Consider the following 57,671-nt stretch of genomic DNA (forward strand, 5'->3'; position numbering starts at 1 on the left):
GGATGTGCTGGAACAGACGGATGCCCGAGACAACCGGCATACATTCGAGCTGACCGTTGATGGCCGTTTGCGCGAACGCCGCCTTCAGTTGAAGGGGGAGCGTGAGCAGATCCTGGTCACTGACATTCGTTACAACGCGCAAGGCAATGTCACGCAGCAAACTGCCGGCAACGGTGTGCACACCACCCGGACCTATCGTCCCGAGGACGATCGTCTGTTGTGCCTGCGGACCGAAGACGCCCGCGGTCTCGTGCTGCAACACCTGATTTATGGATACGACAGGATGGGCAATGTCCTGCGGATTGAAGACAAGGCAATGCCGATCCGTTACTTCGCCAACCAGTGCATAGAGCCGGTCAGTTGCCTGGTCTACGACAGTCTTTACCAATTGATCATGGCGTTCGGGTGGGAAGCGGGGCGTGCCAGTCAGGGCCCGCAATCGATGGGCCGCGTCGATCCGGCGGCGGTCAGCAAGTTTCAGCAGGATTACAAATATGATTGGAGCGGCAACCTGCTCAAGCTGATTCATGTCGGACCACAAAGCCACGGACGCAAACTGCAACCGGCGAGCTACAGCAACCGCAGTCTGCCATACGAAGTCACGCCGCCTACCGATGCACAAATCGAAGCTGCATACGATCGAAGAGGCAACTTGCTGCAGCTGGAACCGGGGCGGATGTTGAGCTGGAACCTGCGTAATCAACTGCAATCGGTCAGCCCGGTCGAGCGTGCTTCCGGTATCAATGACAACGAGGCCTATCTCTACGATGGCAGCAGTCAGCGGGTACGCAAGATCCGCTCCTTGTTAACCAATGCCCGAACCCTGGTTGCCGATGTGCGCTATTTGCCTGGACTGGAATTGCGCACCGACAACGGCACCGGCGAACGGCTACAGGTCATCGTCGCCGGCGGTGTCCGGGTACTGCATTGGGAGAGCTCGCCGTCCTCGGGCATCAACAATCAGTATCGATACCAGCATGTCGATCACCTGGGCTCGGTCAGTCTGGAAACCGCCGATGACGGTACGATGATCAGTCGCGAAAAGTTTCACCCTTTCGGTACCAGCGCCTGGCAGGACGGCGAATTCAGCTACAAATACATCCGTTACTCGGGCAAGGAGCGTGATGCGACGGGGCTCGACTACTTTGGTCTGCGCTACTACATCCCGTGGTTGCAGCATTGGTTGAATCCGGACCCCAAAGGCATGATCGACGGGCTCAATCTGTACTGTATGGTCGCCAATTCACCGGTCACATTTTTCGACAGCGACGGTGGAGGCAAAACCGAAGCCGCTGAATTGAACAATAGTGTGGACAAACAGCAGGCCTTGTTGTCAGCAGTCTCATCGGCCGCTGCGAACACCCGCAACTCCATCATGAATCACCTGTATGCCCGTCAACGTTTTCAGGCGCTGGGCAGGCGCATCATCACGCAGTTGGGCAGTTCCGCATTCAGCGCCGGCGCCAGCGCGGCAGGCTCCGCAGCTGGGGGCGGAATTGGCGGGTTGTTGGGTCCGGGTGGTGCGAAATTGGGTGCCGCTGCCGGGGAAAAGGCTGCGTCAATGGCAGCAGACCGCCTTGTGTCTAATGTGGTGGACGCCTATCAACTGGATCGCGCGATCAATTTCAAAGGCAATGAAATGAATCCCAAGGCTTTCATCGAAAGCGTCGAGCCGAAAAAGAGGCTGGGCCTGGCAACGCTGGGATTCGAGCTAGCGGCATCGGATCCACGTACACCCGAAGGGCGCGCCCGGCTCACCAGAGTGGTGGTCGATAAAGCGATTGACAAGGTGGGTGGCGAGCTGGGTTCGGAGGTGCCGGGCCTTATAAGAACGGGGATTGAGTTTTACCATGCCTCGCAAGGATTGGATGCAGCGACACTGAGTGAAGCCCACGAACAAACGCCAGTGGTGATCGACATGCTGGAATTCAGAATGCAGGCGATCAAGGACGAACTGGCGGTATCCAATGATGCAACGGCGGAGGTCTTCGAAAAGGTTTCCGAGTTGTCGGCGCAAACTCCGGTCGTTGTTCACGCGCTGAACCGGAATCAGGACTTCATCGAGCTTGTTGCACCGACGCCCTATGCCGGCAAACGGCAGTCGCTCAAACGAGGGGCACTGGCGAAGTCTCACGCACCCCGGCAGCATTCGTCTGCCTGAATTGAAAAAGCCCCCGCCCAACCCGCTGCGGATAGGGGACGCAGCGGGCTGGACGGGGGCTTCTTGTTACGGAACGCTTACTGCGCGATGGTTTTCACCGACACGCCGCGTTCGACCGGGGTGGAGCGACCGTAGATATCTTCGAAGCGCTCGATATCGTCTTCGCCCAGGTATGAGCCCGACTGCACTTCGATGATTTCCAGCGGGATCTTGCCCGGGTTGCGCAGGCGATGCACCGAGGCGATCGGGATGTAGGTCGACTGGTTTTCAGTGAGCAGAAACACGTTCTCGTCGCAGGTCACTTCGGCGGTTCCGCTGACCACGATCCAGTGTTCTGCGCGGTGGTGGTGCATCTGCAGCGACAGGCACGCGCCCGGCTTGACCGAGATGTGCTTGACCTGGAAGCGGCCACCCATGTCCACCGAGTCGTACGAGCCCCACGGACGGTACACCTCGCAGTGGTTCTGGGTTTCGCTGCGGCCCTGGGCGTTGAGGGTGTTGACCATCTGCTTGACGCCCTGGACCTTGTCCTTGTGGGCGATCATCATGGCGTCCTTGGTTTCGACCACCACGATGTTTTCCAGACCGATCACCGACACCAGTTTGCCGTTGCCGTGGATCATGCAGTTCTTGCTGTCCTGGATCACCACGTCGCCCTTGCTGACGTTGCCGTTGGCGTCCTTCTCGTTGACTTCCCACAGCGACGACCAGCAGCCGACATCGCTCCAGCCGGCGGTCAGCGGCACCACGCAGGCGCGCTGGGTCTTTTCCATCACGGAATAGTCGATGGAGTTGTCCGGGCAGCAGGCGAAGGTGGCTTCGTCCAGGGTGACGGTGTCGGCATCCTGCTGGCTGCGCTCGAGGGTCAGCAGGCAGGTGTCATAGATGTCTGGATCATGCTTTTTCAGTTCTTCGAGGAAGCGGCTGGCGCGGAACAGGAACATGCCGCTGTTCCAGTAATAACCGCCGGACTCTACGTACTCGGTGGCGCGTTTGACGTCGGGTTTTTCCACGAAGTGCGAGACGCGGCTGACGCCTTCCGGCAGCAGCGAATCACCGGTGGACTTGATGTAGCCGTAACCGGTTTCCGGTTTGGTGGCCGGCACGCCGAACAGCACCATCTCGCCGTTTTCGGCGGCAACGGTGGCCAGAGCGAGGGCACGTTGCAGGGCTTTCTGGTCTTCCAGAACGTGGTCGGCCGGCAGCACCAGCATCAATTCGTCGCGACCTTCATTGACCAGCATCATCGCGGTCAGGGCCACGGCCGGCGCGGTGTTGCGACCGAAGGGTTCCATCAGGATCCGCTGGCATTCCAGATTGCGGCTGGCCAACTGCTCGTTGACGATGAAGCGGTGATCCTTGTTGCAGACCACGATCGGGGTGTCCATGCCTTCGAACACCAGACGCTCGAGGGTTTGCTGGAACAGTGTGTGTTCGCCGGTCAGGGCGAGGAACTGCTTGGGAAACTGCTTGCGCGAAAGCGGCCAAAGACGTGAGCCGCTACCACCTGACAAGATCACCGGAATCATATTGTTTACTCCATAAAATCGATTGGTTAGAGGCACGAACGCTGTGTCGTTTCACTCTTGTTGTTGTTCCGTACCGGGCAGCGACGGCTGCCCGGTTTCATGTGCTTAGCGAGTCGACACCGGGCGTTTCACCCAGACTGGCGACAGGTTGCTGCCGTTGCCGGTGACGTACAGCACGGCTGCTTCACCGCGCTCCAGGGCGACTGGTTTGACGTCGCCGACTTTCTTGTCACCTTCGTACAGCGCCAGGCTGACTTTCACCGGGTTGATTTCACGCTCGCCACGGCCCTTGGCGGCCACGTTCGGCACCACGTCGGTCTTGCCGTCGGCGGTCTTCAGGGTCAGCGACTTGTCGCTGAGGTTCTGCACGCGCACCAGGGATTTCTGCTTGTTCTTGAACGGCGGTTCTTCGATCAGTTGCGGCGCGCCGGAAGCGTTGTTGACCAGGGTGTAGTAGTGGTCACCGGCGAGTTTCACCGGCAGGGTCTGGCTGCCGACCTTGGCGCTGTAATCACCGCCCGGCATGAAGCTGAAGTCGCTGCTGGCCAGCGGCGCGACGTCGCTCAGATTGGTGCTGCCGACGGTGGCGCTGACTTCAGCGTTGCTGGCGTTGTAGACGCGCACGAAGGTCGAGCCTTTCGGTGCAGTCGGGCCGTACAGCGCAGCGTCGCCACCGGCGAAGGCCTGGACCGACAGCACGCTCAGACCCGCAACCAGAGCGAAGCGTTTGGCGAGACGACGAGGAGTTGTAGTGAAAGTCATGGTGTACCTCTCTTTCAGTTTTGCGCCCGATCGGGCGTCTCGGATTTAGTGTTGATGGCTACGTTTTGTTGGCGCGCACCGGCTTGTTTGAGCTCTGCGACCCACTGTGGGTCGGCGTCGCCGATTTCGTTGTTCACAGGCAGATATCGTTCAGGAAACTCCCAGATCAGCACCTGTGGCGGGCTGTTCTTGAAGTCATCGCTTTTCAGGTAGCTGAGCATCGGCAGGATCGGGCCGTGGCCGTCTTCGGCGTAATTGACCACGTCGCTGTGCAGCGCTTGCTTAAGCGCACCGACGAAGTTCCAGTTCGGGTTGGCGCTGTAGCTGGTGCCGATCAGGGCCACCGGCACTTCGCTGTTGGCGAACAGGGCGTCGTCCCCGGCAGGTTGTTCGACGGCCACGGTGTTGCGCTTTTGCAGCGGTTCCTTGGCCGGCATCAGGTTTTCGAACAGCGGATCCAGCGGCAGGAACAGACGCAGGTCGCCCTTGTGCGTGACCTTCTCCGCCGGGGTGGTGACGAAGCGCTGCGGCTCGCCGCTGAGCGGGAACTTGTCGGCGATGGTTTTGGCCAGGGTGTTGGCGGCGATTTCCGCGCCTTCCGGGGTCCAGTGGGTGTCGGTGCGCAGGAACACTTGCTGACCGTTCTGCTTGGCCGCTTGCAGCGGGCCGAGCAGGTCGGGGGCGAGGATCTTGTCCGCCGCGACACGGGCGTGGAAGTCCTGATAGAGGTTGGCGTGGATGCTTGCCGGTTTCACATCACCCAAGTGTTCCGGGTACAGGCGAGCCTTGGCCGGCACGATCGCCATCACCAGTTTCACGCCTTTCTCTTTCAGGGTCTGGCGCACGCCTTCGACCAGCGCGTAGTTGCCTTGCAGGTTCAGCTCTTCGTTGACGATCGGGTTGAATTCCTCATCGCTGTACAACCACTGATCGCGACCGAGCACCACGCCCGGACGACCTTCGTTGAACAGTTTGAAATCCAGCGCGGCCCAAAGATTGGTGCCCAGGCGCTTGATCGGGAACTCATCGTCGTAGTGGGTTTCCACGGCTTTGGTCCAGCGGCCGTTGAGCACCGTCGCATCGGCGTTGGTGCTGAAGCCGAAGAAGCTGCGCACCGACCACAGACCGAGCACCAGCAGGGTCACCAGAAACAGCGCGATGTAGAAGATGCGTAATGAGCGGGTCATGTCAGATCCCTCAGAACTGGAAGTAAAGGAACGGCGAGAAGCTTTGCGCCGAGAGTTTGAGAATCGAGGCGATGAACAGCAGCAGGATCAACCCGCGCATCACGTAGCGCGACCAGTCCGCGGTCCAGTAGGCCGGTTGCACCTGGGCCTCGACGCCGACGGTGTAGCCAGGCTCGTGGATGCTCGCCGGGTTTTCGCCCGGAGCGGCCTTGATCATTCCCGGAGTCGCCGTGGCCGGGCCATTGGCCTCGACGTTGACCTCAGGTTTGGTCTTGGCCGGCGGCTGGTTGGTGTACAGATCGCGCAGGCCGAAGAACGCCAGGGTCACGTAAGCCACCACCAGGGTCGCCACTTGCAGGCCGGTGAGGCTGGCCTGGTTGAGTTCCGACAGCGACCAGTCGCCGAAGCTGAACATCGCGCCGTACATGCGGCCGGCAACGTGCAGGTTCTCGGCGCGGAAGATCACCCAGCCCATGACCACCAGCAGGAACGTCAGCGCCCAGCGGATCGGATTGAGGCTGCGCGGTGCGGTGTTGAGGCCGAGCATTTTTTCGATCGCCAGCCACATGCCGTGCCACGCACCCCAGACGATGTAGGTGATGTTCGCGCCGTGCCACAGACCACCGAGCAGCATGGTCAGGAACAGGTTGCGATAGGTCATCAGCGTGCCTTTGCGGTTGCCGCCGAGGGTGATGTAGAGGTAGTCACGCAGCCAGGTCGACAGGCTGATGTGCCAGCGGCGCCAGAACTCGGTGATCGACTGGCTGATGTACGGCTGCTTGAAGTTTTCCATGAAGCGGAAACCCATCATCAAGCCCAGGCCGATGGCCATGTCGCTGTAGCCGGAGAAGTCGAAATACAGTTGCGCGGTGTAGGCCAGCGCGCCGAGCCAGGCATCGCCCGTGGTCGGGTTTTGCAGGGCGAAGCAATGGTCGGCCACCACGGCGAGGGTGTCGGCGATGAACACCTTCTTGATGAAACCCTGCATGAACCGCGTGCAGCCCTCGGAGAACTTGTCGAGGGTGTGGGTGCGGTTGTTGAACTGGTCGGCCAGGTCACGGAAACGCAGCACGGGACCGGCAATCAGGTGCGGGAAGATCGCCACGAACGCCGCGAAGTCGATCAGGTTGCGGGTGGCCGGGGTGTCGCCGCGGTAGACGTCGATGATGTAGCTGATCGACTCGAAGATGTAGAACGAGATACCGATCGGCAGCAGCACGTGGGTCAGGATGAACGGCTCAAGGCCCATCGAGGTCATGATCGCGTTGATGCTGTCGACGCCGAAGTTGGCGTACTTGAAGTAGCCGAGGATGCACAGGTCCACCGCCACGCCGAGCAACAGCCAGCGCTGGGCCGGTTTGGTGCGCACGCCGGCGGCGCCGACTTTCAGGCCGATCCAGTAGTTCCACAGGGTGACGCCGGCGAACAGCGCCAGGAAGTCCACCCGCCACCACGCGTAGAACACGTAGCTGGCGATCAGCAGCAGCAGGTTGCGATAGCGTTGCCCGCTCAGGTAGTACAAGCCGAGAAAGATCGGCAAGAACAGAAACAGGAACACGTTGGATGAAAATACCATCCCGATCTCTCCATGTTTGAACCAACAGTCAAGGGCCAAAGCCCCCCCAAACCCCCCGTGGTGTTGGAGGGGTGAAACGGTGTTTCTTCGAAGGTTGTGGGTGGCCTTGCGACCGTAGCCCTCACCCCCCGCCCTCTCCCGGAGGGAGAGGGAGCCTGATCTCGGTTGTTGCCAAAATTGAGATCGGCTCGGTCTTTCCTATTGCAGCCAATGGCCCCTTGTTTCGATCGCTTTCAAAACCTGAGAACCACTCGGTAGCTCAGGTCGGCGGATCTCTCAAAAGCACCTCGGTAGTCCCCTCTCCCTCCGGGCGGTCCGACGTTTCGGGAGGGCTAGGGTGAGGGGCTTTTGCCTTTCGCTTTTCACGATCCCTTGTTGCCCTTTTCATGGGACGGGTCGTAGACCTTGGTCAGGTCGCCGCCGAGGCGGAAGGTCTTGAACGGCTGCATGCCGTGTTTTTTCTCGATCACATCCGGCGGGCAGGTGTAGAGGGTGCAGAACGGTTCGAGCCAGGCGAATTTCATGTCCTCTTTCAAATCGGTCATGTCCTGCTCTTTGCCGTTCTTCTTCTCGAACTGATCCGGGTCTTTCACCCCGGCCAGTACCCGATCACCCAGGCGTTTCAGCGCGCCGTTGTTTTCCTGACGCAGATCCACACCGTTGACCTGGGCGAAACTGGCGATCATCGCCAGTGGCGGCAGGGCGTAGTTGTGATAGGCGAGGGCGCGTTGCTGGCGCTTGAGTTCGTTCGGCAGGAAACCGTCGGCATCGACTTGATTGACGCCGACCTTGTATTCCTTGACTGCCCAATCGAACAGGTCGCGGCGGTTGGTCGCGACCGCTGTCGCCATCACCGACCACGCGGCCCAGTACGAGTGGTTGTTGGTTTTTTCCAGCGGCAGGTTGTCCCAGTCGCTGACCACCTGATCAGCCATTTTGCTGAACCAGGCTTCGATCACCTGGGCTTCCTGCTGGTGCTGGGCCAGGGGATGGGAGTCGGAGAACTTCAGGCGAATGTACGAAGACGCCATGCTGCCCAGCGCCCATTTGCGCATCGACTTGCCGGTGTGGTTGAAGTCCTTGGACATCAACGCATCGGCCTTGGCCCACGCGGTGAGCCAGTTGAGTGTGCAATCGAGCTGTTCCGGGCGACCGTCGCGCATGAACTGCATCACCCGCTTGGCGGTGCCGCGCTCCAGGGTGGTGATGTCTTTGGTGGTGTCGCGGAAGGCCTTTTCCGACTGCACGTTCAGCGTCGCGCGAGCCTTGTCCGAGCCTTCGTACTTGCTGCGAAATTGCAGCGGGCCGGTGTAGGGCGTCGGCATCGCATCGCAGCCTTCGCTCTTGTCGCCGGTCTTGAATTTATCCACAGGCGCAAAATAGCCCTGTGGCGGACGCAGTGGTGCGGCGGCCTGCGCGGTACCGGCGAAGATCGCCAGCCCGAGCAGTGTCGGCGCCAAAAGAGTTTTCAGTTTCGGATTTCGCATAGCAGACCTCATTGCCCGACCTGAGCGGTTTGTTGCCCAGCGCCCGGGAATACGTTGCGTTTGCAGATTTTCGCTTCGACTTTCTGTGGCGCGGTGCCCGCTTCCGGACCCTGGACTTCGACTGCCAGCAGGTTTTGCGAGGCCCAGTCTTCGTCCGTGCGCAACTCAAAGGCGAAACGACCGTCGGTATCGGAGGTTTCCGGTTTCTCGATCTTGATGTCCTCGTGGCGACCGTTCATGTACCAGAGGGTGGCTTGCAGGGTTTTCACCGAGGTGTCGGCGAAGCGGATGTCGACCTGATGGCTGCTGTTCTGCAGGTTCAGGTTCTTGCTGTTGACCAGCAGTTCTTGTTTGCCGCCCGGCTTGAGCGTGGTGCTGGCGGACATTTGCGCCTCTTTGCCTTCGCAGCCGTTGTCGAGCAGCGCCATCATCTGGCGATAGATGGTTTCCTGGTCGAGGCGGTACAGCGGCGAGAATTCCCAGATGAGGATTTTCGGCGGCGTCTTCTGGAATTCGTCGCTGCCCAGGTACTGCAACATCGAACCTTCCAGACCGCCGCCGGGGAAGGCGACGTTGAGAATGTCGGCGCCGATGGCTTCTTCAAGGAAACCGGCGAAGTTGTAGTTCTTGCCGCTGTGCGAAGTACCCACGAGGGTGATTTGCGGATTGCCGGAGTCACCGAACAGATCGCCGTCACCCGCTTCGCCTTTCGGCTCGGTGGTGAACTGGTCCATGTACTGGATCGCGTAACTGGTGCCGCACAGTTGCCCGGCCATGTTGTGCAGGGTGCCGGTCTTGCCCATGCGCCCGGAGCGTTTGGTTTCGAATTCACGCTTGGGAATGTCGGCGAAGGCCGGAATCTGCTTGACCTTCTCGGCGACGATTTTCGCCGTGCGCTGGGCGCCGTATGGCGTCCAGTGCTGGTCACCGCGAAAGTAGAAATCGTGGGCGGGCAGGGTCTCCGGCAGCGACTCGTTGGTCAGTGGCGACAGGTCCGGCACCACGTAACCCATCTTCGCGAAACGGCCGAGCATGGTCTTGTAGTTGCCCAGTGCTTTCTCGTAATCGAACGCGGCTTTTTCTGCCGGGTTGAGTTTGTTGCGGTTCACCAGGCCACGGGTCGGCTGGTAGACGATCACCAGTTCGACGCCTTTGGCCTTGAACGCATCGTGCAGCTGTTGCAGGCGTTTGTAACCGGCCGGGGTGGTGTTGAACTCGGTGCGCAGGTCTTCCTGGGTCCGGAACAACCAGTCGCCCTGCGCTTGCACCAGAGTGGTGAAGTTCTGCTGATAGCGCGTGGTGTAGTTCTTCGCGTCGTGGGCGGCCGGGCACAGGCTGCAGCACGGTTCGGCGGTGAACGTCGGCGCTTTCACTTCGTCCGCGCGGGCGCCGTTGCTGGCCGCCAGGATGCCCACGGTCAGGGCCGACAGGCTGAGTAATTTGATCAGGTGTGGGTGCATAAAATTATCCTCAGTCCTGCAATTCGGTCTGGCGTTCGACAGGGTCGATCAGCACGGCTTTCTGCTGGCGCACCAGCAGGTCGAGAATTTCATCCTGGCGCTCGCCGAGGATGCCGTTGAAGCTGATGCCGCTGGATTTGGTCGGCGCCAGCATCGACACGCGATACAGCTCGACACTCAGGGGCGAATCGATCGACAGCGGGCCGCTGCCGTTAGCCGCCAGTTCACCGCCGACCACGATCAACGAGACCTGGGCGTCGAACGGGTCGAGCTTGATGTCACGGTCGGTGTCGGTCAGGTCCTTGATGTGCCCGTAGACGCCGGTCAGGCCGTTGGCCATGGCGACGTTTTCGTAGAGGCGGATGTTCACGCTGTTACGAATGCGGATGCCGTGGCGCTTGTTGCTGATGACCTTGTTGCCCCACAGCAGGTTGTCGGCGGACTCGTAGAGGGTGATGCCGTCGGTGTGGTTCTTGTAGATCTCGTTGTAGGCGATCAGGTTGTTCACGCTGTTACGGTCGATCACCAGCCCCGAGAGGTGGTTGTCGTAGCTTTTGTTGTTGAAGATGAAGCTGTCGTTCACTTCACGGGAAATGATGATCCCGTGCTTCTTCTTCGTGCCGTACACCGTGTTCTCGGCAATGATCAGACCGTGGGAACGGTCGTGCGGGTCGATGCCGTAGACGATGTTGTCCTTGTAGGTGTTGCCCTTGACCACGAAGTCGCGGGTCTCGTAGCAGTAGAAGCCGTACCACATGTCCGAGAACTCGGAGCCGACGATCCAGCCGGTCGGCTCGGGACGTTTGAGCACCTTGGCCATGTTCGGCGTGTACTGGGAAATACTCACGCCGTAGGACTTACTGTTGGCGTAGCCGAAGCTGGCCATCTTGCTGTTGACGATGTAGGTCTCGGTGCCGCCCCAGGCCAGCAGGAACGGGCGGAATTCCTTCGGCGAACGGAAGGTCGCCGGGCCGTTTTCCTTCTCGCGCCAGCCGGTGACCCTGGTGTCACGCACGAACAGCTGACCGTCGTTGACCAGGAACGAACCGGCCTCCTGGGACAGGCGCAATTCCTGGGTCTGGCCGTCGATCTCGAGGATGCCTTTGCGGCCGACCACGATCGGCAACTTGGCCAGGTAGACGCCCGGCGAGGTTTCGCTGAAGTACTGCTTGGGCAGTTTCTGCGCCAGCTCTTTCAGGTTCATGTAGCCGTCGTCGACGAAGATCGCCTGCGGGATGCCGTGCTGACGCACCACCCATTCGGCCATCTTGTTGTCGCCGCCGATGAAGTCCTTCAGGGCGTCTTCCTGCATCATCCGGCGCACGCTGATCTTGCCCGGTTTGCTGCGCACGATTTTCGCGGCGGCGGCTTCGGCGGTGTAGCCGGAGAGGTCGGGCAATTTCGGCTTGGCCAGTTCCAGCGCTTCGGTCGGCGCGCTGCTGACGGTGTAGGTCTTGGCCTGTTGCAGCTCCTTGGCGGTGGTCGCGGGTTTGGCCGGTTCCACACTGGCGAAGGCGCCGGCCGAGGCCAGCAGCATCGCGCCGGCCAGCAGGCTGAGTGAGCCTTTGCGGGCACTGTTCATGTCGGGCACTCCCTTGGCGGTCAGCATCAGAAGCGCCAGATCACGTCGATGAACGCGCGGTGCATGTACGAATCGACCTGGCTGCCATAGGCATCACCCGGCTTGAACACGCCGCCACGCAAACGCACCAGCGCCGACGGTTCGTCGATCGACTGGCTCAACGCCGCCGGCAGCAAGCCTTGCTTGAAGTACTTGGTGACCACCAGATCCATTTCCTGGCCCAGATCCTTGTTGCCGTCCTGCAGTGGCAGGGAAGTGCTGGAAAGGATCGCGCCGGTGACGTCGTCGGTGTTGTTCTCCACGGCGTTGATGCCGTTGCTGCCCACCGGCTTGTTGCCGTCCACACGCCAGAACTTGTGGTAGATCAGGCTGGCGTCGTACTGGTCGTTGAGCATCCACGAACCGAACAGGGTGGCGGTCTGCATGTTGTTCATTTCGCCACGGAAGGCCTCGCCGAAACGGTGAACCCGCGAGCGAGTACCGGTGTAGTTCGAGCGGTTGCTTTCCAGGCCGTTCTGTTCGTAATCGGCGCTGGCACGGGCATACGCCGCACCGACCTGCCATTGCGGATCGAGGCGCAGACGCACACCGATGTCGGTCGCCCAGCCGTCGACGTTGTCGCTGCGCTTGGCCTGGGCCGGGCGGGTGCCGTCGGCGTTGAGGGCGTTGACCGTGTCGCGGTCGCCGCTCATGCCGGTGATGCTGCCCCAGTAGTTGACGGTGTTGGTGTTGCGCCAGTTGTAGGCGTCGCTGTCTGCGGTCAGGCCGAGCCAGCTGATGTCGCCGTTTTCTTTCTTGTCCAGCGAATCGCCGGCCACGCCTGGCTCCGGATAGTCGAGCTTGCCGTCGTCGTGGGTGTGGTGACCGCGAATCCCGACCCAGTTGCCCGGTGTCCACTGGTAAGCGGCGTCGGCGTAGGCGTGCAGGCGATCCTTGTCTTTGGGTGCCAGCTCTTTCAAGTCGGTGCGGTATTCGCTGAAGCGTTCGGCGACACCGGCGTTGGCGCGCAGCAGGGTGGTGTCGAAGGTCCAGTTCAGGGCTTCGATGTTGGTGTCGCGCCACTGGCCGTCGTCATTGCGCAGGCGCTGGCGACCGAACTTGAGGATCTCGCCGGGGTAGGGCGTCAGGCCGCTGTAGCCGACCCAGAATTCGCGCATCGCCAGGTAGTTTTTCTTGGTCTTGCGGTCGCCGTTGTCGGTGGTCTGGGTGCCCTCGCTGTCGGACTGCTGCAGGGTGTCGGTCTCGATGATGTCGGTCGAGGTCACGGCCTGGCCCATGGCATAGGCGCTCCACGCGCCGCTTTCGCCGTAGACCCACGGGCGCAGGTCGAGGCCGACGCCGTTGACGTCGCCGCCGCTGGCGGTACCGAGGTCGCGGTCGTCTTCGGACTGGCCGGTGATTTTCACTTCGAGGCCGAAGTTCTTCGATTCAGTCATCGCGGCCAGGGTCGGACAAGACCAGATCAGCGCGAACGTGAGGCCAATGCCGGCCTTCACAAAGGGATTCAATTTCATGGTTTTTCCTCGCCGTCTTCTTCTTGCAGGGCGTGCAGTTGCAGCGTGTTCTGGCTCAGGGCGCCACGGGTCGCCTGTTCCTGTTGCAGCAGGCGCTGGGCTTCGGCCAGGCGCTCGGGCGGCAGTTGGGCGGCGAGGGTGGTCGCCAGCTCATCGGCTTGGGGAGTGTTTTGGGCTTTGGCCAACTGGCTGAACACGTAGGCGTTGAGCGGGTCGGGCTTGGTGCCCTTGCCTTGGGAAAACAGTTGGGCGATGGCGAAGTCGGCGCTGTTCTGGCCGTTGCGCGCAGCGGTCAGCAGATGGTCGAGGGCCTTCTGCGGATAGACCTTGCCCAGGTAGCCACGGCGGTAGATCTGGCCGAGGTAGTAATCGGCGGCGACTTCGCGGCCGACGGCTTTCTGGAAATGTTCCTCGGCGACTTTGGCGTCGGCCGGGACCAGTTTGCCTTCGTAGTAGAGCTTGCCCAGCAGCAGTTCGGCGCGCGGCTGGTCGGCGGCGCGGCCGTTGTCCAGGTACTTCATCATCTGGTCGACGTCGCCCAGTTCCGGGAAGTCGTAGAGCAGTTGCGCGAGGGTGACCCACGACGCCGGGTAACCCGGCGCGATCGGATCGAGCAGCGACTGCGCGGTTTTTTCGTCGGTCTTGCCCAGGGTCGAATCGGCCAGCACACGGGCCACGGAGTCCACCCGCTGAGCACTGACGGTGCCGCGGCTGTAACCGGCCTGCAGTTGTTTGATCAGCTCGGCCTGTTGCTCCGGCGCGCCACGTTTCTGATAGACCGTGGCCAGCTCGACGTAGCAGATGTCGGTGGTGTTGAGCGCGGCCTTGCAGATTTTTTCCACGTCTTCCAGATGCTGGTCGTACGTGCCCTGGGAGCGATACAGCAGCACCTGGGCGAGACCGGCTTCCGGGTAACCGGATTTGCGCCATTGATCGATCTGCTGTTGAGCGTTGATGTTCGGGAAGCTGTGCGGGTATTGCAGGTACAACATCGCGAGCGGGATCAGCGTGTTGCCTTCGCCACTGGCGGCGGCCTTTTTCAGCAGGCTTTCGGCTTCCTGATGTTCGGCTTCGGTGGAGCCGGGCTTGGCCACCAGCAAACGACCGAGTCGGGCCTGGGCACGCGGCGAAACACTGGCGGCGGCGCGGTAGGTGGCTTCGGCCTGTTTCATTTGTTCCGGATCGCGGCTGTCGACCTGGATGTCGGCGAGGCCCACCTGGGCTTCGCTGTACCCCAGGTCGGCCAGCGCACGGTAGTTCTGCGCGGCGGTCGCGGTGTCACCGCGCTTGAGCGCTTCGTTGGCCAGACGCTGGTCGGGCAGGCCGGCGCAACCGGCCAGACTCACTGCCAGCGCAATTGCGCACAACGCATAACCAGTGTGGGAGCCAGCCTGCTGGCGATTCAGGCGACTCGGTACATCAGATACACCGCGCCGATCCCATCGCGAGCAGGCTCGCTCCCACAGGGTCGGCGGTGTGTTCAAGACAGGAGTAGTCACAGGCATGTCCTCGACTTAAAGACCGGCAGCCATGGCTTTGTCGATCAGCCAGTTCAGGTTCGGACCACGGTCGCTGTTGACTTCCACCGGACGGCCGGCGAAGCGGCTGTCCAGCGGCTCGTCAGGCTGGATCTGCACACGGATGTCGGAGGACAGGTCGGCACTTTTCAGGCTGGTGCTGCTGACGATCTTGCCGGTGCGGGTCTTGTCTTCGCCGGCGATCTGGAAGCTCACCGGGGTGCCCGGACGCACGTCGCCGAACTGGCGATAGGAGAAGCGCGCATCGACGGTGGCCTGGGTGTTGCGCGGCACCAGCTGGAAGATCACGTCGCCCTTGCTCGCGTATTGACCGTCGGCCACCAGTTGCTGGGCCACGGTGCAATCGCACGGCGAGGTCAGGGTGCCGGTCATCTGTTTGCCGAACAGTTCTTCAACCTTGGCCGGGGACAGTTGATCTTCTTCCAGGTGACCTTTGAGTACGTCGAGCATGCTGGTGCTGAACGTCGCCAGCGGTGCGCCCTTGGCGGCGACGCCGTCGGACTTCACCAGGCTCTGCACGGTGCCGTCGCGCGGCATGGTGATGTTCATCCCCGGCACGCTGACCAGACCGGCCTGCGCATGGCTGACGAAGTACATGCTGTACACCGATTTGAAAATGAAACCCGCCGCCACCAGCCCGACCGCGAAGATACCGGCGCTGAACGTCACCGCTTTCAGACGCCCGAACGGGGTCATGCCGGAGTCGCCGTCCTTGACCTTGCGGGCCTTGGTGAAGTTGTCGCGCTGCAGGGTTGCCAGCACTTCGCCGATGCTGACGATGTCGCCGGCCAGGTGCGAAGTGATCAGGTGGCGCAGGGTGGAAATGTCCTGCGGCTCGAGGTTCTGGAACTGGCAGCCAGCACGACCCGTCTGGCGGTCGTAGGAGCGCACTTGCAGTTCAACGTCCATGGCCAGGCCGAGGTTGTCGATGACGAACTGCAGACGCGCCTTGTACACCTCGCCGACGGTCAGCGGCAGTTGTCCGGCGTTGAACGCCAGACCACCGGCGGACAGGTCGAGGACCCGCGCTTCAACCGGAGTCCGGTCGGGGCCGAAGAAGCGCAGCTTGGCCGGGATTTTCACACGGGCGTGCTGACGCTGGGCTTCGGATTCATGCACTACGTTGGCGTTGACGGCGGTATTCATGGGGGCGATTTCCTTGTTAATTCAATAGGGGCAGGTCAGACCATCATCAGCAGCACGGCGACGAAAATGCTGCCGGCGGAGAAGGTCATGGTCCGAGACGACCAGGTGTTGAACCAACGTTGAAAGCTGGCGAGATCACGGGTCAGGGAAGTGGGTTGGCGAGTCCAGGATTGTTGGTCGAGGCGGAAGAACACGTAGATCTTCACCAGCGCACCGACGATCTGGTTGTAATAGAGAATTGCCGGGTAAGCCGGGCCGATCCGGTGGCCGGAGCAGGACAGCAGCAGCGTCAGAATCAGACGGGTGATGCCGATCCACAGCAGGTAAACCAGGATGAACGCGGTGCCGTACTTGAAGCTGGCGATGATTGCCACGGTCAGGCCGAGCAGCGAAGTCCACATCGATACGCGCTGGTCGAACAGCACCACCGAGGTGAAGGCGCCGAGGCGTTTTACACCCAGGCCCAGCGCTCGGGAGTTCTGGCGCAGGTTGTTGCCGTACCAACGGAACATCAGTTTGCGGCTGGCCTTGATGAAGCTCTTTTCCGGCGGGTGTTCAACGGTATTGATCGCCGCATCCGGCACGTAGAAGGTGTCGTAGCCCAGACGCATCAGGCTGAACCAGCTCGACTTGTCGTCGCCGGTCAGGAATTTGAAACGGCCCAGGCGCCAGTGTTGCAGCGAGTCGCTTTCAACGTCGGCGATGAATTCCGGGTTGGTGACCACGGTGGCGCGAAACACCGACATGCGCCCGGTCATGGTCAGCACGCGTTTGGACAGGGCCATCGAGCACATGTTGATGTGGCGCTGGGCGAAACGCAGCTTGTGCCATTCGCTCATGATGTACCCGCCGCGCACTTCGCAGAACTCGTTGGTGGTCAGGCCGCCGACGTTGCCGAACATCTGGAACCACGGCACGGTTTTGCGCACGACGCCTTCGCCGAGCACGGTGTCGCCATCGATCACGGCCACCACGGCACGGTCGTCCGGCAGGTGACGGGAAATCGCGCGGAAACCATAGGCCAGGCCATCGCGTTTGCCGGTGCCGGGAATGCGTACGAAGTCGAGTTTCACGCGGTCTGGCGGATTCATCCGCGCCCACAGTGCCTTGACCAGCAGCTCATCGGACATTTCGACGATGGAGCAGACCACGGTGGTCGGCAGTTCGCAGTCGATGGCTTCGCGGATCACCGAGCTGTAAACCTGCGCGGTGGTCAACGCGTCGATGCGGAAACTGGTGACCATCAGAAACACATGGGACGGGTCCGCCGCCTTACCCAGCTTGCGAACCTTGCGGCGCAGGTGCGGGTAGACGATGTAGAGAAAAATCATGCCGCGCACAAAGTGCGTGGCACCCATCGAGTAGCGCCAGATACCTACGGCGCCAATCAGGAAAATGAAGTCCTTCGACTCGGAGTCGAATGTGGACGTGGGCAGCATCAGGGCCAGGCCCATCAGCAGGCTCAGAAACAAAAGCCAGCCGGCGGATTGCAGAAAAAAATGTTTGAGCTTGGACATGACCGTCATCCGAAGGTGATGGGGGCTTCAAGCCGCTCGCCGATTCACGGCGTGCGGCCTGAAGCTCGAGGCTTGCTGCTGCGTTACCAGCAGATCCCTTCGGTGCGGCTACCGGCGCTGGTGGCCTTGGACATGAAGCCCACCAGGTCGATCACCTGCTTGCCCTGCGGCGCTTCTTCGGCGAGGGCGCGGAACTTCTCGTCGCGGTTGCCGAGGATGATCACGTCGGAGTTGTCGATCACCGAATCGAAGTCCGAATTGAGCAGGGACGATACGTGCGGGATCTTCGACTCGATGTAGTCCTTGTTCGCGCCGTGGACACGGGCGTACTGGACGTTGCTGTCGTAGATGCTCAGGTCGTAGCCCTTGCCGATCAGCATCTCGGCCAGTTCCACCAGCGGACTTTCGCGCAGGTCGTCGGTGCCGGCCTTGAAGCTCAGGCCCAGCAGGGCGACTTTGCGTTTGTCGTGGCTTTCAACGATGTCAAAGGCGTTCTGCACTTGCGATTCGTTGCTGCGCATCAGCGAGTTGAGCAGCGGCGCTTCGACGTCCAGGGAGCCGGCGCGGTAGGTCAGGGCGCGCACATCTTTCGGCAGGCACGAACCGCCGAAGGCAAAGCCCGGGCGCATGTAGTACTGCGACAGGTTGAGGGTCTTGTCCTGGCAGACCACTTCCATCACTTCGCGACCATCGACGCCCACCGCTTTGGCGATGTTGCCGATCTCGTTGGCGAAGGTCACTTTGGTGGCGTGCCAGACGTTGCAGGTGTACTTGATCATCTCGGCGACGGCGATGTCCTTGCGGATGATCGGTGCGTCGAGTTCTTCGTACAGCGATTGCAGAACGTCACCCGAAGCCTTGTCGAACTCGCCGATGACGGTCATCGGTGGCAGGTCGTAGTCGGCGATTGCGGTGGATTCACGCAGGAACTCAGGGTTGACCGCCACGCCGAAATCGACGCCGGCCTTCTTGCCGGAGCAGTCTTCGAGAATCGGGATGACAACGTTTGCCACGGTGCCCGGCAATACGGTGCTGCGCACCACGATGGTGTGGCGGGTGGACTTTTCACGCAGGACAAAACCGATCTCGCGGCATACCGCTTCGATGTAGTTCAGTTCCAGGTCGCCGTTCTTCTTGCTCGGCGTGCCGACGCAGATCATCGACAGGTCAGTGTCGCGAATCGCCTCGGCGAAGTTGGTCGTGCCGCGCAGACGACCGGTCTGGATACCTTGTGCCAGCAACTCACCCAGGCCCGGTTCAACAATGGGAGATTTGCCAGCGTTGATCATGTCGATCTTGTCTTTGGCAACATCGACGCCAACCACGTCATGGCCCCGTGCAGACAGGCAACCGGCACATACTGCGCCAACGTAACCCAAACCAAATATGCTGATGCGCATCGCAATTACCTCTGTATATATCAGGCCTTAGAGGGCCGGAGTTAATGGTGTTCAGCGTTCATTAGTGCACTCGAAAGTGCGGCATACAGGCGCCACAATGCCGTGTGCAGGCATACTAAGTTTCGAGTGTCTAAATAAGTGCACTCAAGATGTGCGTAACCAGGCCTTGTTGTTATGACGTGCCCTGTTATGCAGCCGATCTTCTTTGGAGAAGACTCTTGTGCAATCGTCTTGCGCGCTCGATGTCAGGATTAAAGTCCCGTAAATCAAGCGGTTGGGTGCTCAGGTGAGCACGTTTATAAGGGCGCGGCCATGGCCTTTGTAGGGGATATTAATGGTGCGTATCTCCTGTCCATCGTCTGCTTTGAGACTAGTTAGTCATCTAGGCAAGTTGCTGTGACAACTTGGTTACATGGCTATCTGCTCCGCGTAAGTTATCTCGTACAAACTCGGCGAGAATCGTTACCGGTGGTATGAGCTATGCATTCGGACGAAGTTCCTGTCCGCTCATCGCGAAATCTGAAATTTCTTGAAATATTGTCAGAGATGGCACCAGTATCAATTTGATAGCAGTTTCGTTTTCGACCTTTAATAACAGGCGAAAAATCACGTTAGATAGTTTTGTGCCACTACGGTGAAAAAATTTAGGTGCCACTACTGAAAAAAATGATCAGTGTCGAGTGAAACTAATCTTAGAAAAGACAGGGAGGTTTTTCTGGCGCCAGTAAAATGGCGAAATGTGGCGAGGGATTTTTGACATCGTGCGAGCTGCACGACTCTTCATATAAAGAGTCGTGCATTAGGCATGCTTTATTCGGGGGCGTGATCGCGTAGAAACACCAGATTATCCGGTTTCGATTGCTCGGCGCTGTAGCGATAACCCTGCACATCGAACTGTTTGAGCAGGGCCGGATCGTTGATTTTTTCCTGGATAACGAAACGGCTCATCAGGCCTCGGGCCTTTTTCGCGTAGAAGCTGATGATCTTGTACTGGCCGTTCTTCAGGTCCTTGAACTCGGTGTTGATGATCCGCGCATTCAGGGCTGTGCGTTTCACCGCCGAAAAGTATTCGTTGGACGCGAGGTTGAGCAGCACGTCGTCGCCCTGATCGGCCAGTGCTTCGTTCAGCCATTCGCTGATGCGCGTGCCCCAGAAGGCGTACAGGTCCTTGCCTCGGGCGTTGGCCAGTTTGGTGCCCATTTCCAGGCGATACGGCTGCATCAGGTCGAGCGGGCGCAGCAGGCCGTAGAGGCCGGAAAGCATGCGCAGGTGCTGTTGCGCGTAGTCGAAATCGGCTTCGCTGAACGACTGGGCGTCGAGACCGGTGTAGACGTCACCCTTGAACGCGAGCAGCGCCTGCTTGGCGTTTTCCGGCGTGAACGCTGGTGTCCAGCTGCCGAAGCGCGCGGCGTTGAGGCCGCCGATCTTGTCGGACACGTGCATCAGTTCGCTGATCTGCGCCGGGCTCAGTTCGCGCAGTTGCTGGATCAGTTCCTGGGAATGGTCGAGGTATTGCGGCTGAGTGAAGCGCTGGGTCGCCGGCGGTGTTTCGTAATCGAGTGTCTTGGCGGGGGAAATCACCATCAGCATGAAGTCGTCTCCTTTAATCGTGGGGGCGATTCTAGGGGGTTGGGACGGATCACTCCAGCTATCAGGTCCATAGGTGATCGGCGGTTTGCCAGCCGGATCGGCTATAGTGCGGCGCGGGTTTTGTTATGGAGACACCCTTTGCGCATTGTTCTTTTCTTCACCGCGTGGCTGTTGAGCGTCGGTGCCGTTGCGGCGCCGGGCGATATCGCGACGCTGGATCGCAGCACCTGGCCGGAAAAGCTCGACAACCCGACGCTGTTCGATGTCGCCTCGCGGGCGGAAATCCTGATGTTCGCCCGGGGCCTGCTCGGTACCGAAGCGCTGGACGAGGCGGCGCTGGCCCAGCGCCTGGGGCTGCGCACAGTCAATCTGGAGGCGATCAACAGCCTGCGCGAGCGGCTGTGGCAGCGTCTGCTCGCCAACTACAACTTCGCCCAGCAAAGCTGCGATCAGGATGCCTCGTTCTGCTTCCTCGTCGAAGACCTGCCGACCCTGCGCGAGCAGGCCGCCAAATTCGTGGTCAGCGACGAAAGCTATTACACCAAATGGGCCGAGCCGAGCCGGATTTTCCACCTGCAATATCTCGATGAACTGATGCGCAAGGCGGCGCTGTCGCCGCAGACCAGCAGCGAAATCGATCATTTCGGAGACTACGAGCGTAACGGCGACGACATGCACGATCGCCTGTTTCTGCTGACTTTCGACAGCGCCGCCAACCTGCAACCGGACAAAACTGACTGGCTCACCGAGTACCTGCGCAAGTCGAACCTGAGCGGCACCTTCTTCATGTTGGGCAAGGATGTTCAGGCGCGATTGGCCGACCGTTCCGTCAGCAGCCTGCAAGCGGCGTTTTCGCAGCAGTGCGTCGGCGTGCAGGGCTGGGAATTCAGGTCCCACAGCCACTGGCAGGACTGGCAGGATTCGGTGCGGCGCAGTGCCGATCTGGTCCGCAACAAGCTGCCGGAAAACTACGTGCCGCTGTTCCGTCCACCGGAAGGCCAACGTCGCAGCGATGCCCGGGGGTTCTTCAACAGTCAGGGTCTGCAAGTGGTGCTGTGGGACATCGATGCCCAGGACGGCGCCGGCAAGCTCAAGGGCAGCCAGAGTGCGCAACGGGTCCTGACCCTGATGCTGTTGTGGCGGCACGGGGTGATCAATTTCAACATGAAGCAGGATGCAGTGAAGACTGCGTTGCCATGGCTGATCACGCAAACCGCGCAAAGCGGCATCGGCTGGGAAGACTGTCAGGACGCGTTTCGCTGAAAAACGGCAAGAGCCCGGAAACATTGGGCTTGGGGTGAATTTTTTGCAGAATTCGATGCAGGCGGACTTCCGACTCTAACGGGGGCAGGGCAGTCCGCCAAGGGCTTTTCGTCACTTTGCAAAATAAACTTCAAAAAAGCGTCAAAGTGCTTTTTTCTGTCACGGGTTTTGGAGTATTACGAAGTCAGACCGCCGAAACCTGCAACACAGGTGGCGTCTTCCAAGACCCATTTTGTGTGCGGTTCACCTGCTATCCCGACAAAAGCTGTGCAGGTGGATTCGGCAGTCACTTCGAGGCGCAGCACCGCCGAGGTATTGCGTCGAATGGCTCCCACAAAGGTGACCGAGTATGGATGATCACGGACGTAGCCCTTCCTCCAACCAGCCAATCCTTTATGTACTCGATACCAACGTACTGATTCACGATCCGAACGCCCTGCTGAATTTCGAAGAACACCACGTCGCGATCCCGATGACCGTGCTTGAAGAGCTGGACAAGCTCAAGAGCGGGCATCACAGCGTGGCCGCCGAATGCCGTCAGGCGATCCGGCTGATCGACAAGACCCTGGGCGATGCCTCACCCGATGACGTCGAACAGGGCGTGCCGATTCAGCGCGGCAAGGGCGGTCCGAAGGGCTTGCTGTCGATTCTGATGAGCAAGCAGGCCGAATCGAACCTGATTCTGCCCGAGCATCTGAACGACAACAAAATCATCAACCAGCTGATCGACCTGCACACCCGCGAACCGAGCAAACCGGTGGTGCTGGTCACCAAAGACATCAACATGCGCCTCAAGGCGCGCGCCTGCGGGATCGACGCCGAGGACTACAGCACCGACCAACTGGTCGACGACGTGTCCCTGCTGCCCAACGGCTATCACAACATGACCGGCTCTTTCTGGGACCGCGTGAGCAAGGTCGAAACCCGTCAGGACCACGGCCGCACCTGGCATCAGGTACAGCTGATCGACAACCTGCCTGCCGTGCACATCAACGAGTTCATCATCGATGAGCAGGGCTTCGTCGGCTGGATCAAGGAGATCGAAGAGGACAAGCTGCTGATCCTCGACCTGCACCAGGAACCGCTGCTGCACCAGGAAGCCTGGGGCCTCAAGCCACGGGACATCTATCAGAGCCTGGCGCTGTACGCGCTGCTGGATCCGGACATACACCTGGTCAACCTGTCCGGCGCCGCCGGTTCGGGTAAAACCATTCTGGCGCTGGCCGCGGCGATCGAGCAGACCATGGTCAGCAAGCGTTATCGCCGCATCATCGCCACCCGCAGCGTGCAGGGCCTGGACCAGGAAATCGGCTTCCTGCCCGGCACCGAAGCGGAAAAAATGGAGCCTTGGCTCGGCGCCATCACCGACAATCTCGAAGCCTTGCACATGGATGACGAAAACACCCATGGCAGCGTCGACTACATCCTCAGCAAAGTGCCGTTGCAGTTCAAATCGCTCAACTACATTCGCGGTCGCAGCTTCCAGCAGAGCCTGATCCTGATCGACGAATGCCAGAACCTCACGCCGCACCAGATGAAAACCATCATCACCCGGGCCGGCGCCGGTTCCAAAGTAGTGTGCCTGGGCAACCTGGCACAGATCGACACCCCTTACCTGTCCGCGACCAGCTCCGGGCTGACCTACCTGACCGAACGCTTCAAGGATTTCCCCAACGGTGTGCACATCACCCTGCAAGGGGTGCCTCGCTCGATCCTGGCCGAATACGCCGAATCGCATCTGTAACCGTCAAACCGAACCGGGCGACTGCAAAGTCGCCCGGTTTTTTATGTGCGCAATTCTGACCCCCAGGTTTACAATCGACGCTCCTGATCAGGAGTAATCCCGTGCTGACTCATCTCGATTCCCAAGGTCGCGCCAACATGGTCGACGTCACCGAAAAAGCCGTGACGTTCCGTGAGGCGACGGCCCAAGCGCTGGTGCGCATGCTGCCCGATACCCTGCAGATGATTGTCAGCGGCGGCCATCCCAAGGGCGACGTGTTCGCCGTGGCGCGCATTGCCGGCATTCAGGCGGCGAAGAAAACCAGTGATCTGATTCCCCTGTGCCATCCGTTGATGCTGACCGGCGTCAAGGTGGAACTCAGCGCCGAAGGCGATGACACGGTACGCATCGTGGCTCGCTGCAAACTGTCCGGGCAGACCGGCGTCGAGATGGAAGCACTGACCGCCGCCAGCGTCGCCGCGCTGACGATCTACGACATGTGCAAGGCCGTGGACCGTGGCATGACCATCGAAAGCGTGCGTCTGCTGGAGAAGGTCGGCGGCAAGAGCGGGCATTTCCAGGCGGAGCAGCCATGAACCTGACCGTGAAGTTTTTTGCCCGTTACCGCGAGGCGCTGGGCGTGGATTCGGTGGAGGTCGAGGGTGATTTCGCCACCGTCGATGACGTTCGTGCGTTGCTGGCGCAGCGAGAGGGCGCCGAGGTGCTGAGCGAACAGAACCTGATGTGTGCGCGCAACGAAGACCTCTGCCAGCTCGACGAGCCGGTGGTGGACGGCGACGAAGTGGCGTTTTTCCCCACCGTGACCGGAGGCTGAGCCATGGGGATTCGGGTGCAATCCGAACCGTTCGATCCGGGTGCCGAAGTCAACGCGATGCACGCGGCCAACGTCGGCGTCGGCGCGGTGGTGAGTTTTGTCGGCTACGTGCGCGACTTCAACGATGGTCTCGATGTTGCCGGAATGTTCCTCGAACACTATCCGGGCATGACCGAAAAGGCCCTCGGCAAGATTGCCTTGGAGGCCGAGCAGCGTTGGCCGTTGTTGAAGCTGGAAGTGCTGCACCGCATCGGCGCGCTGGAACCGGGCGAGCCGATCGTGTTTGTCGCCGCCGCCAGCGCCCACCGCCAGGCGGCGTTCGACGCCTGCGCCTTCGTCATGGATTACCTGAAAACCCGCGCACCGTTCTGGAAGAAAGAGAACACCAGCGACGGCCCGCGCTGGGTCGAGGGTCGCGACAGCGATCATGCGGCGGCGGATCGCTGGAAGCAGTAATCCCACAGCGCCCTTCAGTAGTCATCGCCAGCAGGCTGGCTCCCACTTTGGCATGCGTTCCCCTGTGGGAGCGAGCCTGCTCGCGATGGCGCCATCTGCTACACCGCTACTCCACATGTTTCGTCCCGACCACCGGCCGAATGCAATCCCGCTTGCCTGATTGACGGCTTGTACGTAAAAGTCCAGTATGGATTTACAAGTACAAAAAAGGTTTTTCCCCCTTTTCAGCTTTTTCTTCTGTCTTGCCAAACCAACAACAACCCGCGAGAGAACGAACATGAAGAAATTCCCCCTCATCACCGGTCTGGCATTGAGCCTGTTGGCGTGCAGCAGTGCGTTCGCCGCCGAGAAAACCCTGCGCATCGGTATCGAAGTGGCGTATCCGCCCTTCGCCTCGAAAACCGACAAGGGTGAAATCGTCGGTTTCGACTACGACATCGGCAATGCCCTGTGCGCGCAGATGCAGGTCAAGTGCGTGTGGGTCGAGGGCGAGTTCGACGGTCTGATTCCTTCCCTGAAAGTGAAGAAAATCGACATGGCGCTGTCGTCCATGACCATCAACGAAGACCGCAAGAAGTCGGTGGACTTCACCCACAAGTACTATTTCACCTCGTCGCGGCTGGTGATGAAGGAAGGCGCGAGCGTCGATGACCAGTACGCCAGCCTCAAAGGCAAGACCGTCGGCGTGCAGCGTGCAACCACCACCGACCGTTACGCCACCGAGGTGTTCGAGCCCAAGGGCATCAACGTCAAACGCTATGGCAACAACGAAGAAATCTACATGGACCTGGCGGCCGGGCGTCTCGACGCAATCTTCGCCGACACCATCCCGCTGAACGACTTCCTGTCGATGCCGCGCGGCAAGGGTTACGCCTTTGTCGGGCCTGAGCTGAAGGATCCGAAGTACGTGGGCGAGGGCGCGGGGATTGCGGTGCGCAAGGGCAACACCGAGCTGGTCAGCCAGTTGAATACCGCCATCGACGGCATTCGCGCCAGTGGCGAGTATCAGAAGATTTCCGAGAAGTACTTCAAGTCCGATATCTACGGCGACTGAAGGTCCGCCATCGCTGGCAAGCCAGCTCCCACAGAGATTTTCGATATACACAAAACCTGTGGGAGCTGGCTTGCCAGCGATGAGGCCTTAACATTCACCGCAAATCTTCAGCCCTTCAATTCCTTCAAATGCTTGTACACCGTCGCCCGCCCCATGTTCAGCACATTGGCCACATAGTTCGAGGCGCTCTTGCCCTTGAATGCCCCTTCGGCGTGCAGCGCCAGCACCAGTTCGCGTTTGTGATCGCGGGTCAGCAGGTTCAGGCTCAGTTGCCGTTCCCGTAGCCAGGCGTGCAGGAAGGTGTTGATCCGCTCCTGCCAGTCATCGCGAAACAGCGAGTCCGGTTGCGGGATCAGTTTGCTCGGCGAGAGGAACAGGTCCAGCGCAGCCTTGGCGTTCTCGAACAGCGAAATATTCAGGTTGATGCACAGCACCGCCAGCGGATGCCCTTCGCTGTCGCGCAGCACGGTACTCAGGCTGCGAATTTTCTGGCCGTCCCAGTTGAGCTTTTCGTACGGGCCGATGTTCCGTTCGCTGACGTCTTCGCTGAGCATGTCTTCCAGCGACGACTCATCGCCGATCACCCGTTTCGACAGATTGTTGGCGATATAGTCGACCTTCTGCGTGCGCAGGTCGTGCAACACCACTTCGGCGTGGGGAAAGAACAGCGTGGCAATGGCGTCGGCGATGGCGTGGTAGTTATCCAGCGCGGCGTCATGCAGCTCGGGCGTGTGTTCGGGGGCGGTCATAACTGTGGAGCTCCAGGCAACGTCAACGCCCCCGTGATCCGGGGGCGTTGCGAGTGTGCCGCAATCCGTCGGGCGCGTCATCCGGGCGGACGGTCAGGCCAGGCGGGCAGGCGCGAGCATGGCGGCGGTCAGGCCGAATTGCTGAAGGTGTTCGGGTAACGATTCACCACGCACCAGCGCCGCACTGGCCTGGCCCATCGCCGGCGAAGTCTGGATGCCGTAACCGCCCTGGGCCGCGACCCAGAACAGCCCCGGCACCTGCGGATCGAACCCGGACAGCAAATCGCCGTCAGCGACGAAACTGCGCAGGCCGGCCCAGGTGCGGGTCGGACGGCGGATGGTCAGGGTCGTCGCTTCCTCGATCTGGTAAATGCCCATGGCAATGTCCAGTTCTTCGGGCTGTACGTCGTGGGGTTCGACCGGGTCGGCGTTGGCCGGCGAGCCGAGGAACATGCCGGCGTCGGGCTTCATATAGAAGGATTCGTCGAGGCTGACCAGCATCGGCCAATGGTGGGTGTCGACGCCCTCGGGGCCGGCGAAAATGAACGCGGCCCGGCGTTTCGGTTGCAGGCCCAGCGGCCGGGCACCGGCCAGGGCAGCGATCTTGTCGGCCCAGGCGCCGGCGGCGTTGATCACGACGGGAGCGCTGAAGGTCTGGCCGTTGGTCTGGACTTGCCAGATGCCGTCGGCATCGCGGCTCAGGCCGAGCACTTCGCAATCGGTCTGCACCTGGCCGTTGTTGCGGCGGATACCGCGCAGATAGCCCTGATGCAGGGCGTCGGTGTCGATGTCGCTGGCGGTCGGGTCGTAGATCGCGCCATGGACTTTCTCCCGGCGCAGGATCGGCAGCCGCGCGCAGGCTTCATCCGCGCTGAGCAACTGCATCTGCGGCACCGTGGCCTTGGCGCTGAGGTATTGATTGTTCAGCTCGGCGGCGTCGCCGGTGAAATCCACGGTCATTTCGCCGCGCGGGGTCAGCAGCGGGTGCTCGCAGAAACCGCTGGGCGGATGGTCGAAGAATTCGCGGCTGGCCTGGGTCAGCGCCCGGACCTGTGGCGTGCCGTACGCGGCGGTAAACAATGCGGCCGAGCGCCCGGTGGAGTGATAGGCCGGGTGCGACTCGCGCTCCAGCACCACGACCTTGCCGTGCTGCGACAGCCAGAAACCGGTGGAAGCGCCGGCAATCCCGCCGCCGATGATGATGAAATCTGCATGACTCATGAAAATCTCCGGTGTCAGCGCTGCAATTGATAGACGGCGTTGGCCAGGGCGATGTCTTCCAGGCCCAGACCGATGGAGCGGAAAAACACGTGACGGTGGTAATCGGGACGCTGCACTTTTTCGCTGAGCAGATCCGCCAGGTCACCGAGGATCGCGCTGGTGTCCCAGCCATGTTGTTCGCTGGCGATCAGCATCTCGCCGGCCGAGCCCGGGGTGGTCAGACGATAGTCACAGAACACCTGCATGTCGTTGAGGCTCTGTGGCGGCACTTCGTGGGCGCGCGGTGCGTTTGTGCTGATCGAGGTGATCAGCGCCGGTTTGCTCAAGGTTGCCGGGTCAATCACCGGGCCTGCGGACGAAGTGCAGAGCATGATCACGTCGGCCCCGGCGATGGCGGTTTCGCGGCTGTCGGCGATGCTCACCCGTGGATCGAGGGCCTGCAGTTGGCGGGCGGTTACCGGGTCTTCGCTTAAGGTGGGCGAGTACACACTGATGCTCTGCCAGTCGCGCAAGGTTTTGACGTAATGCAGATGCGCCTGGGCGACCTTGCCACTGCCGATGATTGCCAGTCGCGCTGCCTTCGACGGGGCGAGGGCATCGACCGCCACGGCCGTGGTCGCAGCGGTACGGGCAGTGGTCAGTTCGCCGGCATCGCAGAGCAGCAGCGGTTGGCCGGTGTGCATCGACATCAGCAATGTCCACGCCGTCACCAGCGGGCCTTGTTCGCGAACGATGTACGGCGAGGTCTTGACTCCGTACACGCCGTCTTCCGCCAGCACGCCGAGATAGTTGATGAAGTCCCCGGCCCCCCGGGGGAATTCCACCAGTTGCTGCGCCGGTTGCACCGCATGCCCGGCCGCCAGGTCGCGGAACAGCTTGCGCAGGATCTGCGGCACATCGATCCGGGCCAGCAGCTCGCGGGCCTGGGTTTGGTCGATCACGTAAGGCGTACTGGACATGTCGGACTCCGGATGCAGTTTGTAAACTAATTTGTCCATTATGGACTTTTGGTTTTATTGAACAATATCCGGGCGAAAAAAAAGCGCAGTCCGTTGCCGGCTGCGCTTCGCTTTATAGCGTCGCTTACTGTGGACGCTTGCGCTCAACCGCCCGCAATAGATGCGTCGGCGGTGTTTCACAGCTGATCTTGCGACCGAGTTTTTCTTCGATGGACGGCAACTGATAGGAGTCGTCTTCACCGGCGAAGCTGATCGACACACCGTCGGCGCCAGCGCGACCGGTACGGCCGATGCGGTGCACGTAGTCGTCCGGGACTTCCGGCAGGGTGAAGTTGATCACGTGGCTGATGCCGTCGATGTGGATGCCGCGACCGGCCACGTCGGTGGCAACCAGTACCCGGATCTTGCCTTCGCGGAAGCCTTCGAGCGTCTTGATCCGCTTGTGCTGCGGCACGTCGCCGGACAGTTGCGCGGCGTTGATTCCGTCACGCACCAGGCGTTCTTCGATGCGGCGCACTTCGTCCTTGCGGTTGGCGAACACGATGACCCGCTCCCAGCCGTTGTCGTTGACCAGGTTGAACAGCAGTTTGTATTTGTCGGCACCGGCCACCGCGTAGATGTGCTGCTCGACGTTCTCGTTGGCCACATTGGTGACTTCGATTTCGACGATCGCAGGATCGGTGGTCCACTGCTTGGCGAGGTTCATCACGTCATCGGTGAAGGTCGCGGAGAACAGCAGAGTCTGGCGTTCGCTTTTCGGCGGGGTCTGGCGAATGATCTGCCGGACCTGCGGGATGAAGCCCATGTCGAGCATGCGGTCGGCTTCGTCCAGCACCATCACTTCGACCATGTCCAGATGCACGTCACCGCGCTGGTTGAAGTCAAGCAGGCGGCCCGGGGTCGCGACAAGGATGTCGCAATGGCGCGCTTCGAGGTGCTTGAGCTGCTTGTCGAAGTCCATGCCACCGACGAACGTCATGACGTTGAGGCCGGTGTACTTGGTCAGGTCGGCGGCGTCCTTGGCGATCTGCACCACCAGCTCGCGGGTCGGCGCGATGATCAGCGCCCGTGGCTCGCCCATGTAGCGCTCTTTCGGCGGCGGGGTCTGCAACAGCTGGGTGATGATCGAGATCAGGAACGCGGCGGTCTTGCCGGTGCCGGTCTGGGCGCGGCCGATGGCGTCTTTGCCGGCGAGGGTATAACCCAGCACCTGGGCCTGGATCGGTGTGCAATACGGGAAACCCAGGTCGTGGATGGCGTGCATCAGTTCCGGGGCGAGCTTGAAATCGTGGAAGCGGGTCTTGCCTTCCTGCGGCTCGACGACGAAGTCTTCGAGTTTCCAGGGAATCACCGGCGCCTTGGGCTTGGGTTCGCGACGTGGTTTGGCCGGTTTCGGTGTTTCGCTGCGGGCCGGCTCGGTAGCGGGCGCGGCAGCTGGAGCGGGTTTCGGTTCGCGTTTGGGCGTCTGGCGGTCGGCCTGGCTGGCATCGTTGCGATGACCGGGGGCGTGCGACGGCGCAGTGGGGACTGGCGCGAGCTGCTCAGCCTCGCTTTTACCGAACATTTTCTTGAGTGCTTTGAGCACGGTCATCTCATCAATTGGTTAAGGAATGTACGCCGGCCAGTGTAATGCAAGAAACGGGCGCGGCGTAGTGGGATGATCAAAGGGCGACCCCTGTCGCAATTGTCAGCGCAGGCGTTCGCTCAACCATGCGCCGATGTCGCGAATTTCTTCGGGTAACACTTCGTGCTCCATTGGGTATTCCTGCCATGTCACGGTGACACCATGGGCCTTGAGATACTCATAAGCCGTGCGTCCCATGGAGTTCTGCACCACGTTGTCAAACTGGCCGTGCAGCGCCAGCACCGGAATCCGCTGCTGGCTGGCGGACAACTCCAGTTCATCGCTGAACGTCGGCGCGTATGTCGATAGTGCCAGCACCCCGCCCAACGGCCCCTGCCATTTCAGAAACGCGGTGTGATAGACCACGGCGCCACCCTGGGAAAAACCAGCGAGGAAAATTCGCGAGGCGTCTATTCCGCTGCTTCGCTGTTCTTCGATCAATTCGATGATGCGGTCGGCGGAGGCTTCCAGCTCATCGCGGTCGATCGCCCGGGCCGGGCTCATGGCCTTGATGTCGTACCAGCTCGGCATGGCATATCCGCCATTTATCGTCACTGGACGGGTCGGCGCCTGGGGCAGGACGAAACGCGTGCTCAGCAGGCTTTCCTGAAGCGCTTCGGCCACCGGCAGAAAGTCGTAGCGGTCGGCGCCGAGGCCGTGCAGCCAGATCACGCAGGCGTCTGCGGGCTTAACAGGCTGAAGAATCAAGGGCTCGGTCATGTCTGCTCCAAAAATGTGCGGGCGCTCTCATTAAGTGCGTGGTTCGAGTGCGCGTCCGGTTGATCCGTTAAGAAGATGTCGCAAGGTTACAAGTTTTGCTATTGACCTGTCGCCGAATCGATTCCGCGACAGGTGTGGTACGGGCTTTGCTATGGAAGTTTCTGTACGAAGCATCCTACGCGTGGCGGTAACACTATCAGTGTATGACCCGCGACGGGATGGCAACGAATCCGGTGATGGATGTTCGCCAATGGCCGCAACGGGCTTAGCGAACGTGAAAGGGCTACCGCCCGTTCGGCCGACTGGTGAGAAGTGAGTTGTCCATGATGTGGATTGTCTCCTACTAGACTCATAGCGAAGGTCCTGCGTCGGTTGACCCCAAAAAAAGCCAACACGGGTCAACAACGCCTCAAAAGGGTGCGACTGGACTCAAGCTCCGACACAACAAGAGCAAAACTGGAGGTTTGAATGAAGATGTTGAAATCCACTCTGGCGATCGTGACTGCTGCTGCAGTACTGGGTGTCAGCGGGTTCGCTCAGGCGGGTGCAACCCTGGATGCAGTGAAGAAGAAAGGTTTCGTGCAGTGTGGCGTCAGCGATGGCTTGCCAGGTTTCTCGGTTCCGGATTCCACCGGCAAGATCGTGGGTATCGATGCTGACGTCTGCCGCGCCGTGGCCGCTGCCGTGTTCGGCGATGCGACCAAGGTCAAGTTCAGTCAGTTGAACGCCAAGGAGCGTTTCACCGCGCTGCAGTCGGGCGAGATCGACATCCTGTCGCGCAACACCACCATGACCAGTTCCCGTGACGCGGGCATGGGCCTGAAATTCCCGGGCTTCATTACCTACTACGACGGTATCGGCTTCCTGGTAAACAACAAGCTGGGCGTGAAGAGTGCCAAAGAGCTGGACGGTGCAACCATCTGCATCCAGGCCGGTACCACCACCGAGCTGAACGTTTCCGACTACTTCCGCGGCAACGGTCTGAAATACACCCCGATCACTTTCGACACCTCCGATGAAAGCGCCAAGTCGCTGGAATCCGGTCGTTGCGACGTGCTGACCTCCGACAAGTCCCAGCTGTTCGCCCAGCGCAGCAAGCTGGCTTCGCCGAAGGACTACGTGGTTCTGCCGGAAACCATTTCCAAGGAACCCCTGGGCCCGGTCGTGCGTAACGGCGACGACGAGTGGCTGGCCATCGTGCGTTGGGTTGGCTACGCGCTGCTGAACACTGAAGAAGCGGGCATCTCTTCGAAGAACGTCGAAGCCGAAGCCAAAGCGACCAAGAACCCGGATGTCGCTCGTATGCTCGGCGCAGACGGCGAATACGGCAAAGACCTGAAACTGCCGAAGGACTGGGTCGTTCAGATCGTCAAGCAAGTCGGCAACTACGGCGAAATCTTCGAGAAAAACCTCGGCAAGAGCACTCCGCTGGAAATCGACCGCGGCCTGAACGCGCTGTGGAACAACGGCGGCATTCAATACGCACCACCAGTGCGCTGATGGTTCTGTCACCCGGCAGGCCAACTGCCGGGTGACGTTCTGTTCCATTATTTCCGGGGCACTTCATGCAAAATTCAATCGGCGCACCAAAGCAGAGGCTCAGCCTCAGCGATCCACGAGTGCGTGCGTGGGTATTTCAGATCATCACCATCGTGGCGGTGGTCTCCCTGGGCTGGTATCTGTTCGATAACACCCAGACCAACCTGCAACACCGGGGTATCACTTCGGGGTTCGACTTTCTGGAGCGCAGTGCCGGGTTCGGCATCGCTCAACACCTGATCTCCTACACCGAAGCGGACAGTTATGCCCGGGTGTTTGTCATCGGCCTGCTCAACACGCTGCTGGTGACCTTCATCGGCGTGATCCTGGCCACGATCCTCGGCTTCATCGTCGGCGTCGCGCGCCTGTCGAAGAACTGGATCATCGCCAAACTGGCAACGGTGTACGTGGAGGTGTTCCGTAACATCCCGCCACTGCTGCAGATCCTGTTCTGGTACTTCGCGGTGTTCCTGACCATGCCGGGGCCGCGCAACAGCCACAACTTCGGCGATACCTTCTTCGTCAGCAGCCGTGGCCTGAACATGCCGGCCGCGCAAATGGCCGACGGTTTCTGGGCGTTCGTGATCAGCATCGTGGTGGCCATCGTCGCCATCGTGCTGATGAGCCGCTGGGCCAACAAGCGCTTTGAAGCCACCGGCGAGCCGTTCCACAAGTTCTGGGCCGGTCTGGCGCTGTTCCTGGTGATCCCGGCGCTGTGCGCGCTGATCTTCGGTGCACCTGTGCACTGGGAAATGCCGAAACTGCAGGGCTTCAATTTCGTCGGTGGCTGGGTGCTGATTCCGGAACTGCTGGCCTTGACCCTGGCGCTGACGGTGTACACCGCCGCGTTCATCGCCGAGATCGTGCGTTCGGGCATCAAGTCGGTCAGCCACGGCCAGACCGAGGCGGCGCATTCGCTCGGCCTGCGCAACGGCCCGACCCTGCGCAAGGTGATCATTCCGCAAGCGCTGCGGGTCATCATCCCGCCGCTGACCAGCCAATACCTGAACCTGGCGAAGAACTCCTCGCTGGCGGCCGGTATCGGTTATCCGGAAATGGTTTCGCTGTTCGCCGGCACCGTGTTGAACCAGACCGGTCAGGCGATCGAAGTCATTGCCATCACCATGAGCGTGTACCTGGCGATCAGTATCAGCATTTCCCTGCTGATGAACTGGTACAACAAGCGCATCGCGCTGATCGAGCGGTAAGGAATAGCGCATGAGTACTCATACTTTCAAACCCGACATGCCACCGCCGGCCAAGGTCTTCGGCCCGATGGCGTGGATCCGCGCGAACATGTTCTCCAGCTGGCTCAACACCCTGCTGACCCTGTTCGCGTTCTACCTGATTTATCTGGTGATTCCGCCGATCCTCAGCTGGGCGATCATCGATGCCAACTGGGTCGGCACCACCCGTGCCGACTGCACCAAGGACGGCGCTTGCTGGGTCTTCATCCAGCAGCGTTTCGGTCAGTTCATGTACGGCTACTACCCGCCGGAACTGCGCTGGCGCGTGGACCTGACGGTGTGGCTGGCGGTCATCGGCGTGGCGCCGCTGTTCATCAAGCGCGTGGCGCACAAGGCGGTGTACGGCCTGAGCTTCCTGGTGGTCTACCCGATCGTTGCCTGGTGCCTGCTGCATGGCGGCGTCTTCGGCCTCGACACCGTGGCGACCAGCCAGTGGGGCGGTCTGATGCTGACCCTGGTGATCGCCACTGTCGGCATCGCCGGTGCGTTGCCGCTGGGGATTGTCCTGGCGCTGGGCCGGCGTTCGAACATGCCGGCGATCCGTGTGGTCTGCGTGACCTTCATCGAGTTCTGGCGCGGTGTGCCGTTGATCACGGTGCTGTTCATGTCCTCGGTGATGCTGCCGCTGTTCCTGCCCGAAGGCATGAACTTCGACAAGCTGCTGCGGGCGCTGATCGGCGTGATCCTGTTCCAGTCGGCGTACGTCGCCGAAGTGGTGCGCGGCGGTCTGCAAGCGATCCCCAAGGGCCAGTACGAAGCCGCGGCCGCGATGGGCCTCGGTTACTGGCGCGCCATGGGCCTGGTGATTCTGCCGCAAGCCCTGAAGCTGGTGATTCCCGGCATCGTCAACACCTTCATCGCGCTGTTCAAGGACACCAGCCTGGTGATCATCATCGGCCTCTTTGACCTGCTCAACAGCGTCAAGCAAGCCGCTGCCGATCCGAAATGGCTGGGCATGGCCACCGAAGGCTACGTGTTCGCCGCCCTGGTGTTCTGGATTTTCTGTTTTGGTATGTCGCGCTATTCCATGCACCTGGAACGCAAGCTCGACACTGGCCACAAGCGTTAGGAGTTTTTTCGATGAGCGAAGCAATCAAAAAGCCAGTGGGCCCTGAAGGCATCATTCAGATGCAGGGCGTGAACAAGTGGTACGGCCAGTTCCACGTGCTGAAAGACATCAACCTCAACGTGCGTCAGGGCGAGCGTATCGTGCTGTGCGGCCCGTCGGGTTCCGGCAAGTCCACCACCATTCGCTGCCTCAACCGTCTGGAAGAGCACCAGCAGGGCCGCATCGTGGTCGATGGCGTGGAGCTGACCAACGACCTCAAGCAGATCGAAGCGATCCGCCGCGAAGTCGGCATGGTGTTCCAGCACTTCAACCTGTTCCCGCACCTGACCATTTTGCAGAACTGCACCCTGGCGCCGATGTGGGTACGCAAGATGCCCAAGCGCAAGGCCGAGGAAATCGCCATGCATTACCTGGAACGCGTACGCATTCCGGAGCAGGCGCACAAGTACCCGGGGCAACTGTCCGGCGGTCAGCAGCAGCGTGTGGCGATCGCCCGCGCACTGTGCATGAAACCGAAAATCATGCTGTTCGACGAACCGACCTCGGCACTCGACCCGGAGATGGTGAAAGAAGTACTCGACACCATGATCGGCCTGGCCGAGGACGGCATGACCATGCTCTGCGTGACCCACGAAATGGGCTTCGCCCGCACCGTGGCCAACCGCGTGATCTTCATGGACAAGGGCGAAATCGTCGAGCAGGCGGCACCGAACGACTTCTTCGACAATCCGCAGAATGATCGGACGAAGCTGTTCCTGAGTCAGATCCTGCATTGATATCTGATGAATAAAACCAACCCGGCCTTGTGCCGGGTTTGTTTTTTGGGAGTCAGGAAACGGTGAGAGCTTCTTGTTCTTTGTGCTCGGTGAACTTGAAGGCGTTCCTCAGATCCGCCCCTTCACCCAGGGCTTTCGCATCGGCGAGCAAGTGCGGATAGCGATCGAGCAGGCGCATCAGCAGCATCAACGCCTTCGGCGGAAGCACTTCGCCGCGCTCATAGCGGGAAAATGCGTTGTGTCCGCCACCAGAAAGCAGTTGCACCGTTTCTTTTTGCGTCAGGTGCAATTTGCGCCGGATGCGCTTCATCTCGTTACCGATCATTTGTCGGGCAGCAATCACCAGATCATCACCGGCTTGCGTGTAGCGTTCTGCACTATCGGTATCGGCGTCCCACTCGACCTCACCGCATTTGCGACATTCCCAGCCAGCAAGGTCATCGATACGACGTTCCATGCCTTTGACACTGATGGTTTCGCCGCGGCCCTCGAAATGTGTCATTCCCTCACGTGCACCGCAGCTGAAACATTGCCGGGTCTTCATTGGTTTTTCTCCTTGAAGGAGATTACCGGTGGGCCACCTTCGGGGCGGTATGTCACCTTGATGTAAATCTCCAGATCGTGTGAGTGCGTGTGATAAACGTCTTGCCAGACTCGATGATCGTCATAGGTGGTCATCGACTTGTACAACATCCTGTTCTGCAGTTCGAAAACGATTTCTTGCATCTCTATGATGCTGAAGCCGAGATCCAGTCCGGTTTTTTCTGCGCTCTTGGTGAATGCCTGTCTTCCCAGTCGCCTGACCTCAGCCTTGATCACCACCAAGTCGTAATGGGGTGTGTTCTTTTCCATAAGAAACCAAAACCCTGTCCCTGAAATTACCCTTAAAGGGTAATTTTGACTAATCGAAAATCCCGCTCCATTTGCCTCTCTCTGACCCTAGGTGGTTGCTGTCCTACACGGAGCTGACTAACATGTCAGAAAATTCATCCTATGATTGGATGAAAGGGCGAATCCTATGTCAGACATTTCTCCACTTATTAAGCGATCCCTGGTCGATCAGGCCTTGGATCAGTTGCGCCAACGCATCACCGACGGCACGTGGCAGGTCGGTCAGCGTTTGCCGACCGAGCCCGAGCTGTGTGCCGAGCTCGGCATCAGCCGCAACACCGTGCGCGAGGCGATGCGGGTGCTGGCGTTCTCGGGGTTGATCGAGATTCGTCAGGGTGACGGCAGTTACCTGCGGGCGGTGGTCGATCCGATGGACACGCTCAAGGCGCTGTCCAAGTGCTCGCTGGATCAGGCTCGGGAAACCCGGCACATCCTTGAAGTCGAGGCCATTGGCCTGGCGGCCATGCGCCGGACCGACGACGACCTTGTGGCTCTGCGCGAGGCACTGGGGCACGCCGGCAGTCACTACCATGGCGACCTCGACAGCTACATCGCCTGCGATCTGGTGTTCCACCGCCGTCTGGTGGATGCCGCGCACAACCCGACCCTCAGCGAGCTGTATCGCTATTTTTCCAGCATCGTCGGCGCGCAATTACGCCAGACCCTGAACATCGTCCCCCGTCGACAGGAAGTCTTCGATTTGCACGTCGCCTTGCTTGAGGCCGTCGAGCAGCGCGATCCGGAGCGGGCCAAAGCCCTGTCGAGGCAGTTGATCAATGAACCTTGAAACCGAGAAAACCATGTCCCGCCCAGAAGTCTCCCCAGCACCCGTTCGCAAGGCCGAGCTCGAAGAGTTGTTGATCGATGCCGAAGCCGATGACGAACAAGTGCAGCAAAGCCATCCGCTGGTGCGGCGTCCGTGGCTGTTGCTGCTGGGGTTGATTCTGGTGGCGTTGAACCTGCGTCCGGCGCTGTCGAGCATGGCGCCGCTGCTCAGTGAGGTGTCGAAAAGCCTCGGTTTGTCCGCCGCTCAAGCGGGTTTGTTGACGACGTTGCCGGTGCTCTGCCTCGGTCTGTTCGCCCCGCTGGCCCCGATACTCGCGCGGCGTTTCGGTGCCGAGCGGGTGGTCTTGGGGATTCTTCTGACACTGGCCGGCGGCATTATCCTGCGCAGCAATTTCGGTGAGATCGGTCTGTTCGCCGGCAGCGTGCTGGGTGGCGCGAGCATCGGCATCATCGGCGTGTTGCTGCCGGGCATCGTCAAACGCGACTTCGCCAAACATGCCGGCACCATGACCGGTGTCTACACCATGGCCCTGTGCCTGGGTGCGGCGATGGCGGCGGGGTCTACCGTGCCACTGAGTGAGCACTTCAACCATAGCTGGGCCATGGGCCTGGGCTTCTGGGTGATTCCGGCACTGCTCGCGGCAGTGTTCTGGCTGCCGCAAATCGGCCAGAAGCACGGTGCGCACAACGTTGCCTACCGGGTACGCGGTCTGCTGCGGGATCCGCTGGCCTGGCAGGTGACCTTGTACATGGGCCTGCAATCGTCGTTGGCCTACATCGTGTTCGGCTGGTTGCCGTCGATCCTCATCGGTCGCGGGCTGACGCCAATCCAGGCCGGTCTGGTGCTGTCCGGTTCGGTGATCATCCAGCTCGCCAGCTCCCTGGCGGCACCGTGGCTGGCCACCCGCGGCAAGGATCAGCGGCTGGCGATCGTGGTAGTAATGGCGCTGACCCTTGGCGGCCTGTTCGGTTGCCTGTACGCGCCGATCGAAGGCCTTTGGGGCTGGGCGATCCTCCTTGGCCTGGGGCAGGGCGGCACGTTCAGCCTGGCGCTGACCCTGATCGTGCTGCGCTCGCGGGATTCCCATGTCGCGGCCAACCTGTCGAGCATGTCCCAGGGCTTTGGCTACACCCTCGCGTCGATGGGGCCATTCGCGGTCGGCGTGGTGCACGACTGGGCCGGCGGCTGGAACGCCGTGGGCTGGATCTTCGGCATCATCGGTGCCGGGGCGATCCTCGCCGGCCTCGGTGCCGGTCGCGCGCTGTACGTGCAGGTGACAAGCGAAAAGGTCTGACGCGCACACATTGTCGGTATTCGGAATGCGAATGCCGATAGTGTTTCGGGCGTTTGCGGATTATCGTGCTGGCAATCTGTACATTTCCTGGAGATTGCCCATGAGTGAAGAAGCCCACAGCGCCCTGATCACCCGTTTCTACCAGGCTTTCCAGCGCCTCGACGCCGAGGCCATGGCCGCCTGCTACACCGACGACGTAGTGTTCAGCGATCCGGCCTTCGGCGAGCTGCGCGGGCGCGATGCCGGCGACATGTGGCGCATGCTCACCACCCGCGCCAAGGACTTCTCCCTGACCTTCGACAACGTCCGCGCCGACGAACGCAGCGGCGGCGCCCACTGGGTGGCGACCTACCTGTTCAGCCAGACCGGCAACGTTGTGATCAACGACATCCAGGCACGCTTCGTCTTCCGCGACGGCAAGATCTGCGAACACCACGACCACTTCGATCTGTGGCGCTGGTCGCGTCAGGCGCTGGGCTTCAAGGGCCTGCTGCTGGGCTGGACGCCACTGGTGCGCAACGCCGTCCGCGCCCAGGCGCTGAAAGGGCTGAAGGCATTTCAGGCGAGTCGCTGATAAGATCGCGGCCTGTTTTCCTTACGCCTGAATTGCCCCGTGACCAGCCTCAGCGAAAATCCTCTCGATGCCGACGTTCCAGTGAGCAAATCCTGGTTCGTCTACCTCGTACGCGCCGCCAACGGTTCGCTGTACTGCGGGATCAGCGATGATCCCGTGCGCCGCTTCGCCAAGCACCAGAGCGGCAAGGGGGCGCGATTCTTTCTCTCAAGCCCGGCGATGGCGCTGGTCTACACCGAGCGTTGTCGCGACAAGGGTGATGCGTTGCGTCAGGAGCGGTTGATCAAGAAGCTCAGGAAGAGTGCGAAGGAATGTCTGGTGGCGTCTTATCGACCTGACTGAATAAGCCCTCGAACCTTGTAGATATCCCTTCCGTAGATTCGGCACGTTGCATAAACAACAGGCAAGAAAAAACCGCCCTTGTAGGCGGTTTTTTCTGTAAACCTCGGTTTGCGGCCGGGGTTTACCGCATCTCACTGGATACACTGGCGCAGGCCAAGAGTATTCGTCTTTACGTCACCAGGCAAGCCTTGAAACACCCATTCCAGAGAATGCGATTTTGAGCTCATTTGTTTAAATGACGGTATAGCAATCCGATTACTATTCGTCCGCTCGCATGCCAATGCAGCTTTGAGGTCTGGCTGATCGACGTAACGGTTTCATGCCCTCTGACATGGGGTTGCTCCCGTGCCGGAATGATTTTTCAGGGGGATCACAACCGGCCGCCTCATTGGGTACATTGGCGTGTATTCCGAAGGCGTACGTGGTCCGGTAAGCACGCTGGAGGTTTGGCCCCCAACCGGAGGCCAAAACGTATGAAGCTTTTGCTGCGTACTCTGAGCCTCGTATGGAGGTCGTTCAAAGCGTTTCGCTTTTACGAGTTCCTGCGAGATCACTTCGATGACCTGATGTAAGGTCCTTGATGTGGAAAGCCGTCTCAGCCTTGGCTGAGGCGGCTTTTTAGTGCCTTATCAACCTGACTGATCAGTTCCCATCAGCCGGATCCGTAGGCTGCGAACGAATTGCACGCTAAGCTGCGGGCTCACTTTCTGTGCGGCGGAGCCGAGCATGTCCGAGTTGATTCTGCATCATTACCCGACCTCTCCATTCGCCGAAAAGGCCCGGTTGCTGTTGGGTTTCAAGGGCTTGTCCTGGCGCTCGGTGCACATCTCGCCGGTGATGCCGAAACCGGACCTGACTGCCCTGACCGGTGGCTACCGCAAGACCCCGGTGCTGCAGATCGGCGCCGATATCTACTGCGACACCGCGCTGATCGCCCGCCGCCTCGAGCAGGAAAAGGCCCAGCCTTCGTTCTTCCCGGAAGGCCAGGAGATGATCGCCGCCAGTTTCGCCGCCTGGGCCGATTCGGTGGTGTTCCAGCATGCGGTGAGCCTGGTGTTCCAGCCGGAATCGGTGGCGGTGCGTTTCGGCAAGTTGCCGCCGGAAGCGATCAAGGCGTTCCTCGCCGATCGGGCCGGGCTGTTCAGTGGTGGCAGCGCGACCAGGCTATCGGCCGAGCAGGCCAAACACAACTGGCCGACTGTCATGGCACGTCTGGAGCAACAGTTGCAGCGTGAAGACGGTGACTTCCTGTTCGGTGAGCCTTCGATTGCCGACTTCGCCATGGCCCATCCACTGTGGTTTCTCAAGGCCACGCACGTGACGGCGCCGTTGGTGGATGCTTATCCGGCAGTGTCGGCGTGGCTGGGTCGGGTGCTCGGTTTTGGCCATGGCGCGGCCAGCGAGATGAGTTCGGAGGAAGCACTGGAGATCGCGCGCAGCTCTAAGCCCGTAGCGTTGCCGGATGAGGTGTTCACTGATCCGAACGGGTTCGTGGCAGGTCAACAGGTGCTGATCGCAGCGACAGACTACGGTGTTGATCCGGTGGCCGGTGAGCTGGTGTTTGCCGGTCGCGAGGAGCTGATCCTGCGCCGTGAAGACGAACGCGGCGGAGTGGTGCATGTGCACTTCCCGCGTTTCGGTTTCCGGATCGAGAAACGCTGAAACAACTGAGGGAGCCGATTGGCTCCCTCGTTCATTTCAGTGCAGCGAGAATCTCGTCCGGATCGAACCCGCGGATCAACGTGCCATTGACGTCGATCAGCGGAATCCCGCGTCCGCCCAGCGCTTCATACGCCTTGCGTGCTTCGGCATCCTTCTCGATATCGAATTCCTTGAACGCAATGCCTTTCTGATCGAGAAAGCGCTTGGTCTGCTTGCAGTAGCCGCACCAGTCTGTGGCGTACAGCACAACCCTTGCGTTGGCGCGAACCTGCTCGGACGCCATCTGCGACGGGTTGAACACCCGCTCGATCTTGCCCCAGTTCTGATAGACCACGACCACCAGCAGAACCAGCAGAACCTTTTTCAGCACATTGCCGAGCATCAGTTGCGGCGCTTCAGTTGATCGGTCAGCGAGGTCGGCAGGCCTTTGATGACCAGGGTCCCGGCTTCTTCGTCGTACTCGATTTTCGAGCCCAGCAGGTGCGCTTCAAAGCTGATCGACAGGCCTTCGGCGCGACCGGTGAAGCGACGGAACTGATTGAGCGTGCGCTTATCCGCCGGGATCTCCGGCGACAGGCCGTAATCCTTGTTGCGGATGTGATCGTAGAAGGCCTTCGGGCGTTCTTCGTCGATCAGCTCAGACAGTTCTTCCAGCCCCATGGGTTCGCCGAGCTTGGCCTGGCTGCTGGCATAGTCGACCAGGGTCTTGGTCTTCTCGCGGGCGGAATCTTCCGGCAGGTCTTCGCTCTCGACGAAGTCGCTGAAGGCCTTGAGCAGGGTGCGGGTCTCGCCCGGGCCGTCGACCCCTTCCTGGCAGCCGATGAAGTCGCGGAAGTACTCCGAAACCTTCTTGCCGTTCTTGCCCTTGATGAACGAGATGTATTGCTTGGACTGCTTGTTGTTCTGCCACTCGGAAACGTTGATCCGCGCCGCCAGGTGCAGTTGACCGAGATCGAGGTGGCGCGAAGGCGTCACATCCAGTTCATCGGTCACCGCCACGCCTTCGCTGTGGTGCAGCAGGGCGATGGCCAGGTAATCGGTCATGCCTTGCTGATAGTGGGCGAACAACACGTGGCCGCCGACCGACAGGTTCGATTCTTCCATCAGCTTTTGCAGGTGCTCGACCGCGACCTTGCTGAACGCGGTGAAGTCCTTGCCGCCTTCCATGTATTCCTTCAGCCAGCCGCTGAACGGGAATGCACCGGACTCCGGATGGAACAGCCCCCAGGCTTTGCCCTGTTTGGCGTTATAGCTCTCGTTGAGATCGGCGAGCATGTTCTCGATGGCTGCGGACTCAGCCAGTTCGGAGTCACGGGCGTGCAGGACTGCGGGTGTGCCGTCGGGTTTTTTGTCGATCAAATGGACGATGCAATGACGGATCGGCATAGGCTTCTCGGCTGGTGGAAGGGAGGAGGGCGGGCTCCCCCGAAAAAGCGCCCAGTGTACCGCAACCACTGGATTTGGCGCGGGGTGAAGGGCAAATCCGGGTCACCCGGCGGTCCTTATGCATTTATTTACCGATTTAGCGCAATAAACCTGACCATTTGGCTAGCTAGAGGCGGATATTTCCTTGTCTCTGTGCTAGTTTTGCCCGGTCTTGTGCGAAGTCACCGCGACAAGCATGCATTCAGCTTTTGTCAGGTCGAACCAAACCTTGATTTCGGCATCTATAACCCCGACTCGTCGTGGTTATCGCCGAGGGTGCCAGATCCAGAAGATCGGGCTCGATGGCTGACACTGCACTCTGCAATCCATATGAATTTGATAGGGAAGGAACACTACATGGCTCTTACTAAAGACCAACTGATCGCCGACATCGCTGAAGCTATCGACGCGCCGAAAACCACCGCGCGTGCCGCTCTGGACCAACTGGGCCAAATCGTTGCCGATCAGCTGGAAAACGGTGCCGAAATCACTTTGCCAGGTATCGGCAAGCTGAAAGTGACCGAGCGTCCTGCCCGCACTGGCCGTAACCCATCGACTGGCGCTGCCATCGAAATCCCTGCCAAGAAAGTGATCAAGCTGGTTGTGGCCAAAGGCCTGACCGACGCTGTGAACAAGTAAGACGCAGCGATAAAAAAACCGTGCACCGGAGCGATCCGGGCACGGTTTTTTTATGTCTGCGATTCAGTGACTGCTGAATCGCGCGGACGAATTCAGCTCTTGCGCACCCAGCGTTCGCGCCGCCAGATCTGCTGCTCGGACTTGGTCTGGAAGGTCCAGGCGACGAAGCGACTCTGTTTCTGCCCTTGGGACATTTCCACCACCTGGCTTTCCAGCGCACCGGCCTTCTTCAGCGCGGTTTCGATGGCAGGCAGGTTCGAAGCTTTCGAGACCAGGGTGCTGAACCACAACACCTTGTGCGCAAAGTTCGCGCTTTCGGCGATCAGTTGCGTCACGAAACGCGCTTCGCCGCCTTCACACCACAGTTCGGCCGACTGCCCGCCAAAGTTCAGTACCGGCAGTTTGCGTTTCGGGTCGGCCTTGCCCAAAGCTCGCCACTTACGCTCGCTGCCCTTGGTGGCTTCTTCCATCGAGGCGTGGAACGGCGGGTTGCACATGGTCAGGTCAAAGCGCTCGCCTGGCTCCAGCAGGCCGATCAGGATGTGCTTGCGGTTCTCCTGCTGGCGCAGCTGGATGACCTTGTTCAGGTCGTTGGACTGGACGATAGCCTTGGCGGCGGCCACGGCGGTCGGATCGATCTCCGAGCCGAGGAAGTGCCAGCGATATTCGCTGTTACCGATCAGCGGATACACGCAGTTGGCGCCCATGCCGATATCCAGCACATTGACGATGGCGCCGCGCGGAACCACGCCGTCGTTGTTGCTGGCCAGCAGGTCAGCCAGGAAGTGGATGTAGTCGGCACGGCCCGGCACCGGTGGGCACAGATAATCGGCCGGGATGTCCCAATGCTGGATGCCGTAGAACGACTTGAGCAGCGCCCGGTTGAACACACGCACTGCATCGGGACTGGCGAAGTCGATGCTTTCCTTGCCGTACGGGTTGGTGATCACGAACTTTGCCAGTTCCGGCGTGGTCTTGATCAACGCCGGGAAGTCGTAACGACCCTGATGGCGATTGCGCGGATGCAGGCTGGCCTCTTTACGCGGTTCCACGGGCTTGGCCGGGGTAGCGGAGTCAGGCTTCTTGCGCGCAGGTTTCGGTGTACGTGGGGCGTTCATGGGCGTGGTCGATTCGGGTAGGGCTGAAAGTGGCGGCCATTGTCCCACAGGGAGCCATGTTGTTGGCCGGAAAAGTGCCGGGCACAAAAAAGGGAGGCCGGTGCGGGCCTCCCTTTTCAGTGCGATACGCCGTTACAGGCTGGCAATCCGCGCGTGCTGCTCGGCCAGTTTGCCCAAGGCCTGTTCAGCCTCGGCCAGTTTGGCGCGCTCCTTCTCGATGACTTCGGCCGGGGCCTTGTCAACGAAACCGGCATTGGACAGCTTGCCGCCAACCCGCTTGACTTCGCCCTGCAGACGCAGGATTTCCTTGTCCAGGCGCGCCAGCTCGGCGCCCTTGTCGATCAGACCGGCCATCGGCACCAGCACTTCCATCTCGCCGACCAGCGCGGTGGCGGACAACGGTGCTTCTTCGCCAGCGGCGAGAACGGTGATCGATTCCAGACGCGCCAGCTTCTTCAGCAGCGCTTCGTTCTCGGTCAGGCGACGCTGGTCTTCAGCGCTGACGTTTTTCAGGTAGATCGGCAGCGGTTTGCCCGGGCCGATGTTCATTTCGCCACGGATGTTACGCGTGCCGAGCATCAGGCCCTTGAGCCATTCGATGTCGTCTTCGGCCGCCGGATCGATGCGCTCTTCGTTGGCCACCGGCCAAGGTTGCAGCATGATCGTCTTGCCCTGAATGCCGGCCAGCGGCGCGATGCGCTGCCAGATTTCTTCAGTGATGAACGGCATGAACGGATGCGCCAGACGCAGCGCCACTTCCAGTACCCGAACAAGCGTGCGGCGGGTACCGCGCTGACGCTCGACCGGCGCGTTTTCGTCCCACAGCACTGGCTTGGACAGTTCCAGGTACCAGTCGCAGTACTGGTTCCAGATGAACTCGTACAAGGCTTGCGCCGCCAGGTCGAAACGGAACTGATCCAGTTGACGGGTCACTTCGGCTTCGGTGCGTTGCAGTTGCGAGATGATCCAGCGATCCGCCAGCGACAGCTCGTAGGCTTCGCCGTTCTGGCCGCAGTCTTCGCCCTTGTCCAGAACATAACGCGCGGCGTTCCAGATTTTGTTGCAGAAGTTGCGATAGCCTTCGACGCGGCCCATGTCGAACTTGATGTCGCGACCGGTCGAGGCCAGCGAGCAGAAGGTGAAGCGCAGGGCGTCGGTGCCGTAGCTGGCGATGCCGTCGGCGAACTCGTCGCGGGTCTGCTTCTCGATCTTCTTCGCCAGTTTCGGCTGCATCAGACCGGAAGTGCGTTTCTGCACCAGGGTTTCGAGCTCGATACCGTCGATGATGTCCAGCGGGTCCAGGACGTTGCCCTTGGACTTGGACATCTTCTGGCCCTGGCCATCACGCACCAGACCGTGCACGTAAACGGTCTTGAACGGAACCTGCGGCGTGCCGTCCTCGTTCTTGATCAGGTGCATCGTCAGCATGATCATCCGGGCAACCCAGAAGAAAATGATGTCGAAACCGGTGACCAGCACGTCGGTGGAGTGGAATTTCTTCAGGAACTCGGTCTTTTCCGGCCAGCCCAGGGTGGAGAAGGTCCACAGGCCCGAACTGAACCAGGTGTCGAGAACGTCGTTGTCCTGTTGCAGCGCAACGTCCGGGCCGAGGTTGTGCTTGGCACGTACTTCGGCTTCGTCGCGACCGACGTAAACCTTGCCCGACTCGTCGTACCAGGCCGGAATCCGGTGGCCCCACCACAGCTGACGGCTGATGCACCAGTCCTGGATGTCGCGCATCCACGAGAAGTACATGTTTTCGTACTGCTTCGGCACGAACTGGATACGGCCGTCTTCAACGGCAGCAATCGCAGGCTCGGCCAGCGGCTTGGTGGACACGTACCACTGGTCGGTCAGCCACGGCTCGATGACGGTGCCGGAGCGGTCGCCTTTCGGCACTTTCAGGTTGTGGTCGTCGACGCTGACCAGCAGGCCGGCGGCGTCGAACGCAGCCACGATCTGCTTGCGCGCTTCGAAACGCTCGAGACCGGCGTACTCGGCCGGAATCTTGCCGTCGATGCTGTCGTTCAGCGTGCCGTCGAGGTTGAACACCTGCGCTGCCGGCAGCACGTTGGCGTTCTTGTCGAAGATGTTCAGCAGCGGCAGGTTGTGGCGCTTGCCGACTTCGTAGTCGTTGAAATCGTGGGCCGGGGTGATTTTCACGCAGCCGGTGCCGAATTCAGGATCGCAGTAATCGTCGGCGATGATCGGAATGCGGCGGCCGACCAGCGGCAGCTCGACAAATTTGCCGATCAGGGCTTTGTAGCGCTCATCGTTCGGGTTCACCGCGACGGCGGAGTCGCCGAGCATGGTTTCCGGACGGGTGGTCGCGACAATCAGGAAATCGTTGCCTTCAGCGGTTTTCGCGCCGTCGGCCAGCGGGTATTTCAGATTCCACAGGAAACCTTTCTCGTCGTGGTTTTCCACTTCGAGGTCGGAAATCGCCGTGTGCAGTTTGGTGTCCCAGTTGACCAGACGCTTGCCGCGATAGATCAGACCGTCTTCGTGCAGGCGCACGAAGGCTTCCTTAACGGCTTCCGAGAGGCCGTCGTCCATGGTGAAGCGCTCGCGGCTCCAGTCCACGGACGAGCCGAGACGGCGGATCTGACGGCTGATGTTGCCGCCGGACTGATCCTTCCACTCCCAGACTTTCTCGAGGAATTTTTCGCGGCCCAGATCGTGGCGATTCTGGCCCTGGGCTTCGAGTTGACGCTCCACCAGCATCTGCGTGGCGATACCGGCGTGGTCGGTGCCCGGCTGCCACAGGGTGTTGCGACCCTGCATGCGGCGGAAACGGATCAGGGCGTCCATGATCGCGTTGTTGAAACCGTGACCCATGTGCAGGCTGCCGGTGACGTTCGGCGGCGGGATCATGATGGTGTAGGAGTCGCCCGCGCCTTGCGGGGCGAAGTAGTTCTCGGACTCCCAGGTGTTGTACCAGGAAGTTTCAATGGCGTGCGGCTGGTAGGTCTTATCCATGCGCGGCGGGACCCTATTGGCATTTATTCAGGAAAAGCCGGGAAGTATAGCGGGGCAAGGGGCGCAGGGCGAGCGGGGCGGGCCGGGTGGAGGCTTAAATGTGGGAGCTGGCTTGCCAGCGATGCAGGCGCCGCGGTTTTTCAGGAAAAGCGCGGTGATGCTATCGCTGGCAGGGCAGCTCCCACAGGAGATCAGGGAATTATTCGTACTGGCCGAGAAGCCGTTCCATCCGCGCCTCGAGGCGACGTTTGATTTCGGTTTCGATGTGCGGCGCGAAATCGTCGATCACGTCCTGCATGATCAATTGCGCAGCAGCGCGCAGTTCGCTGTCCAGGTGCAGGATAGCGTCGGGACCTTTATCCACAGGTGCAGCGGCAGGTTGCGGGGGTGGCGTCGGCGCGGGTGCAGCTTCGACGGCGTGCGGCGTGTTGTCGACCGAATCGAACAACATCGGAATCTGTTCCTGTTCGCCATCATCGACCGTGTCGGTCAAGAGCGGCGGTTGCAGGTTGTCATCGCCGAGCAACTGGCGGATGGACTCAAGGTCATCCAGCAGATGCGCGGGTTTTTGCAGCGGTTTTGGAGTGTCCATCGGCGTACTCAGAGTCGCTGTAAACGGTGGTCTTGCAGAGGATAGCCCTGTTCGCGGTAGAAACGGAAACTCTCCCGCGCCGCAGTGCGAATCGCCGGATCTTCCACCACAACCTCCGCCACCCGGGCGAATTTGTTGGCGAAAACCGGGACTTTCAGGTCGAGGTTGACCAGCAAGTCTGCGTGCTGGCCGCAGTCATCGCCCAGTCCCAACACGATCAGTCCTTCCGGTTCGCTCTCAGCCGGGCCGTGAGGCACGAAGGTTTCGCCCTTGAACGCCCACAGTCGCGCATCGAGATCATCACGCTGGGCGGCATCGCTGCAATGCAGGTAGATGCGATGGCCCATGCGCCAAGCCTTGTCAGTGAGCTTGCAGGCAAAATCCAGACGCGCCGAAGGATCGGCACTGGGCAGGATATAAAAGTCGACTTTGGTCATTGCGGTTCCTGAGCCTTGAACGGCGCCGCCCGAAGGCAGCGCCGCCCAGGTTCATCGGTTTCAGGCTTTGGCGCGATCCAGCAGGTATTGAGTCAGCAACGGAACCGGACGGCCAGTGGCGCCCTTGTCCTTGCCGCCGCTGGTCCAGGCGGTGCCGGCGATGTCCAGGTGCGCCCAGTTCAGGTTCTTGGTGAAGCGCGACAGGAAGCACGCGGCGGTGATGGTGCCGGCCTTCGGACCGCCGATGTTGGCGATGTCGGCGAACGGGCTGTCCAGTTGCTCCTGGTACTCATCGAACAGCGGCAGTTGCCAGGCGCGGTCATCGGCAGCCTTGCCGGCGCTCAGCAGTTGCTCGATCAGTTCGTCGTTGTTGCCCAGCAGGCCCGACGTGTGAGCGCCCAGCGCAACGACGCAGGCACCGGTCAGGGTGGCGATGTCGATCACCGCTTGCGGCTTGAAGCGCTCGGAGTAGGTCAGGGCGTCACACAGCACCAGACGACCTTCGGCGTCGGTGTTGAGGATTTCCACGGTCTGGCCGCTCATGGTGGTGACGATGTCGCCCGGACGCGAAGCGGTGCCGCTCGGCATGTTCTCGGCGCAAGCCAGGATGCACACCAGGTTGATCGGCAGTTTCAGTTCCAGCACGGCGCGCAGGGTACCGAACACGCTAGCGGCGCCGCCCATGTCGTACTTCATCTCGTCCATGCCGGCGCCCGGCTTCAGGCTGATGCCGCCGGTGTCGAAGGTGATGCCTTTACCGACCAGCGCGTACGGCTTCTCGGATTTCTTGCCGCCGTTGTATTGCATGACGATCAGGCGCGGCGGCTGGGCGCTGCCCTGGCCGACGGCGTAGAACGAACCCATGCCCAGTGATTTGATCTTCTTCTCGTCGAGGACTTCGACTTTCAGATCCTTGAACTCTTTGCCCAGATTCTTGGCTTGCTCGCCGAGGAACGTCGGGTGGCAGATGTTCGGTGGCAGGTTGCCCAGGTTACGGGTGAACGCCATGCCGTTGGCGATTGCGGTGGCGTGGTTCACGGCGCGTTGCACTTCGGCCTGAGCGGCCTTGATGGTCAGCAGGGTGATTTTCTTCAGGGCGCGCGGTTCGGCTCTCTGGCTCTTGAACTGGTCAAAGGTGTATTCGCCATCGACCAGGGTTTCGGCCAGCAGACGGGTCTTGCCGTAGCTGTCGCGGTTCTTGACGATGATTTCATCGAGTGCCAGCACGGCGTCGCTGCCACCCAGGCCTTTAAGCGAGTTGAGGATGCCGGCAACGATCTTGCGGAACGGACGGTCGCCCAGTTCTTCATCCTTGCCCACGCCGACCAGCAGCACGCGTTCGGCTTTCAGGTTCGGCAGGCTGTGCAGCAACAGGCTCTGGCCGACCTTGCCGGCCAGGTCGCCACGCTTGAGCACGGCGCTGATGGCGCCGCCGCTCAATTCGTCGACCTGTTTGGCGGCAACGCCGAGTTTGCGGCCTTCGCCGACGGCAACCACCAGGGTGGCGGTTTTCAACGTTTCTGGGCTAACGCTTTTTACAACCAGTTCCATGTCCGGATCCCTGAATGAATGGTCAACACGCAGGCGTTCGACGTGTCCGCCGTCGCCTGCTTATAGAGAGAAGAGGCGCAGGCCAGTGCCTGCGACAGAGGCGGCAGTTTGAACCTCGCTCACCGCGCCTGACAACCCTCGGTTGTACGATCTTCAACGGATTGCATGCTTGCGTGAGTGTGCGCAGTGACAGGCGCCCTCAATCACAGGATAATGCCGCATCTTTTTTCGACGGCTCTGCCTTGCGGGCCCGTCGATACGTTTGCTTGTTTGGCCGCCTTAGCCTGACAACCCTGGAGTGTCTGGTTTGATCGTCTTCCGTTATCTGTCCCGCGAAGTCCTGTTGACCCTGAGTGCGGTAAGCGCCGTGCTGCTGGTCATCATCATGAGCGGTCGCTTCATCAAATACCTTGCCCAGGCCGCTGCGGGCCAGCTCGATCCGGGATCACTGTTCCTGATCATGGGCTTCCGTCTGCCGGGCTTCCTGCAACTGATCCTGCCACTGGGCCTGTTTCTCGGGATCCTGCTGGCGTACGGCCGGTTGTACCTGGAAAGCGAGATGACCGTGCTCTCGGCCACCGGCATGAGCCAGCAGCGTCTGTTTCGCATGACCCTGTTCCCGGCCACCCTGGTGGCACTGGTGGTGGCTTGGCTGAGCCTGAGCCTGGCCCCGCAAGGCGCCAACCAGTTCCAGCTGCTGCTGAACAAACAGGACGCCCTGACCGAATTCGACACCCTCGAGCCCGGCCGCTTCCAGGCCCTGCGTGACGGCACGCGGGTGACCTACACCGAAACCCTGAGCGACGATCGGGTCAACCTTGGCAGCGTGTTCATCTCGCAGAAGAACCTCGGCGCCAACCAGAAAGATCGCGGGATTTCCGTGCTGGTGGCGGAAAAGGGCCGTCAGGAAGTGCGTCCCGACGGCAACCGCTACCTGATTCTCGACAACGGCTACCGCTACGACGGCAGCCCGGGGCAGGCCAACTATCGCGCCATTCACTACGAAACCTACGGCGTGCTGCTGCCCAAGCCGGATGTCAGCGAGGAAGTCACCGACCGTGACGCCATGCCGACCTCGTCTTTGCTGGGCAGTGACGACATCCGCTCGAAAACCGAACTGCAATGGCGCCTGTCGCTGCCGTTGCTGGTATTCATCGTGACCCTGATGGCGGTGCCGCTGTCGCGGGTCAACCCGCGTCAGGGGCGTTTCCTCAAGCTGCTGCCGGCGATTCTTCTTTATATGGCTTACCTGACCATCCTGATTGCCGCCCGCGGCGCCCTCGAGAAAGGCAAGATTCCACCTGCGCTCGGCTTGTGGTGGGTGCACGCGATCTTCCTGGTCATCGGTCTCGGCCTGCTGTACTGGGAACCTCTGCGCCTGAAGCTGGCCAGCCGTCGCAGCGCAGCGCTGGAGGTGGCCCGTGGTTAAACTCGACCGCTACATCGGCAGCAGCGTGTTCATGGCGATCATCGCAGTGCTGGCGATCATTCTCGGCCTGGCCACCTTGTTCGCCTTCATCGACGAGATGGGCGATGTCAGTGACACCTACACCCTGGTCGATGTCCTGAGCTTTGTGCTCCTGACCGCGCCGCGTCGGCTCTACGACATGCTGCCGATGGCGGCGCTGATCGGCTGCCTGATCGGCCTCGGCAGTCTGGCGAGCAGCAGTGAGCTGACCGTGATGCGCGCCGCCGGTGTGTCCATCGGGCGCATCGTCTGGGCGGTGATGAAGCCAATGCTGGTGCTGATGCTGGCCGGCGTGCTGATCGGCGAGTACGTGGCACCGGCCACCGAAAGCATGGCTCAGGCCAACCGCTCGCTGGCGCAAGGCAGCGGCGACGCGCAAAGCGCCAAGCATGGCATGTGGCACCGTCAGGGCGAGGAGTTCATTCACATCAACTCCGTGCAACCCAACGGTCGTCTGTACGGCGTGACCCGCTATCACTTCGACAAGGAGCGCCATCTGCTGAGCTCGAGCTTCGCCAAGCGCGCCGAGTTCGACACCGATCACTGGCAGCTCACCGACGTGACCACCACCAAATTCCACGAGCGCAGCACCGAAGTGGTCAATACGCCGGTCGAGCGCTGGGATGTCTCCCTGAGCCCGCAACTGCTGAGCACCGTGGTGATGGCGCCGGAGTCGCTGTCGATCACTGGCCTGTGGGGTTACATTCACTATCTGGCCGATCAGGGCCTGAGCAACGGTCGTTACTGGCTGGCATTTTGGGTCAAGGTGTTGCAGCCGCTGGTGACCGCCGCGCTGGTGCTGATGGCGATCTCCTTCATCTTCGGTCCGCTGCGTTCGGTGACTCTCGGTCAGCGGGTGTTCACCGGTGTGTTGGTGGGCTTCACCTTCCGCATCGTTCAGGATCTGCTGGGCCCATCCAGTCTGGTGTTCGGCTTCTCGCCGCTGTTCGCGGTGCTGGTGCCGGCTGGCGTGTGTGCGCTGGCAGGTGTCTGGCTGTTGCGCCGAGCCGGTTGATGAACAAGGTTTCACCCACGCTTTAGCCTTGAAAACGCCTCGGTCGACAGACCGGGGCGTTTTTGCATGCAATCCGGGTGACAGGCGAACGTGACGCTTGCGCCGTGTATCAGGTACAATTCCCGGCTATTTTTCGGCGGGCCAAGCCTGCAGCCTTTTTGAGTGTTGATCCGTGAGTGATTTGAGTCATATCCGCAATTTCTCCATCATCGCCCACATTGACCATGGCAAGTCGACGCTGGCTGACCGTTTCATCCAGATGTGCGGTGGCCTGGCCGAGCGTGAAATGGAAGCCCAGGTACTGGATTCCATGGATCTGGAGCGCGAACGCGGGATCACCATCAAGGCCCACAGCGTTACCCTCTATTACAAGGCCAAAGACGGCGTCACCTACCAGCTGAACTTCATTGACACCCCGGGCCACGTCGACTTCACCTACGAAGTCAGCCGTTCCCTGGCGGCCTGTGAAGGTGCGTTGCTGGTGGTCGATGCGGGGCAGGGCGTTGAAGCCCAGTCCGTGGCCAACTGCTACACCGCCATCGAGCAGGGCCTCGAGGTCATGCCGGTCCTGAACAAGATCGACCTTCCACAGGCCGAGCCCGATCGCGTCAAGGACGAGATCGAGAAGATCATCGGCATCGACGCCACCGACGCCGTCACCTGCAGCGCCAAGACCGGCCTGGGTGTCGACGAAGTGCTCGAGCGTCTGGTCGCCACCATTCCTGCGCCGACCGGCAACATCGAAGATCCGCTGCAAGCGTTGATCATCGACTCCTGGTTCGACAACTACCTGGGCGTTGTCTCCCTGGTGCGCGTGCGTCATGGCCGCGTGAAGAAGGGCGACAAGATCCTCGTCAAGTCCACCGGCAAGGTGCATCTGGTCGACAGCGTGGGTGTGTTCAACCCGAAACACACCGCCACCGCTGACCTGAAGGCCGGCGAAGTGGGCTTCATCATCGCCAGCATCAAGGACATTCACGGTGCACCGGTCGGTGACACCCTGACCCTGAGCTCCACCCCGGACGTTCCGGTGCTGCCAGGTTTCAAACGCATCCAGCCGCAGGTTTACGCCGGTCTGTTCCCGGTCAGTTCCGACGACTTCGAGGACTTTCGCGAAGCGCTGCAGAAACTGACCCTGAACGACTCGTCGCTGCAATACACCCCGGAAAGCTCCGACGCACTGGGCTTCGGCTTCCGTTGCGGCTTCCTCGGCATGCTGCACATGGAAATCATCCAGGAGCGCCTGGAGCGCGAATACGACCTGGACCTGATCACCACGGCGCCGACGGTAATCTTCGAACTGGTGCTGAAAACCGGTGAAACGATTTACGTCGACAACCCGTCGAAGCTGCCGGACGTCTCGTCGATCGAAGACATGCGCGAGCCGATCGTGCGCGCCAACATCCTGGTACCGCAGGAGCATCTGGGTAACGTCATCACTCTGTGCATCGAGAAACGCGGTGTGCAGGTCGACATGCTGTTCCTCGGCAATCAGGTGCAAGTGACCTACGACCTTCCGATGAACGAAGTGGTCCTGGACTTCTTCGATCGTCTGAAATCCACCAGCCGCGGCTATGCTTCGCTGGACTACCATTTCGATCGTTACCAATCGGCTAATCTGGTGAAACTGGACGTGCTGATCAACGGCGACAAGGTCGACGCTCTGGCGTTGATCGTGCACCGTGACAATTCGCACTTCAAAGGTCGCCAGTTGACCGAGAAGATGAAAGAACTGATTCCTCGTCAGATGTTCGACGTGGCCATCCAGGCTGCCATTGGCGGTCAGATCGTCGCCCGGACAACCGTCAAGGCACTCAGAAAGAACGTATTGGCCAAGTGCTACGGCGGCGACGTCAGCCGTAAGAAAAAACTGCTTGAGAAGCAGAAGGCCGGTAAGAAACGCATGAAACAGGTCGGCAACGTGGAAATTCCACAAGAAGCCTTCCTCGCCGTGCTCAGGTTGGAATAGTCAGGTCCTATGTCACTAAATTTCCCGCTGTTGCTGGTCATTGCCGTGTTCGTCTGCGGTCTGTTGGCGTTGCTCGATCTGTTGATCCTGGCACCGCGTCGGCGTGCCGCCATCGCCTCCTATCAGGGCAGCGTCAGCCAGCCTGACGTGGTGGTGGTCGAGAAGCTGAACAAGGAACCGCTGCTGGTCGAGTACGGCAAGTCGTTCTTCCCGGTGCTGTTCATCGTCCTGGTGCTGCGTTCGTTCCTGGTGGAACCGTTCCAGATTCCGTCCGGCTCGATGAAACCGACCCTGGACGTCGGCGACTTCATTCTGGTGAACAAGTTTTCCTACGGGATCCGTTTGCCGGTGATCGACAAGAAGATCATCGAAGTCGGTGACCCGCAGCGCGGCGATGTGATGGTGTTCCGCTACCCGAGCGACCCCAACGTCAACTACATCAAGCGTGTAGTCGGTCTGCCGGGCGATACCGTGCGGTACACCGCCGACAAGCGCCTGTTCGTCAACGGCGAGTCGATTGCCGAGCAACTGGTCGGCTCCGAGCCGGGTACGCTGGGCAGCGCGGAACTCTACAAGGAAAAACTCGGCGCCGCCGAGCACCTGATCCGCAAGGAAATGAGCCGCTACCGCGCCACGCCGGACCATACCTGGACCGTGCCGGCCGGGCACTACTTCATGATGGGCGACAACCGCGACAATTCGAACGACAGTCGCTACTGGGATGATCCGAACATTCCCAAGGATCTGCTGGGCATGGTTCCCGACCAGAACATCGTCGGCAAGGCCTTCGCGGTCTGGATGAGCTGGCCGGAACCGAAACTCAGCCACCTGCCGAACTTCTCGCGGGTCGGCCTGATCAAGTAAACAAACACGGCGCTGTTGACCACAGCGCCGAATGCATTTCTGGCGTCGGCACAACCGGCTCCGGGGCATGAAGCCACGATATTCAGGACGTCATTTTTGAACACAGCGTTAATTGTCCCAGGCCTGCGCCGTATCCCGGCGATGGCAGTGGAATCCAGCCACGAACTCAGCGTGGGTAAACCGTGAGCGTTTCTTTAAGCCGTCTCGAGCGTCAGCTCGGTTACACCTTCAAGGACCAGGAACTGATGGTCCTGGCCCTTACGCACCGCAGCTTTGCCGGACGCAATAACGAGCGTCTGGAATTCCTCGGCGATGCGATCCTCAATTTTGTTGCCGGCGAAGCCTTGTTCGACCGTTTCCCGTTGGCGCGCGAAGGCCAGTTGTCGCGTTTGCGCGCACGGCTGGTAAAAGGTGAGACGCTGGCGGTGCTGGCCCGCGGTTTCGATCTGGGCGATTACCTGCGTCTGGGTTCTGGCGAGTTGAAGAGCGGCGGTTTCCGTCGCGAGTCGATTCTGGCCGACGCCCTTGAAGCACTGATCGGTGCGATCTATCTCGACGCCGGCATGGAAGTCGCCCGCGAACGTGTACTGGCCTGGCTGGCCGGCGAGTTCGAAGGCCTGACGCTGGTCGACACCAACAAGGATCCCAAGACCCGCCTGCAGGAATTCCTGCAATCGCGCGGCTGCGAATTGCCGCGTTATGAAGTGGTGGATATCCAGGGCGAGCCGCACTGCCGTACCTTCTTCGTCGAGTGCGAAGTTGTCCTATTGAATGAAAAAAGCCGGGGTCAGGGTGTGAGCCGTCGCATTGCCGAACAGGTAGCGGCCGCCGCAGCACTGATTGCCCTGGGTGTGGAGAATGGCAATGACTGATACAAACGCAACGCGCTGTGGCTATGTTGCCATCGTCGGCCGTCCCAACGTGGGCAAGTCCACGCTGCTGAACCACATCCTCGGCCAGAAGCTGGCGATCACCTCGCGCAAGCCGCAGACCACTCGCCACAACATGCTCGGGATCAAGACCGAGGGCGATGTGCAGGCGATCTACGTCGACACCCCCGGCATGCACAAGGGTGGCGAAAAAGCCCTGAACCGCTACATGAACAAGACCGCTTCGGCGGCGTTGAAAGACGTCGACGTGGTGATCTTCGTGGTCGACCGCACCAAGTGGACCGAAGAAGACCAGATGGTGCTCGAGCGCGTGCAGTACGTGACCGGCCCGCTGATCGTCGCACTGAACAAGACCGACCGCATCGAAGACAAGGCCGAGCTGATGCCGCACCTTTCGTGGTTGCAGGAACAGCTGCCGAACGCGCAGATCATTCCGATCTCGGCGCAACACGGGCACAACCTCGACGCCCTGGAAAAGGTCATCGCCGACCATCTGCCGGAGAACGATCACTTCTTCCCGGAAGACCAGATCACCGACCGCAGCAGCCGCTTCCTCGCTGCCGAACTGGTCCGCGAGAAAATCATGCGCCAGCTCGGCGCCGAGCTGCCGTACCAGATCACTGTGGAAATCGAAGAGTTCAAGCAGCAGGGGGCGACGCTGCACATCCATGCGCTGATCCTCGTCGAGCGCGACGGCCAGAAGAAAATCATCATTGGCGACAAGGGCGAGCGCATCAAGCGCATCGGCACCGAGGCGCGCAAGGACATGGAGCTGCTGTTCGACTCCAAGATCATGCTCAACCTGTGGGTCAAGGTGAAGGGCGGCTGGTCCGATGACGAGCGTGCGCTGCGTTCGCTGGGTTACGGCGACCTGTAACACCGGTTTTCTGCTGCACCAGAGAACCCCCTGTGGGAGCGGGCTTGCTCGCGAATGCGCCGTATCAGTCGACATATATTTTGACTGACTCACCGCTTTCGCGAGCAAGCCCGCTCCCACATTAGTTTTGGGTTTGTGTGTAAAACTGCGTTTCGTCATCGAGAACTCAATGTCGCAAAGCCCGCCTCCCGCCCAACCCGCCTACGTCCTGCATTCGCGCGCCTACCGCGAAACCAGTGCATTGGTGGACTTCCTCACGCCGCAAGGTCGGCTGCGGGCGGTGTTGCGCAGTGCGCGGGGCAAGGCCGGGACATTGGCGCGGCCGTTCGTGCCGCTGGAAGTGGAGTTTCGCGGCAAGGGTGAGTTGAAGAACGTAGGGCGCATGGAGAGTGTCGGCAACGCCACGTGGATGGTCGGCGAGGCGCTGTTCAGCGGTCTGTATCTCAATGAGCTGTTGATCCGCCTGTTGCCCGCCGAAGATCCGCATCCTGCGGTGTTCGATCATTACGCTGCCACGTTGCTGGCATTGGCCGAGGGGCGGCCGCTGGAACCGCTGTTGCGCTCCTTCGAATGGCGGCTGCTCGACGACCTCGGTTATGGCTTTTCCCTGAAC

The 57,671-nt window shown here is 60.6% G+C and carries 51 protein-coding genes (2 of these 51 only partly in view); 24 read left to right on the forward strand and 27 right to left on the reverse strand.

Going from position 1 to position 57,671, the window contains the following annotated elements; genetic code table 11:
* Nucleotides 1-2,161: the 3' portion of an RHS repeat domain-containing protein gene (locus PDR5_RS04825; RefSeq protein ID WP_064593522.1), read on the forward strand. The gene continues 668 nt to the left of window position 1, outside the view; only the last 2,161 of its 2,829 coding nucleotides appear in the window; the start codon falls outside the window, past its left edge; the stop codon is at nt 2,159-2,161.
* 77 nt (nt 2,162-2,238) lie between these two features.
* Here PDR5_RS04825 and PDR5_RS04830 read toward each other — a convergent pair whose 3' ends face one another.
* From PDR5_RS04830 to yaaA, 13 genes are all read right to left on the reverse strand, one after another.
* The gene (locus tag PDR5_RS04830; RefSeq protein ID WP_064382465.1) at nt 2,239-3,690 is read right to left on the reverse strand and encodes a mannose-1-phosphate guanylyltransferase/mannose-6-phosphate isomerase; all 1,452 of its coding nucleotides are present in this window, start codon (nt 3,688-3,690) and stop codon (nt 2,239-2,241) included.
* A gap of 105 nt (nt 3,691-3,795) precedes the next feature.
* Nucleotides 3,796-4,452 carry an alginate O-acetyltransferase AlgF gene (locus PDR5_RS04835; protein ID WP_064593524.1) on the reverse strand — a complete coding sequence of 219 codons (657 nt, stop codon included), beginning with the start codon at nt 4,450-4,452 and terminating at the stop codon, nt 3,796-3,798.
* 14 nt (nt 4,453-4,466) lie between these two features.
* Nucleotides 4,467-5,639, reverse strand: a complete 1,173-nt coding sequence (locus PDR5_RS04840) for an alginate O-acetyltransferase (protein ID WP_064593526.1) — start codon at nt 5,637-5,639, stop codon at nt 4,467-4,469.
* A 10-nt stretch (nt 5,640-5,649) separates the two neighbouring features.
* Nucleotides 5,650-7,215: an MBOAT family O-acyltransferase gene (locus tag PDR5_RS04845; protein WP_064593528.1), complete on the reverse strand. Its 1,566-nt coding sequence runs from the start codon at nt 7,213-7,215 to the stop codon at nt 5,650-5,652.
* Between the two features lie 362 nt (nt 7,216-7,577).
* On the reverse strand, nt 7,578-8,702 hold the full coding sequence (locus PDR5_RS04850; RefSeq protein ID WP_064593530.1) for a mannuronate-specific alginate lyase: 1,125 nt from the start codon (nt 8,700-8,702) through the stop codon (nt 7,578-7,580).
* Nucleotides 8,703-8,710: 8 nt separating this feature from the next.
* Nucleotides 8,711-10,162, reverse strand: a complete 1,452-nt coding sequence (locus PDR5_RS04855; protein ID WP_039769449.1) for an alginate O-acetyltransferase — start codon at nt 10,160-10,162, stop codon at nt 8,711-8,713.
* 10 nt (nt 10,163-10,172) lie between these two features.
* Entirely contained in the window at nt 10,173-11,744 is a 1,572-nt protein-coding gene (gene algG, locus PDR5_RS04860) for a mannuronan 5-epimerase AlgG (RefSeq protein WP_039769710.1), read from the reverse strand.
* 26 nt (nt 11,745-11,770) lie between these two features.
* The gene (locus PDR5_RS04865; RefSeq protein WP_064593532.1) at nt 11,771-13,258 is read right to left on the reverse strand and encodes an alginate export family protein; all 1,488 of its coding nucleotides are present in this window, start codon (nt 13,256-13,258) and stop codon (nt 11,771-11,773) included.
* On the reverse strand, nt 13,255-14,757 hold the full coding sequence (algK, locus tag PDR5_RS04870; RefSeq protein WP_172829469.1) for an alginate biosynthesis TPR repeat lipoprotein AlgK: 1,503 nt from the start codon (nt 14,755-14,757) through the stop codon (nt 13,255-13,257). Before algK ends, PDR5_RS04865 begins: the two co-directional genes overlap by 4 nt.
* 15 nt (nt 14,758-14,772) lie before the next feature.
* Nucleotides 14,773-15,942, reverse strand: a complete 1,170-nt coding sequence (locus tag PDR5_RS04875) for an alginate biosynthesis protein Alg44 (RefSeq protein ID WP_039769455.1) — start codon at nt 15,940-15,942, stop codon at nt 14,773-14,775.
* A 35-nt stretch (nt 15,943-15,977) separates the two neighbouring features.
* Nucleotides 15,978-17,459 (reverse strand): mannuronan synthase, encoded by a 1,482-nt coding sequence (alg8, locus tag PDR5_RS04880; RefSeq protein WP_163974069.1) that lies wholly within the window; start codon nt 17,457-17,459, stop codon nt 15,978-15,980.
* An 83-nt stretch (nt 17,460-17,542) separates the two neighbouring features.
* The gene (locus PDR5_RS04885) at nt 17,543-18,859 is read right to left on the reverse strand and encodes a nucleotide sugar dehydrogenase (protein ID WP_064593534.1); all 1,317 of its coding nucleotides are present in this window, start codon (nt 18,857-18,859) and stop codon (nt 17,543-17,545) included.
* 810 nt (nt 18,860-19,669) lie between these two features.
* Nucleotides 19,670-20,449, reverse strand: a complete 780-nt coding sequence (gene yaaA / locus PDR5_RS04890) for a peroxide stress protein YaaA (protein ID WP_064382456.1) — start codon at nt 20,447-20,449, stop codon at nt 19,670-19,672.
* Nucleotides 20,450-20,587: 138 nt separating this feature from the next.
* Here yaaA and PDR5_RS04895 point away from each other — a divergent pair, with 138 nt between their 5' ends.
* From PDR5_RS04895 to PDR5_RS04920, 6 genes are all read left to right on the forward strand, one after another.
* A complete protein-coding gene (locus tag PDR5_RS04895) occupies nt 20,588-21,712 on the forward strand; it encodes a polysaccharide deacetylase family protein (protein WP_064593538.1) in 1,125 nt (374 codons plus the stop codon).
* A 349-nt stretch (nt 21,713-22,061) separates the two neighbouring features.
* Nucleotides 22,062-23,456 (forward strand): PhoH family protein, encoded by a 1,395-nt coding sequence (locus PDR5_RS04900; RefSeq protein WP_011332563.1) that lies wholly within the window; start codon nt 22,062-22,064, stop codon nt 23,454-23,456.
* 101 nt (nt 23,457-23,557) lie between these two features.
* Nucleotides 23,558-24,031: a cyclic pyranopterin monophosphate synthase MoaC gene (gene moaC / locus PDR5_RS04905; protein ID WP_064382454.1), complete on the forward strand. Its 474-nt coding sequence runs from the start codon at nt 23,558-23,560 to the stop codon at nt 24,029-24,031.
* Nucleotides 24,028-24,270, forward strand: a complete 243-nt coding sequence (moaD, locus tag PDR5_RS04910; RefSeq protein ID WP_064593540.1) for a molybdopterin converting factor subunit 1 — start codon at nt 24,028-24,030, stop codon at nt 24,268-24,270. The genes moaC and moaD overlap by 4 nt, the downstream gene beginning before the upstream one ends.
* Before the next feature lie 3 nt (nt 24,271-24,273).
* Nucleotides 24,274-24,726, forward strand: coding sequence for a molybdopterin synthase catalytic subunit MoaE (gene moaE / locus PDR5_RS04915; protein ID WP_011332565.1), 453 nt, complete (start codon nt 24,274-24,276; stop codon nt 24,724-24,726).
* A gap of 277 nt (nt 24,727-25,003) precedes the next feature.
* Nucleotides 25,004-25,780: an ABC transporter substrate-binding protein gene (locus PDR5_RS04920; protein ID WP_064593542.1), complete on the forward strand. Its 777-nt coding sequence runs from the start codon at nt 25,004-25,006 to the stop codon at nt 25,778-25,780.
* 107 nt (nt 25,781-25,887) lie between these two features.
* On the opposite strand, the gene PDR5_RS04925 is transcribed toward PDR5_RS04920, so the two are convergent.
* From PDR5_RS04925 to PDR5_RS04945, 5 genes are all read right to left on the reverse strand, one after another.
* Nucleotides 25,888-26,529, reverse strand: a complete 642-nt coding sequence (locus PDR5_RS04925; protein ID WP_064593544.1) for a helix-turn-helix transcriptional regulator — start codon at nt 26,527-26,529, stop codon at nt 25,888-25,890.
* Between the two features lie 93 nt (nt 26,530-26,622).
* A complete protein-coding gene (locus PDR5_RS04930) occupies nt 26,623-27,750 on the reverse strand; it encodes an NAD(P)/FAD-dependent oxidoreductase (RefSeq protein WP_064593547.1) in 1,128 nt (375 codons plus the stop codon).
* A gap of 14 nt (nt 27,751-27,764) precedes the next feature.
* Nucleotides 27,765-28,709, reverse strand: coding sequence for an ornithine cyclodeaminase family protein (locus PDR5_RS04935; protein ID WP_064600689.1), 945 nt, complete (start codon nt 28,707-28,709; stop codon nt 27,765-27,767).
* 124 nt (nt 28,710-28,833) lie between these two features.
* Nucleotides 28,834-30,300 carry an ATP-dependent RNA helicase RhlB gene (rhlB, locus tag PDR5_RS04940; protein WP_064593549.1) on the reverse strand — a complete coding sequence of 489 codons (1,467 nt, stop codon included), beginning with the start codon at nt 30,298-30,300 and terminating at the stop codon, nt 28,834-28,836.
* Between the two features lie 96 nt (nt 30,301-30,396).
* Entirely contained in the window at nt 30,397-31,053 is a 657-nt protein-coding gene (locus PDR5_RS04945; RefSeq protein WP_064593550.1) for an alpha/beta hydrolase, read from the reverse strand.
* A gap of 468 nt (nt 31,054-31,521) precedes the next feature.
* Here PDR5_RS04945 and PDR5_RS04950 point away from each other — a divergent pair, with 468 nt between their 5' ends.
* The 4 genes from PDR5_RS04950 (at nt 31,522) to PDR5_RS04965 (ending at nt 35,684) form a co-directional block, all read left to right on the forward strand.
* Nucleotides 31,522-32,553, forward strand: a complete 1,032-nt coding sequence (locus tag PDR5_RS04950; protein WP_007957332.1) for an amino acid ABC transporter substrate-binding protein — start codon at nt 31,522-31,524, stop codon at nt 32,551-32,553.
* A 65-nt stretch (nt 32,554-32,618) separates the two neighbouring features.
* Complete coding sequence (locus PDR5_RS04955) at nt 32,619-33,800, forward strand: amino acid ABC transporter permease (RefSeq protein ID WP_039769483.1); 1,182 nt, start codon at nt 32,619-32,621, stop codon at nt 33,798-33,800.
* Between the two features lie 10 nt (nt 33,801-33,810).
* A complete protein-coding gene (locus PDR5_RS04960; protein ID WP_007957335.1) occupies nt 33,811-34,908 on the forward strand; it encodes an amino acid ABC transporter permease in 1,098 nt (365 codons plus the stop codon).
* A gap of 11 nt (nt 34,909-34,919) precedes the next feature.
* The gene (locus PDR5_RS04965) at nt 34,920-35,684 is read left to right on the forward strand and encodes an amino acid ABC transporter ATP-binding protein (protein ID WP_007957337.1); all 765 of its coding nucleotides are present in this window, start codon (nt 34,920-34,922) and stop codon (nt 35,682-35,684) included.
* A 52-nt stretch (nt 35,685-35,736) separates the two neighbouring features.
* Here PDR5_RS04965 and PDR5_RS04970 read toward each other — a convergent pair whose 3' ends face one another.
* Both PDR5_RS04970 and PDR5_RS04975 read right to left on the reverse strand, forming a co-directional pair.
* A complete protein-coding gene (locus PDR5_RS04970; protein ID WP_064593552.1) occupies nt 35,737-36,228 on the reverse strand; it encodes a type II TA system antitoxin MqsA family protein in 492 nt (163 codons plus the stop codon).
* Nucleotides 36,225-36,536: a type II toxin-antitoxin system MqsR family toxin gene (locus tag PDR5_RS04975; protein ID WP_064593553.1), complete on the reverse strand. Its 312-nt coding sequence runs from the start codon at nt 36,534-36,536 to the stop codon at nt 36,225-36,227. The genes PDR5_RS04970 and PDR5_RS04975 overlap by 4 nt, the downstream gene beginning before the upstream one ends.
* Nucleotides 36,537-36,702: 166 nt before the next feature.
* Between PDR5_RS04975 and PDR5_RS04980 the strand changes: the two genes are divergently transcribed.
* From PDR5_RS04980 to PDR5_RS05000, 5 genes are all read left to right on the forward strand, one after another.
* On the forward strand, nt 36,703-37,362 hold the full coding sequence (locus tag PDR5_RS04980) for a FadR/GntR family transcriptional regulator (protein ID WP_064593555.1): 660 nt from the start codon (nt 36,703-36,705) through the stop codon (nt 37,360-37,362).
* Nucleotides 37,352-38,656, forward strand: a complete 1,305-nt coding sequence (locus PDR5_RS04985) for a CynX/NimT family MFS transporter (protein WP_064593557.1) — start codon at nt 37,352-37,354, stop codon at nt 38,654-38,656. Before PDR5_RS04980 ends, PDR5_RS04985 begins: the two co-directional genes overlap by 11 nt.
* A 100-nt stretch (nt 38,657-38,756) precedes the next feature.
* The gene (locus tag PDR5_RS04990) at nt 38,757-39,230 is read left to right on the forward strand and encodes a nuclear transport factor 2 family protein (protein ID WP_064593559.1); all 474 of its coding nucleotides are present in this window, start codon (nt 38,757-38,759) and stop codon (nt 39,228-39,230) included.
* Between the two features lie 39 nt (nt 39,231-39,269).
* A complete protein-coding gene (locus tag PDR5_RS04995; protein ID WP_064593561.1) occupies nt 39,270-39,572 on the forward strand; it encodes a GIY-YIG nuclease family protein in 303 nt (100 codons plus the stop codon).
* 726 nt (nt 39,573-40,298) lie between these two features.
* The gene (locus tag PDR5_RS05000; protein ID WP_064593563.1) at nt 40,299-41,234 is read left to right on the forward strand and encodes a glutathione S-transferase family protein; all 936 of its coding nucleotides are present in this window, start codon (nt 40,299-40,301) and stop codon (nt 41,232-41,234) included.
* A gap of 31 nt (nt 41,235-41,265) precedes the next feature.
* On the opposite strand, the gene PDR5_RS05005 is transcribed toward PDR5_RS05000, so the two are convergent.
* Nucleotides 41,266-41,616, reverse strand: coding sequence for a glutaredoxin family protein (locus PDR5_RS05005; protein ID WP_064593565.1), 351 nt, complete (start codon nt 41,614-41,616; stop codon nt 41,266-41,268).
* Nucleotides 41,616-42,620: a nucleoid-associated protein YejK gene (yejK, locus tag PDR5_RS05010; protein ID WP_039769496.1), complete on the reverse strand. Its 1,005-nt coding sequence runs from the start codon at nt 42,618-42,620 to the stop codon at nt 41,616-41,618. The genes PDR5_RS05005 and yejK overlap by 1 nt, the downstream gene beginning before the upstream one ends.
* 396 nt (nt 42,621-43,016) lie before the next feature.
* Here yejK and PDR5_RS05015 point away from each other — a divergent pair, with 396 nt between their 5' ends.
* A complete protein-coding gene (locus PDR5_RS05015; protein WP_007957357.1) occupies nt 43,017-43,298 on the forward strand; it encodes an HU family DNA-binding protein in 282 nt (93 codons plus the stop codon).
* Nucleotides 43,299-43,390: 92 nt separating this feature from the next.
* Here PDR5_RS05015 and rlmF read toward each other — a convergent pair whose 3' ends face one another.
* The 5 genes from rlmF to PDR5_RS05040 all read right to left on the reverse strand — a co-directional run bounded on the left by rlmF (nt 43,391) and on the right by PDR5_RS05040 (nt 49,975).
* Complete coding sequence (gene rlmF, locus PDR5_RS05020) at nt 43,391-44,416, reverse strand: 23S rRNA (adenine(1618)-N(6))-methyltransferase RlmF (protein WP_064593569.1); 1,026 nt, start codon at nt 44,414-44,416, stop codon at nt 43,391-43,393.
* 132 nt (nt 44,417-44,548) lie between these two features.
* Nucleotides 44,549-47,395 (reverse strand): valine--tRNA ligase, encoded by a 2,847-nt coding sequence (locus PDR5_RS05025; RefSeq protein WP_064593572.1) that lies wholly within the window; start codon nt 47,393-47,395, stop codon nt 44,549-44,551.
* Between the two features lie 199 nt (nt 47,396-47,594).
* The gene (locus PDR5_RS05030) at nt 47,595-47,987 is read right to left on the reverse strand and encodes a hypothetical protein (RefSeq protein WP_064593575.1); all 393 of its coding nucleotides are present in this window, start codon (nt 47,985-47,987) and stop codon (nt 47,595-47,597) included.
* Between the two features lie 8 nt (nt 47,988-47,995).
* Entirely contained in the window at nt 47,996-48,424 is a 429-nt protein-coding gene (locus tag PDR5_RS05035; RefSeq protein WP_064593578.1) for a DNA polymerase III subunit chi, read from the reverse strand.
* A 60-nt stretch (nt 48,425-48,484) separates the two neighbouring features.
* A complete protein-coding gene (locus PDR5_RS05040) occupies nt 48,485-49,975 on the reverse strand; it encodes a leucyl aminopeptidase (protein WP_064593581.1) in 1,491 nt (496 codons plus the stop codon).
* A 307-nt stretch (nt 49,976-50,282) separates the two neighbouring features.
* Here PDR5_RS05040 and lptF point away from each other — a divergent pair, with 307 nt between their 5' ends.
* From lptF to recO, 7 genes are all read left to right on the forward strand, one after another.
* Complete coding sequence (gene lptF, locus PDR5_RS05045; RefSeq protein ID WP_064593584.1) at nt 50,283-51,404, forward strand: LPS export ABC transporter permease LptF; 1,122 nt, start codon at nt 50,283-50,285, stop codon at nt 51,402-51,404.
* On the forward strand, nt 51,397-52,458 hold the full coding sequence (lptG, locus tag PDR5_RS05050) for an LPS export ABC transporter permease LptG (RefSeq protein WP_039769506.1): 1,062 nt from the start codon (nt 51,397-51,399) through the stop codon (nt 52,456-52,458). The genes lptF and lptG overlap by 8 nt, the downstream gene beginning before the upstream one ends.
* Nucleotides 52,459-52,630: 172 nt before the next feature.
* Nucleotides 52,631-54,427 (forward strand): translation elongation factor 4, encoded by a 1,797-nt coding sequence (gene lepA, locus PDR5_RS05055; RefSeq protein ID WP_039769508.1) that lies wholly within the window; start codon nt 52,631-52,633, stop codon nt 54,425-54,427.
* A 9-nt stretch (nt 54,428-54,436) separates the two neighbouring features.
* Entirely contained in the window at nt 54,437-55,291 is an 855-nt protein-coding gene (gene lepB, locus PDR5_RS05060) for a signal peptidase I (protein WP_064382430.1), read from the forward strand.
* Between the two features lie 182 nt (nt 55,292-55,473).
* Complete coding sequence (rnc, locus tag PDR5_RS05065; protein ID WP_011332589.1) at nt 55,474-56,163, forward strand: ribonuclease III; 690 nt, start codon at nt 55,474-55,476, stop codon at nt 56,161-56,163.
* Nucleotides 56,156-57,058, forward strand: coding sequence for a GTPase Era (gene era / locus PDR5_RS05070; RefSeq protein ID WP_039769512.1), 903 nt, complete (start codon nt 56,156-56,158; stop codon nt 57,056-57,058). Before rnc ends, era begins: the two co-directional genes overlap by 8 nt.
* Nucleotides 57,059-57,227: 169 nt before the next feature.
* A protein-coding gene (gene recO, locus PDR5_RS05075) for a DNA repair protein RecO (protein ID WP_039769514.1) crosses the window boundary here: on the forward strand, nt 57,228-57,671 show its 5' portion. 246 nt of this gene lie beyond the right edge of the window; only the first 444 of its 690 coding nucleotides appear in the window; the start codon lies at nt 57,228-57,230; the stop codon falls past the right edge of the window.

The organism is Pseudomonas sp. DR 5-09 (genome assembly GCF_001655595.1).
Taxonomy (GTDB): Bacteria; Pseudomonadota; Gammaproteobacteria; order Pseudomonadales; family Pseudomonadaceae; genus Aquipseudomonas; species Aquipseudomonas pharyngis.

What these genes read in the sequence shown, in the direction of transcription:
- PDR5_RS04950 (WP_007957332.1), top strand. Translation starts at nt 31,522, where the DNA reads ATGAAGATGTTGAAATCCACTCTGGCGATCGTGACTGCTGCTGCAGTA.
- lepB (WP_064382430.1), top strand. Translation starts at nt 54,437, where the DNA reads ATGTCACTAAATTTCCCGCTGTTGCTGGTCATTGCCGTGTTCGTCTGC.
- PDR5_RS04885 (WP_064593534.1), bottom strand. Translation starts at nt 18,859, where the DNA reads ATGCGCATCAGCATATTTGGTTTGGGTTACGTTGGCGCAGTATGTGCC.
- PDR5_RS05030 (WP_064593575.1), bottom strand. Translation starts at nt 47,987, where the DNA reads ATGGACACTCCAAAACCGCTGCAAAAACCCGCGCATCTGCTGGATGAC.
- yejK (WP_039769496.1), bottom strand. Translation starts at nt 42,620, where the DNA reads ATGCCGATCCGTCATTGCATCGTCCATTTGATCGACAAAAAACCCGAC.
- PDR5_RS04920 (WP_064593542.1), top strand. Translation starts at nt 25,004, where the DNA reads ATGAAGAAATTCCCCCTCATCACCGGTCTGGCATTGAGCCTGTTGGCG.
- PDR5_RS04925 (WP_064593544.1), bottom strand. Translation starts at nt 26,529, where the DNA reads ATGACCGCCCCCGAACACACGCCCGAGCTGCATGACGCCGCGCTGGAT.
- PDR5_RS04975 (WP_064593553.1), bottom strand. Translation starts at nt 36,536, where the DNA reads ATGGAAAAGAACACACCCCATTACGACTTGGTGGTGATCAAGGCTGAG.
- alg8 (WP_163974069.1), bottom strand. Translation starts at nt 17,459, where the DNA reads ATGTCCAAGCTCAAACATTTTTTTCTGCAATCCGCCGGCTGGCTTTTG.
- PDR5_RS04965 (WP_007957337.1), top strand. Translation starts at nt 34,920, where the DNA reads ATGAGCGAAGCAATCAAAAAGCCAGTGGGCCCTGAAGGCATCATTCAG.
- PDR5_RS04945 (WP_064593550.1), bottom strand. Translation starts at nt 31,053, where the DNA reads ATGACCGAGCCCTTGATTCTTCAGCCTGTTAAGCCCGCAGACGCCTGC.
- PDR5_RS04985 (WP_064593557.1), top strand. Translation starts at nt 37,352, where the DNA reads ATGAACCTTGAAACCGAGAAAACCATGTCCCGCCCAGAAGTCTCCCCA.
- PDR5_RS04980 (WP_064593555.1), top strand. Translation starts at nt 36,703, where the DNA reads ATGTCAGACATTTCTCCACTTATTAAGCGATCCCTGGTCGATCAGGCC.
- PDR5_RS04930 (WP_064593547.1), bottom strand. Translation starts at nt 27,750, where the DNA reads ATGAGTCATGCAGATTTCATCATCATCGGCGGCGGGATTGCCGGCGCT.
- moaE (WP_011332565.1), top strand. Translation starts at nt 24,274, where the DNA reads ATGGGGATTCGGGTGCAATCCGAACCGTTCGATCCGGGTGCCGAAGTC.
- PDR5_RS04990 (WP_064593559.1), top strand. Translation starts at nt 38,757, where the DNA reads ATGAGTGAAGAAGCCCACAGCGCCCTGATCACCCGTTTCTACCAGGCT.
- PDR5_RS04960 (WP_007957335.1), top strand. Translation starts at nt 33,811, where the DNA reads ATGAGTACTCATACTTTCAAACCCGACATGCCACCGCCGGCCAAGGTC.
- PDR5_RS05035 (WP_064593578.1), bottom strand. Translation starts at nt 48,424, where the DNA reads ATGACCAAAGTCGACTTTTATATCCTGCCCAGTGCCGATCCTTCGGCG.
- rlmF (WP_064593569.1), bottom strand. Translation starts at nt 44,416, where the DNA reads ATGAACGCCCCACGTACACCGAAACCTGCGCGCAAGAAGCCTGACTCC.
- PDR5_RS04970 (WP_064593552.1), bottom strand. Translation starts at nt 36,228, where the DNA reads ATGAAGACCCGGCAATGTTTCAGCTGCGGTGCACGTGAGGGAATGACA.
- algG (WP_039769710.1), bottom strand. Translation starts at nt 11,744, where the DNA reads ATGAACAGTGCCCGCAAAGGCTCACTCAGCCTGCTGGCCGGCGCGATG.
- PDR5_RS05040 (WP_064593581.1), bottom strand. Translation starts at nt 49,975, where the DNA reads ATGGAACTGGTTGTAAAAAGCGTTAGCCCAGAAACGTTGAAAACCGCC.
- PDR5_RS05015 (WP_007957357.1), top strand. Translation starts at nt 43,017, where the DNA reads ATGGCTCTTACTAAAGACCAACTGATCGCCGACATCGCTGAAGCTATC.
- PDR5_RS04875 (WP_039769455.1), bottom strand. Translation starts at nt 15,942, where the DNA reads ATGAATACCGCCGTCAACGCCAACGTAGTGCATGAATCCGAAGCCCAG.
- rhlB (WP_064593549.1), bottom strand. Translation starts at nt 30,300, where the DNA reads ATGACCGTGCTCAAAGCACTCAAGAAAATGTTCGGTAAAAGCGAGGCT.
- moaD (WP_064593540.1), top strand. Translation starts at nt 24,028, where the DNA reads ATGAACCTGACCGTGAAGTTTTTTGCCCGTTACCGCGAGGCGCTGGGC.
- PDR5_RS04830 (WP_064382465.1), bottom strand. Translation starts at nt 3,690, where the DNA reads ATGATTCCGGTGATCTTGTCAGGTGGTAGCGGCTCACGTCTTTGGCCG.
- era (WP_039769512.1), top strand. Translation starts at nt 56,156, where the DNA reads ATGACTGATACAAACGCAACGCGCTGTGGCTATGTTGCCATCGTCGGC.
- PDR5_RS04955 (WP_039769483.1), top strand. Translation starts at nt 32,619, where the DNA reads ATGCAAAATTCAATCGGCGCACCAAAGCAGAGGCTCAGCCTCAGCGAT.
- yaaA (WP_064382456.1), bottom strand. Translation starts at nt 20,449, where the DNA reads ATGCTGATGGTGATTTCCCCCGCCAAGACACTCGATTACGAAACACCG.
- PDR5_RS04845 (WP_064593528.1), bottom strand. Translation starts at nt 7,215, where the DNA reads ATGGTATTTTCATCCAACGTGTTCCTGTTTCTGTTCTTGCCGATCTTT.
- PDR5_RS04935 (WP_064600689.1), bottom strand. Translation starts at nt 28,709, where the DNA reads ATGTCCAGTACGCCTTACGTGATCGACCAAACCCAGGCCCGCGAGCTG.
- PDR5_RS05025 (WP_064593572.1), bottom strand. Translation starts at nt 47,395, where the DNA reads ATGGATAAGACCTACCAGCCGCACGCCATTGAAACTTCCTGGTACAAC.
- PDR5_RS05005 (WP_064593565.1), bottom strand. Translation starts at nt 41,616, where the DNA reads ATGCTCGGCAATGTGCTGAAAAAGGTTCTGCTGGTTCTGCTGGTGGTC.
- PDR5_RS04855 (WP_039769449.1), bottom strand. Translation starts at nt 10,162, where the DNA reads ATGCACCCACACCTGATCAAATTACTCAGCCTGTCGGCCCTGACCGTG.
- PDR5_RS04835 (WP_064593524.1), bottom strand. Translation starts at nt 4,452, where the DNA reads ATGACTTTCACTACAACTCCTCGTCGTCTCGCCAAACGCTTCGCTCTG.
- PDR5_RS04865 (WP_064593532.1), bottom strand. Translation starts at nt 13,258, where the DNA reads ATGAAATTGAATCCCTTTGTGAAGGCCGGCATTGGCCTCACGTTCGCG.
- PDR5_RS04840 (WP_064593526.1), bottom strand. Translation starts at nt 5,639, where the DNA reads ATGACCCGCTCATTACGCATCTTCTACATCGCGCTGTTTCTGGTGACC.
- PDR5_RS05000 (WP_064593563.1), top strand. Translation starts at nt 40,299, where the DNA reads ATGTCCGAGTTGATTCTGCATCATTACCCGACCTCTCCATTCGCCGAA.
- PDR5_RS04900 (WP_011332563.1), top strand. Translation starts at nt 22,062, where the DNA reads ATGGATGATCACGGACGTAGCCCTTCCTCCAACCAGCCAATCCTTTAT.
- PDR5_RS04850 (WP_064593530.1), bottom strand. Translation starts at nt 8,702, where the DNA reads ATGCGAAATCCGAAACTGAAAACTCTTTTGGCGCCGACACTGCTCGGG.